50 protein-coding genes and 1 pseudogene (2 of these 51 only partly in view) are annotated in these 56,450 nt (G+C 68.3%); 29 read left to right on the top strand and 22 right to left on the bottom strand.

Translation table 11 applies throughout. The features are described from left to right. A protein-coding gene (locus tag PM1_RS27710) for an HD-GYP domain-containing protein (RefSeq protein WP_009615457.1) crosses the window boundary here: on the bottom strand, window positions 1-1,194 show its 5' portion. It extends 51 nt beyond the left edge of the window; the window shows 1,194 of its 1,245 coding nt (coding positions 1-1,194); it begins with the start codon at window positions 1,192-1,194; its stop codon lies off the left edge, out of view. Between the two features lie 130 nt (window positions 1,195-1,324). On the opposite strand from PM1_RS27710, the gene PM1_RS27715 reads away from it, so the two are divergent. Beyond that, window positions 1,325-2,212, top strand: coding sequence for an acyltransferase (locus PM1_RS27715; RefSeq protein WP_009615456.1), 888 nt, complete (start codon window positions 1,325-1,327; stop codon window positions 2,210-2,212). Between the two features lies 1 nt (window position 2,213). Here PM1_RS27715 and PM1_RS27720 read toward each other — a convergent pair whose 3' ends face one another. Both PM1_RS27720 and PM1_RS27725 read right to left on the bottom strand, forming a co-directional pair. Then, entirely contained in the window at window positions 2,214-2,756 is a 543-nt protein-coding gene (locus PM1_RS27720; protein WP_009615455.1) for a DUF2780 domain-containing protein, read from the bottom strand. Window positions 2,757-3,054: 298 nt separating this feature from the next. After that, the gene (locus tag PM1_RS27725; protein ID WP_009615454.1) at window positions 3,055-3,600 is read right to left on the bottom strand and encodes a DUF2780 domain-containing protein; all 546 of its coding nucleotides are present in this window, start codon (window positions 3,598-3,600) and stop codon (window positions 3,055-3,057) included. 263 nt (window positions 3,601-3,863) lie between these two features. On the opposite strand from PM1_RS27725, the gene mdtD reads away from it, so the two are divergent. Then, window positions 3,864-5,297, top strand: coding sequence for a multidrug transporter subunit MdtD (gene mdtD, locus PM1_RS27730; RefSeq protein WP_009615453.1), 1,434 nt, complete (start codon window positions 3,864-3,866; stop codon window positions 5,295-5,297). Window position 5,298: 1 nt separating this feature from the next. On the opposite strand, the gene rloA3 is transcribed toward mdtD, so the two are convergent. Both rloA3 and PM1_RS27740 read right to left on the bottom strand, forming a co-directional pair. Continuing rightward, on the bottom strand, window positions 5,299-5,793 hold the full coding sequence (rloA3, locus tag PM1_RS27735; RefSeq protein ID WP_009615452.1) for a retropepsin-like aspartic peptidase RloA3: 495 nt from the start codon (window positions 5,791-5,793) through the stop codon (window positions 5,299-5,301). A 110-nt stretch (window positions 5,794-5,903) separates the two neighbouring features. After that, complete coding sequence (locus PM1_RS27740; protein ID WP_009615451.1) at window positions 5,904-6,116, bottom strand: cold-shock protein; 213 nt, start codon at window positions 6,114-6,116, stop codon at window positions 5,904-5,906. Between the two features lie 335 nt (window positions 6,117-6,451). Here PM1_RS27740 and dbpA point away from each other — a divergent pair, with 335 nt between their 5' ends. Together dbpA and yccS are read left to right on the top strand one after the other, a co-directional pair. Continuing rightward, window positions 6,452-7,828, top strand: coding sequence for an ATP-dependent RNA helicase DbpA (dbpA, locus tag PM1_RS27745; RefSeq protein WP_009615450.1), 1,377 nt, complete (start codon window positions 6,452-6,454; stop codon window positions 7,826-7,828). A 381-nt stretch (window positions 7,829-8,209) separates the two neighbouring features. Then, window positions 8,210-10,405 (top strand): YccS family putative transporter, encoded by a 2,196-nt coding sequence (gene yccS, locus PM1_RS27750; protein ID WP_009615449.1) that lies wholly within the window; start codon window positions 8,210-8,212, stop codon window positions 10,403-10,405. A gap of 7 nt (window positions 10,406-10,412) precedes the next feature. Here the strand turns inward: yccS and PM1_RS27755 are convergent, their stop codons facing one another. The 8 genes from PM1_RS27755 to rpmE form a co-directional block, all read right to left on the bottom strand. Next, window positions 10,413-11,141 carry a substrate-binding periplasmic protein gene (locus PM1_RS27755; protein WP_009615448.1) on the bottom strand — a complete coding sequence of 243 codons (729 nt, stop codon included), beginning with the start codon at window positions 11,139-11,141 and terminating at the stop codon, window positions 10,413-10,415. Window positions 11,142-11,190: 49 nt separating this feature from the next. Continuing rightward, window positions 11,191-11,964, bottom strand: a complete 774-nt coding sequence (locus PM1_RS27760; RefSeq protein ID WP_009615447.1) for a phosphatase PAP2 family protein — start codon at window positions 11,962-11,964, stop codon at window positions 11,191-11,193. 93 nt (window positions 11,965-12,057) lie between these two features. Beyond that, the gene (locus PM1_RS27765; RefSeq protein WP_141766302.1) at window positions 12,058-12,825 is read right to left on the bottom strand and encodes a slipin family protein; all 768 of its coding nucleotides are present in this window, start codon (window positions 12,823-12,825) and stop codon (window positions 12,058-12,060) included. Next, the gene (locus PM1_RS27770; protein WP_009615445.1) at window positions 12,822-14,168 is read right to left on the bottom strand and encodes an NfeD family protein; all 1,347 of its coding nucleotides are present in this window, start codon (window positions 14,166-14,168) and stop codon (window positions 12,822-12,824) included. The genes PM1_RS27765 and PM1_RS27770 overlap by 4 nt, the downstream gene beginning before the upstream one ends. Window positions 14,169-14,709: 541 nt before the next feature. Further along, on the bottom strand, window positions 14,710-15,978 hold the full coding sequence (locus tag PM1_RS27775) for a malic enzyme-like NAD(P)-binding protein (RefSeq protein WP_009615444.1): 1,269 nt from the start codon (window positions 15,976-15,978) through the stop codon (window positions 14,710-14,712). A gap of 104 nt (window positions 15,979-16,082) precedes the next feature. Further along, entirely contained in the window at window positions 16,083-17,534 is a 1,452-nt protein-coding gene (locus tag PM1_RS27780; RefSeq protein WP_009615437.1) for a M48 family metalloprotease, read from the bottom strand. Further along, window positions 17,531-18,337 carry a thermonuclease family protein gene (locus tag PM1_RS27785; protein WP_009615435.1) on the bottom strand — a complete coding sequence of 269 codons (807 nt, stop codon included), beginning with the start codon at window positions 18,335-18,337 and terminating at the stop codon, window positions 17,531-17,533. The genes PM1_RS27780 and PM1_RS27785 overlap by 4 nt, the downstream gene beginning before the upstream one ends. A 23-nt stretch (window positions 18,338-18,360) precedes the next feature. Then, a complete protein-coding gene (gene rpmE / locus PM1_RS27790; protein WP_009615432.1) occupies window positions 18,361-18,576 on the bottom strand; it encodes a 50S ribosomal protein L31 in 216 nt (71 codons plus the stop codon). 220 nt (window positions 18,577-18,796) lie between these two features. Between rpmE and PM1_RS27795 the strand changes: the two genes are divergently transcribed. From PM1_RS27795 to PM1_RS27840, 10 genes are all read left to right on the top strand, one after another. Further along, window positions 18,797-21,016: a primosomal protein N' gene (locus PM1_RS27795; protein WP_009615431.1), complete on the top strand. Its 2,220-nt coding sequence runs from the start codon at window positions 18,797-18,799 to the stop codon at window positions 21,014-21,016. Between the two features lie 192 nt (window positions 21,017-21,208). Next, window positions 21,209-22,948: an arginine--tRNA ligase gene (gene argS / locus PM1_RS27800; protein ID WP_009615430.1), complete on the top strand. Its 1,740-nt coding sequence runs from the start codon at window positions 21,209-21,211 to the stop codon at window positions 22,946-22,948. 6 nt (window positions 22,949-22,954) lie between these two features. Then, window positions 22,955-23,746: an SPOR domain-containing protein gene (locus tag PM1_RS27805; RefSeq protein ID WP_009615429.1), complete on the top strand. Its 792-nt coding sequence runs from the start codon at window positions 22,955-22,957 to the stop codon at window positions 23,744-23,746. 155 nt (window positions 23,747-23,901) lie between these two features. Then, window positions 23,902-24,438, top strand: a complete 537-nt coding sequence (gene hslV, locus PM1_RS27810; protein WP_024128800.1) for an ATP-dependent protease subunit HslV — start codon at window positions 23,902-23,904, stop codon at window positions 24,436-24,438. 29 nt (window positions 24,439-24,467) lie between these two features. Then, window positions 24,468-25,808, top strand: a complete 1,341-nt coding sequence (gene hslU, locus PM1_RS27815; protein WP_009615425.1) for an ATP-dependent protease ATPase subunit HslU — start codon at window positions 24,468-24,470, stop codon at window positions 25,806-25,808. A 165-nt stretch (window positions 25,809-25,973) separates the two neighbouring features. Continuing rightward, the gene (locus tag PM1_RS27820) at window positions 25,974-26,345 is read left to right on the top strand and encodes a gamma-butyrobetaine hydroxylase-like domain-containing protein (protein ID WP_009615423.1); all 372 of its coding nucleotides are present in this window, start codon (window positions 25,974-25,976) and stop codon (window positions 26,343-26,345) included. Between the two features lie 396 nt (window positions 26,346-26,741). Further along, window positions 26,742-28,421: a class II poly(R)-hydroxyalkanoic acid synthase gene (gene phaC / locus PM1_RS27825; RefSeq protein ID WP_009615421.1), complete on the top strand. Its 1,680-nt coding sequence runs from the start codon at window positions 26,742-26,744 to the stop codon at window positions 28,419-28,421. Beyond that, the gene (phaZ, locus tag PM1_RS27830) at window positions 28,418-29,428 is read left to right on the top strand and encodes a poly(3-hydroxyalkanoate) depolymerase (protein ID WP_009615419.1); all 1,011 of its coding nucleotides are present in this window, start codon (window positions 28,418-28,420) and stop codon (window positions 29,426-29,428) included. Before phaC (PM1_RS27825) ends, phaZ begins: the two co-directional genes overlap by 4 nt. 178 nt (window positions 29,429-29,606) lie before the next feature. Then, on the top strand, window positions 29,607-31,289 hold the full coding sequence (phaC, locus tag PM1_RS27835; protein WP_009615417.1) for a class II poly(R)-hydroxyalkanoic acid synthase: 1,683 nt from the start codon (window positions 29,607-29,609) through the stop codon (window positions 31,287-31,289). 275 nt (window positions 31,290-31,564) lie between these two features. Next, window positions 31,565-32,179 (top strand): TetR/AcrR family transcriptional regulator, encoded by a 615-nt coding sequence (locus PM1_RS27840; protein WP_009615415.1) that lies wholly within the window; start codon window positions 31,565-31,567, stop codon window positions 32,177-32,179. 50 nt (window positions 32,180-32,229) lie between these two features. Here the strand turns inward: PM1_RS27840 and PM1_RS27845 are convergent, their stop codons facing one another. The 3 genes from PM1_RS27845 to PM1_RS27855 form a co-directional block, all read right to left on the bottom strand. After that, window positions 32,230-33,105, bottom strand: a complete 876-nt coding sequence (locus PM1_RS27845; protein WP_009615413.1) for a phasin family protein — start codon at window positions 33,103-33,105, stop codon at window positions 32,230-32,232. Between the two features lie 10 nt (window positions 33,106-33,115). Further along, window positions 33,116-33,538: a phasin family protein gene (locus PM1_RS27850; protein ID WP_009615411.1), complete on the bottom strand. Its 423-nt coding sequence runs from the start codon at window positions 33,536-33,538 to the stop codon at window positions 33,116-33,118. Window positions 33,539-33,667: 129 nt separating this feature from the next. After that, window positions 33,668-33,943, bottom strand: coding sequence for a polyhydroxyalkanoic acid system family protein (locus PM1_RS27855; protein WP_009615409.1), 276 nt, complete (start codon window positions 33,941-33,943; stop codon window positions 33,668-33,670). A 130-nt stretch (window positions 33,944-34,073) separates the two neighbouring features. Between PM1_RS27855 and ubiE the strand changes: the two genes are divergently transcribed. The 13 genes and pseudogenes from ubiE to PM1_RS27915 all read left to right on the top strand — a co-directional run bounded on the left by ubiE (window position 34,074) and on the right by PM1_RS27915 (window position 44,498). Further along, window positions 34,074-34,856 carry a bifunctional demethylmenaquinone methyltransferase/2-methoxy-6-polyprenyl-1,4-benzoquinol methylase UbiE gene (ubiE, locus tag PM1_RS27860; protein ID WP_009615408.1) on the top strand — a complete coding sequence of 261 codons (783 nt, stop codon included), beginning with the start codon at window positions 34,074-34,076 and terminating at the stop codon, window positions 34,854-34,856. Window position 34,857: 1 nt separating this feature from the next. Beyond that, window positions 34,858-35,481, top strand: coding sequence for a ubiquinone biosynthesis accessory factor UbiJ (locus PM1_RS27865; protein WP_009615407.1), 624 nt, complete (start codon window positions 34,858-34,860; stop codon window positions 35,479-35,481). Then, the gene (ubiB, locus tag PM1_RS27870; RefSeq protein WP_009615406.1) at window positions 35,478-37,076 is read left to right on the top strand and encodes a ubiquinone biosynthesis regulatory protein kinase UbiB; all 1,599 of its coding nucleotides are present in this window, start codon (window positions 35,478-35,480) and stop codon (window positions 37,074-37,076) included. The genes PM1_RS27865 and ubiB overlap by 4 nt, the downstream gene beginning before the upstream one ends. Window positions 37,077-37,158: 82 nt before the next feature. Next, window positions 37,159-37,563, top strand: coding sequence for a phosphoribosyl-AMP cyclohydrolase (gene hisI / locus PM1_RS27875; RefSeq protein WP_009615405.1), 405 nt, complete (start codon window positions 37,159-37,161; stop codon window positions 37,561-37,563). Then, the gene (locus PM1_RS27880; protein ID WP_009615404.1) at window positions 37,556-37,894 is read left to right on the top strand and encodes a phosphoribosyl-ATP diphosphatase; all 339 of its coding nucleotides are present in this window, start codon (window positions 37,556-37,558) and stop codon (window positions 37,892-37,894) included. The genes hisI and PM1_RS27880 overlap by 8 nt, the downstream gene beginning before the upstream one ends. Window positions 37,895-37,919: 25 nt before the next feature. Then, window positions 37,920-38,165, top strand: a complete 246-nt coding sequence (locus PM1_RS27885; RefSeq protein ID WP_009615402.1) for a twin-arginine translocase TatA/TatE family subunit — start codon at window positions 37,920-37,922, stop codon at window positions 38,163-38,165. Between the two features lie 13 nt (window positions 38,166-38,178). Then, on the top strand, window positions 38,179-38,634 hold the full coding sequence (gene tatB / locus PM1_RS27890; protein ID WP_009615400.1) for a Sec-independent protein translocase protein TatB: 456 nt from the start codon (window positions 38,179-38,181) through the stop codon (window positions 38,632-38,634). After that, window positions 38,631-39,431, top strand: coding sequence for a twin-arginine translocase subunit TatC (tatC, locus tag PM1_RS27895; RefSeq protein WP_009615398.1), 801 nt, complete (start codon window positions 38,631-38,633; stop codon window positions 39,429-39,431). The genes tatB and tatC overlap by 4 nt, the downstream gene beginning before the upstream one ends. Continuing rightward, window positions 39,428-40,135 (top strand): 16S rRNA (uracil(1498)-N(3))-methyltransferase, encoded by a 708-nt coding sequence (locus PM1_RS27900; protein WP_009615396.1) that lies wholly within the window; start codon window positions 39,428-39,430, stop codon window positions 40,133-40,135. The genes tatC and PM1_RS27900 overlap by 4 nt, the downstream gene beginning before the upstream one ends. Window positions 40,136-40,455: 320 nt before the next feature. Further along, a pseudogene (locus PM1_RS31445) lies at window positions 40,456-41,349 on the top strand (methyl-accepting chemotaxis protein); the annotation flags it as partial. Then, entirely contained in the window at window positions 41,344-42,207 is an 864-nt protein-coding gene (locus PM1_RS31450; RefSeq protein ID WP_371263863.1) for a methyl-accepting chemotaxis protein, read from the top strand. The pseudogene PM1_RS31445 and the gene PM1_RS31450, both read left to right, overlap by 6 nt. 219 nt (window positions 42,208-42,426) lie before the next feature. Then, window positions 42,427-44,001, top strand: coding sequence for a methyl-accepting chemotaxis protein (locus PM1_RS27910; protein ID WP_009615391.1), 1,575 nt, complete (start codon window positions 42,427-42,429; stop codon window positions 43,999-44,001). A gap of 68 nt (window positions 44,002-44,069) precedes the next feature. Next, window positions 44,070-44,498 (top strand): UPF0158 family protein, encoded by a 429-nt coding sequence (locus tag PM1_RS27915; protein WP_009615389.1) that lies wholly within the window; start codon window positions 44,070-44,072, stop codon window positions 44,496-44,498. 1,083 nt (window positions 44,499-45,581) lie between these two features. Here PM1_RS27915 and PM1_RS27920 read toward each other — a convergent pair. Genes PM1_RS27920 through mexA form a run of 3 tightly spaced genes read right to left on the bottom strand, consistent with a single transcriptional unit; the run spans window position 45,582 to window position 51,339 of the window. Next, the gene (locus tag PM1_RS27920; RefSeq protein WP_009615282.1) at window positions 45,582-47,030 is read right to left on the bottom strand and encodes an AdeC/AdeK/OprM family multidrug efflux complex outer membrane factor; all 1,449 of its coding nucleotides are present in this window, start codon (window positions 47,028-47,030) and stop codon (window positions 45,582-45,584) included. 1 nt (window position 47,031) lies between these two features. Beyond that, window positions 47,032-50,175, bottom strand: coding sequence for an efflux RND transporter permease subunit (locus tag PM1_RS27925; protein ID WP_009615281.1), 3,144 nt, complete (start codon window positions 50,173-50,175; stop codon window positions 47,032-47,034). A 15-nt stretch (window positions 50,176-50,190) separates the two neighbouring features. Further along, the gene (gene mexA / locus PM1_RS27930) at window positions 50,191-51,339 is read right to left on the bottom strand and encodes a multidrug efflux RND transporter periplasmic adaptor subunit MexA (protein WP_009615280.1); all 1,149 of its coding nucleotides are present in this window, start codon (window positions 51,337-51,339) and stop codon (window positions 50,191-50,193) included. 265 nt (window positions 51,340-51,604) lie between these two features. Between mexA and PM1_RS27935 the strand changes: the two genes are divergently transcribed. Then, window positions 51,605-52,051 carry a MarR family transcriptional regulator gene (locus tag PM1_RS27935; protein WP_009615279.1) on the top strand — a complete coding sequence of 149 codons (447 nt, stop codon included), beginning with the start codon at window positions 51,605-51,607 and terminating at the stop codon, window positions 52,049-52,051. 42 nt (window positions 52,052-52,093) lie between these two features. Here the strand turns inward: PM1_RS27935 and PM1_RS27940 are convergent, their stop codons facing one another. The 3 genes from PM1_RS27940 to PM1_RS27950 all read right to left on the bottom strand — a co-directional run bounded on the left by PM1_RS27940 (window position 52,094) and on the right by PM1_RS27950 (window position 54,973). Beyond that, window positions 52,094-52,669 carry a YceI family protein gene (locus PM1_RS27940; RefSeq protein ID WP_009615277.1) on the bottom strand — a complete coding sequence of 192 codons (576 nt, stop codon included), beginning with the start codon at window positions 52,667-52,669 and terminating at the stop codon, window positions 52,094-52,096. A gap of 28 nt (window positions 52,670-52,697) precedes the next feature. Then, the gene (locus tag PM1_RS27945) at window positions 52,698-53,252 is read right to left on the bottom strand and encodes a cytochrome b (protein ID WP_009615275.1); all 555 of its coding nucleotides are present in this window, start codon (window positions 53,250-53,252) and stop codon (window positions 52,698-52,700) included. A 236-nt stretch (window positions 53,253-53,488) separates the two neighbouring features. Further along, window positions 53,489-54,973 (bottom strand): flavin monoamine oxidase family protein, encoded by a 1,485-nt coding sequence (locus PM1_RS27950; protein ID WP_009615272.1) that lies wholly within the window; start codon window positions 54,971-54,973, stop codon window positions 53,489-53,491. 154 nt (window positions 54,974-55,127) lie between these two features. Between PM1_RS27950 and PM1_RS27955 the strand changes: the two genes are divergently transcribed. After that, on the top strand, window positions 55,128-56,450 hold the 5' portion of the coding sequence (locus PM1_RS27955; RefSeq protein WP_009615270.1) for an adenosylmethionine--8-amino-7-oxononanoate transaminase. Its footprint extends 81 nt past the window's final position; the window shows 1,323 of its 1,404 coding nt (coding positions 1-1,323); the start codon lies at window positions 55,128-55,130; its stop codon lies off the right edge, out of view.

Below are 56,450 nucleotides of genomic sequence, written 5' to 3' on the forward strand. Positions count from 1 at the left end.
CTCCAGGTTGCGGAAGCCCCACTGCGCCGGCGACTCGCGGCCGACGATGCGCTCGCGGCCCTTGAGCCTGGCCAGATCGAGCACCTGCTGGGGAATCGCCGCGCGCGTACGGATCGAATAGAACACCTTGAGCACCGGGGTGAGCAACGCCTCGGGATGCTGCTCCAGCACCACCGCCAGGCGCTCGCTCTCCAGGCGCACCAGCGAGCCCACCGGGTAGATGCCCAGGCATTTGACGAAGGCGCGGAACACCTGCTCGTCCAGGTGCGTGCCGCACCACTGGCCCATGCGCCGGATCGACTCGGCGGGGTCCCAGCCGGCCTTGTAGGGGCGGTCGGAGGTGATGGCGTCGTAGATGTCGCAGACCGCGCCCATGCGCGCGAACAGGCTGATCTGCTCGCCGGCCAGGCGGTGCGGGTAGCCGCTGCCGTCGAGCTTCTCGTGGTGGTGCAGGCACACGTCCAGCACCAGGGCGCCGACCTGGCGGCCCTGAATGAGGATGTCCAGGCCGCGCTGCGGGTGCTCGCGGACCCGGGCGAACTCCTGCTCGTCCAGGCGCCCCGGCTTGTTCAGCAGTTCCATGGGCACGTGCATCTTGCCGATGTCGTGCAGCAGCCCGGCCGCGCCCGCCTCGCGCACCAGCGCCTCGTCCAGGCCGAGCTGGCGCGCCAGGGCGATCATCAGCGCGCACACCGCCACCGAGTGCAGGTAGGTGTATTCGTCGGCGTTCTTCAGCCGCACCAGGCTGATCAGCGCATTGGGATGGCGCTGCACCGAGGCGGCGATTTCCTCCACCAGTTCCTGGGCGTGCTCGCCGTTCACCGCCTTGCCCATGCGCGCGTCCTGGAACATCGCCATGACCGCGCGCTTGGACTGCACGCACAGCCGGTGCGCCGCGCGCAGCTCGTCTTCCATGGCGCGCCAGGGCTTCTCCGGCGCCTCCTCGGGCGAGGCCGGCGGCGGTGCGGCGGGCTCGCCGGGGGCCAGCGCTGGGCGGGGCGCGAGGCCCTTGGCCGGGTCGATCAGCACTTCGTGCACGCCGCTCTCGCGCAGGCGCTTGAGGTCCTCGGGGTCTTCCAGCAAAAAGCGCCGGCGCCAGAACGGGTGCTCCATCCAGGAGCCGCACAGCTCGTGGACGTACATACCGAGGGTCACGTCCTTGACCGGCAGGCGCACATAGAAGGAGTCAGGCATGGCAGGCAATCATCGGGTCGGTTCTTCTGAGCATAGTGCGCCGGCGCACGTCGCGGGAGGGGGTGGCTTGGGCTGGCCGCGCCGCCTGCGTATCATGGCCGCGCCAACCGGAACAAGGAATCGCACCGCCATGTGGGCCACGCTGACCGGAATCCTCACCAGCCTCCTGTTGCTGCTCAACACCCTGATCCTGATCGGCCCGATGCTGCTGATCGCCCTGCTCAAGCTGGTGCTGCCGGGCAAGGCGCTGAAGGACGCCTGCTCCAACGGGGTGATGTGGATCGCCGAGACCTGGGCGGAGATCGACAAGGCCATCTTCGCCCTGATGACGCCCACCGTCTGGGACATCCGCGGCGGCGACCAGCTGCGCCGCGACACCTCCTACCTGGTGGTGAGCAACCACCAGTCCTGGGTCGACATCCCGGCCCTGGTCCAGGCCTTCAACCGCAAGACGCCCTACTTCAAGTTCTTCCTCAAGAAGGAGCTGATCTGGGTGCCCTTCCTCGGCCTGGCCTTCTGGGCCCTGGACTACCCCTTCATGAAGCGCTACTCCAAGGCCTTCCTGGAGAAGAACCCGCAGCTCAAGGGCAAGGACCTGGAGATCACCCGGGCCGCCTGCGAGAAGTTCAAGGGCATGCCGGTGACGGTGGTGAACTACCTGGAAGGCACCCGCTTCACCCCGGCCAAGCAGGCCCAGCAGCAGTCGCCCTACCAGAACCTGCTCAAGCCCAAGGCCGGCGGCGTGGCCTTCGTGCTGGCCGCCCTGGGCGAGCAGCTGGACGCCATGCTCGACGTCACCGTGGTCTACCCCAAGGGGCCCAAGCCGGGCTTCTGGGACCTGCTCAGCGGCAGGGTGCCGCGGGTGATCGTCGACATCCGCACCCACGGCATCGACCCCGCGCTGTGGCAGGGCGACTACGAGAACGACGCGGAATTCCGCCAGTACGTGCAGGCCTGGGTGTCGCGCCTGTGGGAAGAGAAGGACGCGCGCATCGACGCGCTGCGCGCCGAGTTCTGAGCTAGATCGCCTTGCCGGCCACCGTGGTGGCTGGCGTGGAAGGCAGCGGGGCGCTTTCCCAGAGCTTGCCTAGGGTGCCCAGCAATTGGCTGTTCAGGCCCTGCTTGACCAGGTAATCGAGCATCACGCTGGCGAACCGGTCGACCATGCCTTCGCTCATGCCCAGCACGTTGAACACCTGGTCGACGTCCTGCAGGTTCTGGATGCCGCCGAGCAACTGCCCGGCGCCGCCCAGCAGGGCGCCGATGCCGCCGCCGAGGTTGCCCGAGGACAGCTGGTCCAGCCCCGGCAGGCTCTTCTGCAACTGCGTGCCCTGGCTGTCGTCCAGGCGGTTCATGGCCAGGCCGATCAAGGCGCCGGCGCCACCGATGGCCTGCTCGTCGCTGATGTTCAGGCGCTGGCCGAGGGTCTCCACCAGGCCGTTGGCGGCCGTGGCTGCGGCACCGGACTCGGCGCTGGGGATTTCCTCGAAGGTCTCGGCGGCGGCCGGGAAGGCCACCAGCCAGGCGCAGGCGGCGAGGATGGGAAGGGCTCGGGCGATCATCGGAGGCTCCGCGGCAGGCAGGTCCCGCCTCGGCATGGGCGGTCAACGGATTCGACTGATGGCCATGCCCTTCGTTCCGAACGCTCCGTCAGGTTTAACCGTAGGATGGCGTTGAGCGAAGCGATACCCATCGCCCCAGCAGGCGCCGACCTCGCCGTCGGAATTGCGCCGGGACGTCCGGCTATCGCGGACAAGGTCCGCTCCTACAATGGAACGCCATGCCTCTCGGTGGACTGTAGGAGCGGGCCCTGCCCGCGATTCGCGCGCAGGGCGCGCTCCTACAGGGATATACCCAGCGTCAGCCGCCCACGCCCCACAGGCTACCCAGGCTGCCCAGCAGGTTGCTGCTCACGCCCTGCTTGCCGAAGTAGTCCAGCAGCACGCTGGCGAATTTGCCGGTCATGCCCTGGTCCATGCCCAGGGTGCTGAAGGCGCTGTTCACGTCGCCCATGCTGTCGACGTTGCCCAGCAGGCCCTTGGCGCCGGCGCCGCCGAGGTTGCCCAGGCTGCCGCCGAGGCCGCCCAGGGCGTTGGCGCCGCTGAGCTTGTCCAGGCCCGGCACGGCCTTCACCAACTGGGTGTAGTCGGTGCCGCTGAGTTTGTTCTTGGCCAGGCCGAGCAGCGCGCCGGTGCCGCCGATGGCTTGCTCGTCGCTGACGCCCAGCTGCCCGGTGAGGGCGCCGAGCAGGCCGCTGGTCTGCGGGGTGGAAGCCACCTGGGCCGGGTTGCCGCCCTCGGCCACGCCGGACACCGCCTTGGCGGCGTCCCCCAGGTTGAAGGCGAAGGCGGAACTGGCGGCGAGCAGCGCCGCGGCGGCGCAGGTGACACGGAATCTGACGGTCATCGACATCTCCTGATGCAGTGGCGTCCCGCGCCGAAGGTGTGCGGGACGCAGATTGGACTGGCGGCGGGTGCCATTGTTCCGCCACCTCGGCGCGAACTTGCGGCGCCTGCGCCCGGGTCGCGGCGAATGCCTGCCGATCCCCTCGAAAGCCCCTTCAGGTCCAGCACAGGCGCACCGCCGCGCCAGCGCAACGGCTCTGGCGCGCCCCTCGCGCAGCACCGCCCTCCCCGCCTATGCTTGCGGGAGCCGAACAAGGACCCATCATGAGCGAGCCCTTCATCCTCACCCCGCGCATCGCCCGCATCCTTCCCTGGCTGGTGGCCGTCGCCTTCTTCATGCAGGCGCTGGACGGCACCATCCTCAACACCGCGCTGCCGAGCATGGCCCGTTCGCTGAACGAGGACCCGCTGCGCATGCAGGCGGTGGTCATCTCGTACCTGCTCACAGTGGCGCTGCTGATCCCCGCCTCCGGCTGGATCGCCGACCGCTTCGGCACGCGCCGGGTGTTCATCTTCGCGATCTTCCTGTTCAGCCTCGGCTCGCTGTTCTGCGCGCTCTCGCCGAGCCTCGGGGTGCTGGTCGTCGCCCGCATGGTGCAGGGCCTGGGCGGCGCGCTGATGATGCCGGTGGGGCGCCTGGTGATCCTGCGCGTGTACCCGCGCAGCGACCTGGTGCGGGTGCTCAGCTTCGTCACCATCCCCGGCCTGCTCGGCCCGCTGACCGGCCCGACCCTCGGCGGCTGGCTGGTGGAATACGCCAGCTGGCACTGGATCTTCCTCATCAACATCCCGGTGGGCCTGCTCGGCATCGTCTTCGCCATCCGCCTCATGCCCGACCTGCGCGGCGCCACGCTCAGCCGCTTCGACGGCCCCGGCTTCCTGCTCTTCGGCGGCGCCATGGTGCTGATCACCATCGCCCTGGAAGGCCTGGGCGAGCTGCACATGCCCCACGTGCGGGTGGTGATGCTGCTGATCGGCGGCCTGGTGCTGCTGGCCGCCTACTGGCTGCGCGCCCTCAACGTCGAGGCGCCGCTGTTCCCGCCCAGCCTGTTCAAGACGCGCACCTTCGCCGTCGGCGTACTGGGCAACCTGTTCGCCCGCCTGGGCAGCGGCGCCCTGCCCTTCCTCACGCCGCTGCTGCTGCAGGTGGGCCTGGGCTTCGCGCCGGCCAAGGCGGGCATGACCATGATCCCGCTGGCGGCCATGGCCATGGTGGTCAAGCCGCTGGCCAAGGGCATCCTCGACCTGTTCGGCTACCGCCGCCTGCTGGTGGGCAACACTCTGCTGCTGGGCTCGCTGATCGCCGGCCTGGGCCTGATCGACCAGGACACGCCCTACCTCTGGCTGCTGATCCACCTGGGCCTGCTGGGCGGGGTCAACTCGCTGCAGTTCACGGCGATGAACACCCTGACGCTGATCGACCTGCGCGACGACAACGCCAGCGCCGGCAACAGCCTGCTGTCGGTGGTGATGCAGCTGTCCATCGGCCTCGGCGTGGCCTGCGCGGCGGCGCTGCTGGGCGGCTTCAAGAGCGACGTGGAGGTCAACGCCGGCGACGTGCTGGGCGCCTTCCACGCCACCTACCTGAGCGTCGGGCTGATGTCGATGGCGGCGGCGGCGATCTTCTTCCAGCTGGCCCGCGACGACGGCCGCTCGGCCCAGGCGCCGCGGCGCCTGGAGCCCGACGACGGGCACTGAATCAGGGCTTGCAGGTGGGCGGTGTGGTCAGCGTCTTCGACACGTCCACGGCGCCCAGGTGCTCCAGGCTGCGGCGGCCCAGCAGCACCGGGTAGTCGCTGCCCTCGCGGTCGGCCAGGGCGAACTGCTCGCGGTAGACCTTGTCGCCCAGGCACAGGTCCATGCTCACCACCGGACGATGCTCGATGCCGTTGGCGCCGCGAACCTTGAGGGTGCGCTCGACGGGCCGCTCGAAGGGCAGGCGCTGCACCTGGCCGGTCGCCGCGTCCTTGACCAGGATGTCGTACTGCACCCAGCGCTGCTCGTTCTTGCGGATCTTCACCAGGTTGCGCGCGTCCATCACCGAGGTCTGCAGGCCGGTGTCCAGGCGCACCTTGAGCAGGGCGTTCTCCGGCATCAGCCTGGCCTGCTCGACCCAACCCCAGGTGGCCGGCTGCGCGGCGAACAGCGTGGGGCAGATGAAGGCCAGCAACAGGCCGGCGAGGCGCGGTTTCATGGATCGGGCTCCGGAGTCGGGGGCAATGGCAGTACAGATGGCCTACGCCAATCAGGCAACAAAAAACCCCGGATGTTTCCATCCGGGGTTTTCGGCGACGCCAGGGAATCTTAGTTGATTACCTGAACGCGCTCGGCTTGCATGCCTTTCTGGCCTTGCACGACTTCGAAGCTGACCTTCTGGCCTTCGGCCAGGGTCTTGAAGCCGTGGCCTTCGATGGCGCGGAAGTGAACGAAGACGTCCGGGCCGCTCTCAGGGGTGATGAAGCCGTAGCCTTTGGTCTCGTTGAACCATTTGACGGTGCCGTTCTGACGATTCGACATGGTGTTCTCCTTGGAACGTAGATGTAGAAATAGCCACAAAAGAGTGGCAGGAACTGAGTTGCAAGGAGTTACAAGGAGTCGAGCAGGACGGGGTGGAATAACCGACCGCATCAGGTCACGATCGACGGCGACCCATGCAAACACAGTGGAGGCACTCTACGACAAAAACCTGCGGAAAGCGAATCTGTATAAACATACACTATACGACCGTCCGTCCGTTTCGGACGGGTGTTGACCAACACCAGTGGATTCGCGGGTTTTACCCGTTTCTCCAGGGCCCTGCGGCGCCCCTCCTGCTACACTGCGCGCCCACACGCCTGTCGGGTTTTTTCTTCGTGACCTCCACCGCCTTCTCCAGCCTGCCCCTCTCCGCCGACCTGCTCGCCAACCTCGAAGCCCTCGGTTACAAAGAGATGACGCCGATCCAGGCCGCCAGCCTGCCGGTCATCCTCAAGGGCCGCGACCTGATCGCCCAGGCCAAGACCGGCAGCGGCAAGACCGCGGCCTTCGGCATCGGCCTGCTCAGCCCGCTGAACCCGCGCTACTTCGGCTGCCAGGCGCTGGTGCTGTGCCCGACCCGCGAGCTGGCCGACCAGGTGGCTAAGGAGATCCGCCGCCTGGCCCGCACCGCCGACAACATCAAGGTGCTGACCCTCTGCGGCGGCGTGCCCTTCGGCCCGCAGATCGGCTCGCTGGAGCACGGCGCCCACGTGGTGGTCGGCACCCCGGGGCGGGTACAGGAACACCTGCGCCGCGGCTCCCTGGTGCTCGACGGGCTGAACACCCTGGTGCTGGACGAGGCCGACCGCATGCTCGACATGGGCTTCTACGACAGCATCGCCGACATCATCGGCCAGCTCCCGGCGCGCCGGCAGAGCCTGCTGTTCTCGGCCACCTACCCGGCCGGCATCGAGCAACTGGCGGCGAAGTTCCTGCGCCAGCCCGAGCGCGTGGAAGTGGAGGCGCTGCACGACGACAGCCAGATCGAACAGCACTTCTACGAAATCGAGCCGCGCCAGCGCATGGACGCCGTGGTGCGCCTGCTGCAGCACTTCCGCCCGCAGTCCGCCGTAGCCTTCTGCCACACCCGCCAGCAGTGCGTGGAACTGGCCCAGGCGCTGGACGCGCAGAAGATTTCCGCCCTGGCCCTGCACGGCGACCTGGAGCAGCGCGAGCGCGACCAGGTGCTGGCGATGTTCGCCAACCGCAGCTGCAGCGTGCTGGTGGCCACCGACGTGGCCGCCCGCGGCCTGGACATCGAGGGCCTGGAGGCGGTGATCAACGTCGAGCTGAGCCGCGACGCCCAGGTCCACGTGCACCGCATCGGCCGCAGCGGCCGCGCCGGCGAGAAGGGCCTGGCGCTGTCCCTGGTGGCCCCGGCCGAAGCCTCCCGCGCCCAGGCCATCGAGGACCTGCAGGGCAAGCCGCTGAACTGGGAGCGCATCGACTTCCTGCGCGCCAACCCGGCGCCGCTGCTGCCGCCGATGACCACCCTGAACATCGCCGGCGGGCGCAAGGACAAGCTGCGCCCCGGCGACATCCTCGGCGCCCTCACCGGCGACGCCGGCCTGCCCGGCAGCGCGGTGGGCAAGATCGCCATCTTCGACTTCCAGGCCTACGTGGCGGTGCAGCGCGACCAGGCCAACGCGGCGCTCAAGCGCCTGCAGGAAGGCAGGATCAAGGGGCGTTCGTTCAAGGTGCGCATCCTCTGACGCGCGGGGCTCTTCGTAGGAGCGAGCTTGCTCGCGAACGGAGTTTCCTGGTCATAACGGTGCATGAGGTCACCGCCGTCCCCTCTCCCCAGCCCTCTCCCTGAAGGGAGAGGGGGCTTGTCCGTGCCGAGAGGAGGAATGGTTTCAGCCGAAAACCGACGGAGCTGCCGGCTGACTGCGGGATACTCATCCACTCCGAACGGTCCCCTCTCCCTTCAGGGCGGGGCGCGCAGCCGAGGGTTAGGGAGAGGGCGCTCTTCAGGGCAAGCACCTTTCGCAAGCAAGCTCGCTCCCACGAAAAGCATCCCCCGCAACCAATAGCCGCGCGCCAGGCGATCCGCTAGTCTCAGCGCAGAGACACCTCGGAAGTCCCCGACGCGCATGCTTTCCTCCCCCTTGTTCGAGACCCTGCGGCGCCTGTGGGCGCTGGACAAGTTCGCCTACAGCCTGCGGGTGTTCATCGCCCTGGCCGGGGCCATGGCCGCCTGCCTGCTGCTGGGCCGCACCGAGCTGGTGATCCCGCTGTTCCTGGGCATCATCGCCAGCGCCCTGGCCGAGACCGACGACCACTGGCTGGGCCGCCTGAAGGCGTTGCTGGTGACCCTGGCGTGCTTCCTCATCGCCGCGCTGGCGGTGGAGCTGCTGTTCCCCTACCCCTGGCTGTTCGTCGCCGGCCTGGCCCTGTCGGCGTTCGGCATGACGCTGCTGGGCGCGCTGGGCGAGCGCTATGCGGCCATCGCCTCGGCCACGCTGATCCTGTCCATCTACACCATGATCGGCGTCGACCAGCGCGGCGGCGCCCCCGGCGACCTGTGGCAGGAGCCGCTGCTGCTGGTGGCCGGCGCGGCCTGGTACGGCGTGCTCTCGGTGCTGTGGAACGCGCTCTTCGCCAACCAGCCGGTGCAGCAGGTGCTGGCCCGCGCCTACTTCGAGCTGGGCGAGTACCTGAAGATCAAGTCGACGCTGTTCGAGCCGCTGCGCCAGCTCGACGTCGAGGACCGGCGCCTGGCCCTGGCGCGGCAGAACGGCAGGCTGGTGGTGACGCTCAACCAGGCCAAGGAAACCATCCTCAGCCGCCTCAGCCATGGCCGCCCGGGGCCCAAGCTGAGCCGCTACCTGAAGCTGTACTTCATCGCCCAGGACGTCCACGAGCGCGCCAGCTCCTCGCACTACCCCTACAACCGCCTGGCCGAGGCCTTCTTCCACAGCGACGTGCTGTTCCGCTGCCAGCGCCTGCTCAACCAGCAGGGCAAGGCCTGCCAGGCGCTGTCGCGGGCCATCCGCCTGCGCCAGCGCTTCGACTACAACGACAGCGAGCAGGCCCTGGCCGACCTGCAGGCCTCGCTGGAATACCTGCGCCAGCAGGGCAACCCGGCCTGGCGCGCGCTGCTGCGCTCCCTCGGCGCCCTGGCCGGCAACCTCGCCACCCTCGACCACAAGCTCAGCGGCGCGAGCAACCCCGACGCCCTCGCCGAGGAACAGGACAGCGCCCTGCTGGACCGCTCGCCGCGCTCGCTGCGCGATGCCTTCGAGCGCATCCGCCAGCAGCTCACGCCCACCTCGCTGCTGTTCCGCCATGCCCTGCGCCTGGGCCTGACGCTGACCGCCGGCTACGGCGTGCTGCACCTGATCCACCCGACCCAGGGCTACTGGATCCTGCTGACCACGGTGTTCGTCTGCCAGCCCAACTACGGCGCTACGCGCATCCGCCTGGTGCAGCGCATCCTCGGCACCCTGGTCGGCCTGGTGGCCGGCTGGGCGCTGATCGACCTGTTCCCCAACCCGCTGGTGCAATCGCTGCTGGCGGTGGTCGCCGGGGTGGCCTTCTTCGCCACCCGCAGCACCCGCTACACCCTGGCCACTGCCGCCATCACCCTGCTGGTGCTGCTGTGCTTCAACCAGGTGGGCAACGGCTACGGGCTGATCCTGCCGCGCCTGTTCGACACCCTGCTCGGTGCCTTCATCGCCGGCCTGGCGGTGTTCCTCATCCTCCCCGACTGGCAGGGCCGGCGCCTGCACAGCCTGGTCGGCGGCACCCTGGCCTGCAACGCCCGCTACCTGCGCGAGATCATGCAGCAGTACGCCAGCGGCAAGCGCGACGACCTCATCTACCGCACCGCCCGGCGCAACGCCCACAACGCCGACGCGACGCTCTCCACCACGCTGTCGAACATGCTTCTGGAGCCCGGCCACTTCCGCAAGGACGCCGAGCTGGGCTTCCGCTTCCTGGTGCTTTCGCACACCCTGCTCAGCTACCTCTCGGCCCTGGGCGCGCACCGCGACCGCCTGCCGGAGTCGCCGGCCAACGCGCTGATCGGCGAAGCCGCCGAGCAGCTCACCGCCAGCCTCGACGACATCGCCGCCAGCCTCGCCCAGCGCAAGCCGGTGGCCATCCACAGCGATACCGAGGAAGACCTGGCCAAGCGCCTGGAACAGGTGCCGGAGGAGCTGGAAGACCCGCAGCGCCTGGTGCAGACGCAGCTGGCGCTGATCTGCCGCGAGCTGGCGCCGCTGCGCAGCCTGGCTGCGCACCTGCTGAAGAAGGAGATCGGCGCCGAGCAGGAAGCCGCCGCCTGAGCCCGGCTCAGGGCCCGCGCAGGTCCATGAAGGCGTCGTAGCTGCCGTCCTCGCGCATCAGCCGCAGTTCGCGGTTGAAGTCTTCGATTATCTGCGCGTGGCGCGGGTTGGCGCGGCTGACCAGGATGTACAGCGGGTTCTCCGACAGCGGCTGGGGCAGGAACTCCAGCTTGTGGCGCTCGTCCTTCAGGTCGTGTTCGAGGATGTAGCGGGCGGTCCACTCGTCTTCCAATGTCAGCTCGACGCGGCCGGCGACCACCATCATCGCGGCGTTGGGGAAGGACAGCACCGGCACCTTGTGCAGCCGGCGGTCCTCGTTGAACTCGGGGGTGTAGCTGTAGCCGCGGACCACGGCGATGCGGAACGGGTAGAGGTCGGCCAGGCGCTCGAAGACGATGGGCGACCCCCTGCGCTTGAGGAAGCGCAGGCGGTTCACCAGGTAGGGCTCGGAATACTGCCCGAAGGTCTCGCGCTCGGCGCTGTACCAGGAATCCACCAGCACGTCGTACTCGCCGTTGCGTACCCCGTGCAGGGCCCGCGGCCAGGGCACCTCGGCGTAGTGGATGGCGTAGCCGGCGCGGGTCAGCGCGGTGCTGACGAAATGCACCGCCAGGCCGCGGCCGGGCATCTGCGCGTCGGCATAGGGCGGCCAGCGGTCGGCGACCAGGTTCAGCGGCTCCTCGGCCTGGGCGCAGAACGGCAGGGCCAGGGCGATCAGCAGGGCACGCAGCAGCATGGCTCTCCTTGCTCGAGGCCCGCGCCCCGCTACCGGCAAGCGGGCGGACTCAGAAAAGCATCGCCGCGCGCAGGCTCATTCCCCCACCGGCTTCGGGCAGAACACCGAAGGAATAGGCGCTGTCTGGCGATCCCTCAAGGAACAGATTGTAGGTGAAGTTGGCGGCGAGGTTGCCCACCGCCATGCCCACCAAAGTGTCGGTGGGGTAGTGCTTGGAGCCTTCCACCCGCGCCAGCGCGGTCAGCCCGTCCACCGTGTAGAGCCCGGCCTTGGCGGTGAAGCGCAGGGTCGGGTCCATGTCGATGTAGTCCAGGTTGCGCCGGGTGAAGCTGTTGTGCACGGCGGTCACGGCCGTGTGCTTGGAGGGGAAGGAGTCGTCGGGGATGCCGTCGGGGCGGTCGCGTCCGGACACCTCCTTCCACTCCTCCACCAGGCCGGTCACCGCGTAGCGGTCGGTGGCCAGCAGCGCCAGGTTGCGCCCGCGCCAGCTCCACTTCTCCTCGTCCTCGCTGCCCCTGGGCGCAGCCACCAGGCCGGTGACCACGCTCAGCGCGGTGCTGGCGTTGAGCATGTGGTCGGCGGCGGAGTTGGCGTCGCCGCCGAACAGCCATTCGTGGTTGGCCGCGGACTTCTGCCACTTGTGGTCCCAGTTGCCGGCGGCGATAACCGCGGCGCCGGCCACCGGCGCCCAGGTGCCGGGGTCGAGGACGGCGCGCTGGGCGGAGTCGCCGACGCGCGACCAGCTCATCTGCGGGGAGCCGGCGCAGCCGGCGAAAAGGGCGGATGACACTAGGGTCAGGGCCGCCAGGTTGCGGTAGCTCATGGTTTCCCCCGTAGTCCGTCCGCAAGGGGACGGTAAGGAATTTTCAGAAAACCTACAGGGTAGACGCCTCAGCCCCATCCAACCTGCCGTCAGTCACTTCTTAGTCTGTCCATTTGTTTCGAGCAGCCCCTTGAGCAGGTCGATGGGCATGGGGAAGACGATGGTGGAGTTCTTGTCGCCGGCGATGCTGCCCAGCGTCTGCATGTAGCGCAGCTGCATGGCGCCGGGCTCGCGGGAGAGCATCTGCGCGGCCTGCATCAGCTTCTCCGAGGCCTGTAGCTCGCCCTCGGCATGGATCACCTTGGCCCGCCGCTCGCGCTCGGCCTCGGCCTGGCGGGCGATGGCGCGGACCATGGACTCGTTGAGGTCGACGTGCTTGATCTCGACGTTGGCCACCTTGATGCCCCAGGCGTCGGTCTGCGCGTCCAGCACCTTCTGGATGTCCAGGTTCAGGCGCTCGCGCTCGGCCAGCATCTCGTCCAGCTCGTGCTTGCCGAGCACCGCGCGCAGCGTGGTCTGGGCCAGCTGGCTGGTGGCGGCGAGGAAGTTCTCCACCTGGATGATGGCCTTCTGCGGATCGAGCACGCGGAAGTACACCACCGCGTTGACCTTCACCGAGACATTGTCGCGGGAGATCACGTCCTGCGGCGGCACGTCGAGCACCACGGTGCGCAGGTCGACGCGGACCATCTGCTGCACCACCGGGATCACCAGCACCAACCCCGGGCCCTTGACCTTCCAGAAACGGCCGAGCTGGAACACCACCCCGCGTTCGTATTCGCGCAGGATGCGCAGGGCGCTGGCCACCAGCATCAGCAGCAGGACCAGCGCCACCAGCAGTCCGAAGGGAATACCCATCAGTCACCTCCCGATTCGTCGTCGGCCGCCACCTCCAGGCGCAGGCCGTCGCGCGCCAGCACCTTGACCCGCTGGCCGGCGCGCAGGGTCCGGGCGCAGCGGACCTGCCACTGTTCGCCCTGCAGTTGTACCCAGCCGGCGTGGGCATCCCCGTCGGCCACCGCGTCCACGGTCGCCAGGCTGCCCACCAGGCCGGCCGCGCCGCTGACCACCTGGCGCTGCCGGCTCTTCATGGCCACGCCCAGCACCCCGGCGATGAACAGCGCGCTGACCGTGGCCACGCCGACGATCAGCCCCAGGGGAATGCCGAAGCCCGGCGCGTCGGTGTCCAGCAGGATCAGCCCGCCGATCACGAAGGCGGCGATGCCGCCGATGCCCAGGCTGCCGTAGCTGGGCACGAAGGCCTCGGCGGCCATGAAGGCCAGGCCGAGGACGATCAGCGCCACCCCCGCGTAGTTCACCGGCAGCAGCTGCATGGCGTAGAGCCCGAGCAGCAGGCAGATGCCGCCGAGTACGCCGGGCAGCGCCAGGCCGGGGTTGGCGAATTCGAAGATCAGCCCGTACACGCCGATCATCAGCAACAGCAGCGCCACGCTGGGGTCGGTGATCACCGCCAGCAGGCGGGTGCGCCAGTCGGGCTGGTGCTCGACCCAGGCGAGACCGGCGCTGTGGATGCTCAGCGCCTGCCCCGCCACCTGCACCTTGCGCCCGTCGATGGCGCGCAGCAACTGGTCGAGGTCGCCGGCCTGCAGGTCGACGACCTTCTGCTTCACGGCTTCCTCGGCGGACAGGCTGACCGCTTCGCGCACCGCGCGCTCGGCCCATTCGGCATTGCGCCCGCGCAGCTGCGCCAGGCCACGGATGTAGGCCGCCGCGTCGTTGACCTGCTTGCGCTTGAGGGTGTCCTCCTCGCTGACGGCTGGCTTGCCGTCCTTGCCCTGGGGCTTTTCCGGGGCGCCGGGCGCGCCGATCTGCACCGGGGTGGCGGCGCCCAAGTTGGTGCCCGGGGCCATGGCGGCGAGGTGGCAAGCATAGAGGATATAGGTGCCGGCGCTGGCCGCCCGCGCTCCGCTGGGGGCGACGTAGCCGACCACGGGGATGGGGCTGGTGAGGATCGCCTTGACGATGTCGCGCATGGCGCTGTCCAGCCCGCCGGGGGTGTCCATGCGCAGCACCACCAGGGGCGCGCCCTCGTCCACGGCACGCTGCAGGCCGCGCACCACGTAGTCGGAAGTCGCCGGGCCGATGGCCCCGTCCACCGTCAGCACCACCGCCGGCGGGGCCGCCAGCGCCCCGGCCGCGAACAGCAGCAGGAGCAAAGCGCAGCGGCGAAACAGCGTGAGCATGGCACGCCTCCCCGGCCAGGACCGAAGCGGCGCCGCGGGCGAATGAAGGGGCGGCGCCTTTCTACAGCATAGTCCCCTGCCCCGGGATGCCTGTGGAGGGGTGTTGCAGGGTGTTTAGAGGCCGCGCCCAGCGTCCGGGTGGGCACGGCTTTTCGTAGGAGCGAGCTTGCTCGCGAATGGAGCTCCCGGTGACGGTGGTGTTTCGGGTTGGCTCCGCATCCCTCACCCCAGCCCTCTCCCAGAGGGAGAGGGGGCTAGTCCGTGCCGAGAGAAGGCTTGGTTTCAGCCGGTAGTCCCTGTGCTCGCCGGCCAACGCCGAAGCATCAGCGCACTCCGAACGGTCCCCTCTCCCTTCAGGGCGGGGCGCGCAGCCGAGGGTTAGGGAGAGGGAGCGGAGCCAAGCCAAGGCAGCGGAATCACCGGGGGCCCCCCTTCGCGAGCAAGCTCGCTCCTACAAAGCCCCAGAAACGAAAACGCCGTTCCCCCTCACGGAAGAAACGGCGCTTTCACCTTCGGCCTCAAGCCGAAGAGAGCGGCCCGGTCAGCCCTTGAACACGTCTTCCACCGACTGCAGCGGATAGTGCTTCGGATACGGCAGGGTAGCCACGCCGCTCTCGATGGCGGCCTTGGCCACGGCATCGGAGACCACGGTGATCAGGCGCTTGTCCATGGGTTTCGGAATGATGTACTCGCGGCCGAACTCCAGGGACGACACGCCGTAGGCCTCGCACACGTCCTTGGGCACCGGCTCCTTGGCCAGGTCGCGCAGGGCCAGGGCGGCGGCGATCTTCATCTCTTCGTTGATGCGGGTGGCGCGCACGTCCAGGGCACCGCGGAAGATGAAGGGGAAGCCCAGCACGTTGTTCACCTGGTTCGGGTAGTCCGAACGGCCGGTGGCCATGATCACGTCGTTGCGGGTGGCGTGGGCCAGTTCCGGCTTGATCTCCGGGTCCGGGTTGGAGCAGGCGAAGACGATCGGGTTCGGCGCCATGCGCTTGAGGCCTTCGGCGCTGAGCAGGTTGGCGCCGGACAGGCCGACGAACACGTCGGCGCCGTCGAGGGCATCGTCCAGGGTGCGCTTGTCGGTCTCGGTGGCGAACACCGCCTTGTACTGGTTCAGGTCGGTGCGGCCGGCGTGGATCACGCCCTGGCGGTCGATCATGTAGATGTTCTCGACCTTGGCGCCCATGCTCACCAGCAGCTTCATGCAGGAGATGGCGGCGGCGCCGGCGCCCAGGCAGACGATCTTCGCGCTTTCCAGGTTCTTGCCGGCGATTTCCAGGGCGTTGAGCATGCCGGCGGCGGTGACGATGGCGGTGCCGTGCTGGTCATCGTGGAACACCGGGATGTCGCACTGCTCGATCAGCGCGCGCTCGATCTCGAAGCACTCCGGCGCCTTGATGTCTTCCAGGTTGATGCCGCCGAAGGTGATGGAGATGCGCTTGACGGTGTCGATGAAGGCCTGCGGGCTCTCGGCGTCGACCTCGATGTCGAACACGTCGATGCCGGCGAAACGCTTGAACAGCACGCCCTTGCCTTCCATGACCGGCTTGGAGGCCAGCGGGCCGAGGTTGCCCAGGCCGAGGATGGCGGTGCCGTCGGAGATCACCGCGACCAGGTTGCCCTTGCCGGTGTACTTGTAGGCCAGTTCGGCGTCACGGGCGATCTCGCGGACCGGCTCGGCCACGCCCGGGCTGTAGGCCAGCGACAGGTCGCGGGCGGTGACGGTGGGCTTGGTCAGCTCGACGCTGAGTTTCCCGGGGCGGGGTTGCGCGTGATATTCGAGGGCAGCGGTCTTGAGATCAGACATTTTTGGCACTTCCGCTTTATTGCTTGTTGGACAGACGGGCGACCGAGCATACGCGGGAAGAAAGCGCCTGCCAAGATAGCTTCAGGGCTGCGGTGTCAATGCTGCTAACGCACGATTTTCAACCATTCCCCGGGTTTTGGCTGACCAGCTGGATACAAATCGTTTAGCAATCGTATACGAGAAATCGCGTCAGATTCCGGCTCGTTTCCGCCCTTTGCCAGCTGTTCCAGGCTTTGCCCGGCCTTCGCCTGGACCAGTTGCAGGCGCCGCGGCTCGGCCAGCTTCCGTTCGTCGGCGCGCAGCGGGCGGAAACTGCGGATCACCGAGAGGAACTCGGCGTCGCGGCTTTCCAGCGAGGCGCGGCCTTTGACCACACCCACGAACAGGTAGGCGCCCTGGTCCTTGTAGATCACCGCCACGCGTCGCGCGGGCGAACCGGGGATCACCGCGGCGGCGCCCTTCAGGCCGGCCTGGTTCAGTTCCTGCTCGTCGGCCAGGCGGCCGCCGGCGCCCTTGCGCAGGTATTCCAGCGGGCTCAGCTGGCCGTCGCGCGGCACCAGCTTCATGCCGATGTAGGCCTGCTGGTCCTCGGGGTAGCCGATCAGCGCGGTGGGCTGGTTGAGCATGCCCCAGCCGGCGGGGTAGGCGAGGGTGAAGCCCAACTCGCCGTGGTAGAAGCTTTGCCCGCGGCGGATGCCGGATTCGGCGGAATCACCGAAGGGCATGCCGTCGATGGCTTTCAGGTAGCGGTCGCGGCCGACCTCCTGCTGGCCGCCGGCCAGGGCCTGGGCCGGGCCCAGCACCTCCTGCAGGCGCCGGTCGTTGTCCGGGTGGGTGTCGAACAAGCCGTGATACCCCACCGGCTGCACCGCCTCGCCCTTGGCCTGGGCGACCTGGCGGGCGTAGTCCTCCTGGTTCTTCAGCACCCGCACCACCTGGATCATCGCCTTGGGGTCGTAACCGGCGCGGGCCAGGTACTTGGCGCCCAGTCCGTCGGCCTGCAGCTCCATGTCGCGGCCGTAGCCGCGCACCACGGCGGTGCCGAGGACGTTGGTGAGGTCTCCGGCGGCGCTGACCCCGGTGCCGATGGCCACGGCCGCGCCGAGCACGTTCCAGGCGCTGGCCTGGCTCTGCTGGCGCACGCTGTGGCGGGCGGTGACGTGGCCGATCTCGTGGCCCAGCACCGCGGCCAGCTCGGCTTCGGAATTGAGGTAGGCCATCAGCCCGCGGTGGATGTAGATGTAGCCGCCGGGCAGGGCGAAGGCGTTGATGTCGGGGCTGTCGACCACGGTGAAGCGGTACTGCAGGGTGGGCCGGTCGCCGACCCGGGCGACGCGCTCGCCCACCTGCTGCACGTAGGCCTGGAGCTTCTCGTCGGCGTAGCGCGGGTACTGCTTGGCCGCTTCCTGGCTGGCCTGGCGGCCGAGGGCCAGTTCGTCCCGCTCGCTCATGGTGACGAAGTCGGTCTCGCCGGTGGCGGGGTTGACCGCGCAGCCGCCCAGCACGCCGCCCAGCGTGAACAGGCAGGTGAGCAACAGCATCCTTGTCTTGGTCATGGCAGCAGCTCCAGCATGGCCGGGTCGGTGATGGGCAGCATCCAGCGTGCCTGCCCCGGTTTCACGGCGCCGCGCGCGGCGCGGTCGATCACCCAGCCGCGCGCTTCCAGGGTGCGCCCGGGCAGCGCCTCCAGCGTGCGCTTATCGAACGCTTTCAACAGCTTAGGCTCGATCCGCAGGACCAGCGAACCGTCCATCTCCAGCCACAGGCCACCTCGGTTGCGCTGCACCTGGGCGACGCGCCCGCGGACGATGACGAAGCCGCTCTGGTGCAGGGTTTGCGCGTCCTGCACCGGCGGGCGTTTCCACAGGCCACGGCCGGCCTTGCGCGCCTCGCGCTCGGCAGCCTGCTGGCAGGCGGTCAGCTCGGTGTTGGGCGCCACCGCCACCAGATAGCCCAGGCCCTCGGCCAGCAATTGCGCCTCGATGTTGCGCCCCTGGCGGTCGTACAGGTGGGCCAGGGTGCGGCCGTAATGGTCCTTGCCCTGGCGTCCGAGCTGCAACCCTAATTCGCCGTCGTTGGCCGCCACCAGCGCCTGCAGGCGTTGCCGCGCGGCCTCGGCGAAGGGCTCGGTGCTGCGCCCGCCGTGGGCCAGCTCCGGGGCGTTGACGCCGATCAGGCGCACGTTGCGGCCATCGGCCAGCTTCAGGGTGTCGCCATCCACCACCCGCGCCACGCGCACCGTGCCGGCGCCGCTGGGCGCCGGGCAGGACGCCGCCAGGGCCGGTGCGCCCAGGCAAATCGCGAGCACAAAAAAGGCGCCCCGCAGGGGCGCCTTTTTCAGCAGATCGGGAAAGGCCATCGGGGCTTTTCCGGAAATCGCTCTTACTTCTTGCCGCCGAACATGGCGAAACGCTGGTTGAAGCGATCGATACGGCCGCCGGTGTCCACGACTTTCTGCTTGCCGGTGTAGAACGGGTGGCATTCGGAGCAGACGTCCAGGTGGATGCCTTTGCACAGGGTCGAACGGGTCTTGATCACGTTGCCGCAGCTGCAGGTGGCTTCGATTTCTTCGTACGCGGGATGGATTTCCGGTTTCATGATGTCTTCCTCTGGTTGGTGTGCCGCCACCCAGTCTCTGGCAGAAGCCGAGCCACGGCCTTCGAGGACCGCGGGCGGGATCTTTTACCGGGCACCGCACGCAAATTAAGGGCGTGGATCATACCAGAGACTTTGTCCAGCGCAAGTCGGGGCGCCGACCGACCGTCGCCGCGCCCCGTGCTAAGATCGCCGCCTCACCACGCCCCGGAAAGCCCACAGCGTGCCCCGACCCAGCATCCTGCGCCTCGCCCTGCCCTCGCCGCTGCGCCGCCTGTTCGACTACCTGCCGCCGCGCGGGCTCGACCCCTGCCGCCTGCAGCCCGGCGTGCGCCTGCGCGTGCCCTTCGGCCGCCGCGAGATCGTCGGCGTGCTGGTGGAGCTGGCGGACAGCTCGCAAGTGCCCGAGGACAAGCTGCGCCCGGCGCTGGCCGTGCTCGACCGCGAGCCGCCGATGCCGGCGCACCTGCTGGAGCTGTGCCGCTGGACCGCGCAGTACTACCAGCACAGCCTCGGCGACACCCTGTCCTGGGCACTGCCCAACCTGCTGCGCCAGGGCGAGCCGGCCGAGGCGCGGGTGCAGCGCTTCTGGCTCGCCGTCCCCGGCGCGCGCCTGGACGATCCGCGCCTGGCCCGCGCGCCGCGCCAGCGCCAGGCCCTGCAGACGCTGCAGCAACACCCCCATGGCGTGCTCCATGAACTGCTCGGCCAGTTGGACATCAACAAGGACAGCCTCGACCTGCTGGTGGAAAAGGGCCTGGCCACGCTGGAGAGCCGCCGCCACGTGCCGGCGGAGCACCACGGCGGCTGGCTGGCCCAGGCCGAGCTGCCGCTCAACGCCGAGCAGCGCGCCGCCTGCGAAGCGGTGCGCGCCGGCTTCGGCGCGTTCCACAGCTACCTGCTGGCCGGCGTCACCGGCAGCGGCAAGACCGAGGTCTACCTGCAGCTGATCCACCAGGTGCTGGAGGCCGGCAAGCAGGCGCTGGTGCTGATCCCCGAGATCAACCTCGGCCCGCAGACGCTGAGCCGCTTCGAGCGCCGCTTCAACGCGCGCATCGCCCTGCTGCACTCGGCGCTGACCGACCGCGAGCGCCTGGACGCCTGGCTGGCGGCCCGCGACGGCGAGGCGGACATCGTCATCGGCACCCGCTCGGCGCTGTTCACCCCGCTGAAGAACCCCGGGCTGATCATCATCGACGAGGAGCACGACGCCTCCTATAAACAGCAGGAAGGCCTGCGCTACCACGCCCGCGACCTGGCCCTGGTGCGCGCGCGCCTGGAGAAGGTGCCGATTCTGCTCGGCTCGGCCACGCCCTCGCTGGAGAGCCTGCACAACGCCGCCAGCGGCCGCTACGGCCTGCTGCGCCTGACGCAGCGCGCCGGCGGCGCCCAGGCGCCGAAGTTCCAGCGCCTGGACGTGAAGAGCCTGCCGCTGGACGCCGGCCTGTCGATGCCGCTGCAACGCGCCATCGGCGAAACCCTCGGCGCCGGCCAGCAGGTGCTGGTGTACCTGAACCGCCGCGGCTTCGCCCCGACCCTGCTGTGCCACGACTGCGGCTGGATCAGCCAGTGCCCGCGCTGCGACGCGCGGATGACGCTGCACCAGGGCTCCGGCGAGCTGCGCTGCCACCACTGCGACCACCGCGAGCGCCCGCCGCGCCAGTGCCCCAAGTGCGGCCAACTGGACCTGCGCCCGGTCGGCGCCGGCACCGAGCGCGCCGAGGAGCGCCTGCGCATCCTCTTCCCCGACTACCCGGTGCTGCGCATCGACCGCGACAGCACCTCGCGCAAGCACGCCATGCGCGACCTGTTCGCCACCATCAACAAGGGCGAGCCGTGCATCCTGGTCGGCACCCAGATGCTCGCCAAGGGCCACCACTTCCCGCGCGTCACCCTGGTGGCCATCCTCGACGCCGACGGCGGGCTGTTCTCCGCCGACTTCCGCGCCAGCGAGCGCATGGCCCAGCAGATCGTCCAGGTCGCCGGCCGCGCCGGGCGCGCCGAAGAGCCCGGCCGGGTGCTGATCCAGACGCACCTGGCCGACCACCCGCTGCTGGTGCAACTCACCGAGCAGGGCTACTTCGCCTTCGCCGACCAGGCCCTGGCCGAGCGCCGCACCGCCGGCCTGCCGCCGTTCTGCCACCTGGCCCTGCTGCGCGCCGAGGCGCACAAGCCGGGCCAGGCCGAAGGCTTCCTCGAAGAAGCCTGCGCCGAAGCCGAGCGCCTGCAGGCGCAGCTGGGTAGCGACGTCGAGCTGCTCGGCCCGGTGCCGGCGCCCATGGAACGCCGCGCCGGCCGCTTCCGCGCCCAGCTGCTGCTGATGAGCAGCGCCCGCGTGCCGCTGCACCGCCTGCTGTCGTGCTGGCTGCCGATCCTCGAAAGCATGCCGGGCGGGCGCCAGGTGCGCTGGTCGCTGGACGTCGATCCGATCGATTTGTTCTAGGAAAGAGCAGCTGGAAGCTGGAAAAAGCAAAAGCAGCGATCTGACTGGGGCAAATCAAGGTCCAGATGGGCTTTTGCTTGTAGCTTTAAGCTTACGGCTTGCTGCTGCGCCCTTCAGGCACCGATAATGCGCGGTTCTGAGCCAGATATGCGGTCGAGCGCCCCGAGTCGCGCGCGAGCACGGAGAAACGCCATGAAAGACACCATCCGCCAGCTGATCCAGCACGCCCTCGCCAGCCTCGTCGAGGACGGTACCCTGCCGGCCGGGCTGAGCCCGGACATCCAGGTCGAGACCACCAAGGACCGCAGCCACGGCGACTACGCCAGCAACATCGCCATGATGCTGGCCAAGCCCGCCGGCCTGAAGCCGCGCGACCTGGCGACCCAACTGGTCGCCGCACTGCCGGCCAACCCGCAGGTGGCCAAGGTGGAGATCGCCGGCCCCGGCTTCCTCAACTTCTTCCAGGACCAGGCCTGGCTGGCCGCCAGCCTCGACGCCGCCCTGCACGACGACCGCCTGGGCGTGCGCAAGGCCGGCCCGGCGCAGCGCGTGGCGGTGGACCTGTCCTCGCCGAACCTGGCCAAGGAGATGCACGTCGGCCACCTGCGCTCGACCATCATCGGCGATGCCGTGGCCCGGGTGCTGGAGTTCCTCGGCGACACCGTGATCCGGCAGAACCACGTGGGCGACTGGGGCACCCAGTTCGGCATGCTGCTGGCCTACCTGGAAGAGCAGCCGGTGGACGCCCAGGCCGAGCTGCACGACCTGGAAGTCTTCTACCGCGCCGCCAAGAAGCGTTTCGACGAGTCCCCCGAGTTCGCCGACCGCGCCCGCGAACTGGTGGTCAAGCTGCAGGCCGGCGATGCCGAGTGCCTGCGCCTGTGGACGCGCTTCAACGAAATCTCCCTGTCGCACTGCCAGAAGGTCTACGACCAGTTGGGCGTGAAGCTGACCATGGCCGACGTCAAGGGCGAGAGCGCCTACAACGACGACCTCGCCAACGTGGTCGACGAACTCAAGGCCAAGGGCCTGCTGACCGAGGACGACGGCGCCCTGTGCGTGTTCCTCGACGAGTTCAAGAACGCCGAGGGCAACCCGCTGCCGGTGATCGTGCAGAAGGCCGGCGGCGGCTACCTGTACGCCACCACCGACCTGGCGGCGATGCGCTACCGCAACAAGGTGCTGCACTGCGACCGCGTGCTGTACTTCGTCGACCAGCGCCAGGCCCTGCACTTCCAGCAGGTGTTCGAGGTGGCGCGCCGCGCCGGCTTCGTCCCGGCCGGCATGGACCTGGAGCACATGGGCTTCGGCACCATGAACGGCGCCGACGGCAAGCCGTTCAAGACCCGCGACGGCGGCACCGTGAAGCTGATCGACCTGCTCGACGAAGCCGAGGAACGCGCCTACACCCTGGTGAAGGCCAAGAACCCCGAGCTGGGCGAGGACGAACTGCGCCACATCGCCCATGCCGTGGGCATCGGCGCGGTGAAGTACGCCGACCTGTCGAAGCACCGCACCAGCGACTACAGCTTCAACTTCGAGCAGATGCTCAGCTTCGAGGGCAACACCGCGCCCTACCTGCTCTATGCCTACACCCGCGTGGCCAGCATCTTCCGCAAGCTGGGCAAGGGCTATGACGAGGTCGGCGGCAAGATCGTCCTGGAAGCCCCGCAGGAGCAGGCCCTGGCCGCCCAGCTGGCGCAGTTCGGCGACCTGCTCAACAATGTCGCGCTCAAGGGCGTGCCGCACATCCTCTGCGCCTACCTGTACGAACTGGCCGGGCTGTTCTCCAGCTTCTACGAGCACTGCCCGATCCTCGCCGCGCAGACCCCGGAGCAGCAGGAAAGCCGCCTGAAACTGGCCGCACTGACGGGCCGCACCCTCAAGCAGGGCCTGGAACTGCTGGGCCTGGAAACCCTGGAACGCATGTAACCCTCCATGGCCAAGAAGAAACCCGCTCCCAAGCGCGGCGCCAGCCGCTACCAGGCCCCGGCCAAGAAGACCTCGGTCCCCGGCTGGGTGTGGCTGGTCGCAGGCCTTGCCATCGGCGGCTTCATCATGTTCCTGACGAAGCTGGAACCGGGCCGCAACGACGTGCGCCGGGAGAAGCCCGAGCAGCAGAAGCCGGGCATCGCCCAGGGCGCCAAGCCGGCCACGCCGGCGCAGCCGCCGGCGGCCATCGCGGTGAAGCCCAAGTACGACTTCTACACCCTGCTGCCGGGCTCGGAAGTGGTGGTGCCGCCGGAAGCCGTGCCGGAGAAGCCGCAGACGCCGACGGTGGTCAGCACCCCGGAGGAAGCGGCGAAGATCGATGCCGCCCGCGCCCAGGCCGCGCTCAACGGCCAGGTTCCGCCGCCGCCGGCGGTGGTCAAGCCGGCCACGCCGCCGCAGCAACCGGCGACGACGCAACAGCCGGCCGCCCAGGCCAAGGCCACGCCGCCGGCCACGGCCCCGGCGAGCAAGCCGATCGCCCCGCCAGCGGTGGCCGCCACCCAGTTCTTCCTGCAGGCCGGTTCGTTCCGCAAGCAGGCCGACGCCGACCGCGTGCGCGCCCAGGTGATCCTCCTCGGCCAGAGCGCGCGGGTGGAATCCGGCGCGGTGCGCGACGAGACCTGGTACCGGGTGATGGTCGGCCCGTTCAGCGACCGCTCGCAGGTTTCCGCGGCGCAGAAACAACTGTCGGCCAACGGCTTCAGCAACCTGCTGTTACAGCAGCGCCAGACCCGCTGAAGCCCCGCGCGGGCCCGCCTTGGCCGGGCTCGCGCGGCGCCCGCAGAACGCCGCCTTCAAGGCACGTCCGTCGCCCTGCCTTGAAGGCCGCGTCCTTCATCCCCATATGACTCCGCATTCGGGCACCAATGCCCCGCTGTGTGGAGAACTCCCCCTTGACCACTATCGTTTCTGTCCGCCGCAACGGCAAAGTCGTCATGGGCGGCGACGGCCAGGTTTCCCTTGGCAACACCGTCATGAAAGGCAACGCGAAGAAGGTCCGCCGCCTCTACCACGGCCAGGTGCTGGCCGGTTTCGCCGGCGCCACCGCCGACGCCTTCACCCTCTTCGAACGCTTCGAGCAGCAGCTTGAAAAGCACCAGGGGCACCTGGTCCGCGCCGCCGTCGAGCTGGCCAAGGACTGGCGCACCGACCGCTCCCTGAGCCGCCTGGAAGCCATGCTGGCGGTGGCCAACAAAGACGCCTCGCTGATCATCACCGGCAACGGCGACGTGGTCGAACCCGAGCACGGCCTGATCGCCATGGGCTCCGGCGGCGGCTTCGCCCAGGCCGCGGCCATGGCCCTGCTGCAGAAGGCCGATGACGCCATGTCCGCCCGCGAGATCGCCGAAACGGCGCTGAACATCGCCGGCTCCATCTGCGTGTTCACCAACCAGAACCTCACCATCGAGGAGCTCGACAGCGCCGTCTGAGGCCCTGTCGCTCCGGAGTAGCCGAACAAATGTCCATGACTCCCCGCGAGATCGTCCACGAACTCAACCGCCACATCATCGGCCAGGACGACGCCAAGCGCGCCGTGGCCATCGCCCTGCGCAACCGCTGGCGGCGCATGCAGCTGCCGGCCGAGCTGCGCGCCGAGGTGACGCCGAAGAACATCCTGATGATCGGCCCCACCGGCGTGGGCAAGACCGAGATCGCCCGGCGCCTGGCCAAGCTGGCCAACGCCCCGTTCATCAAGGTGGAAGCGACCAAGTTCACCGAGGTGGGCTACGTTGGCCGCGACGTCGAGTCGATCATCCGCGACCTGGCCGACGCCGCCATCAAGATGCTCCGCGAGCAGGAAGTGCAGAAGGTCAAGTACCGCGCCGAGGACGCCGCCGAGGAACGCATCCTCGACGCCCTGCTGCCGCCGGCGCGCACCGGCGGCTTCGGCGACGAGCCGGCGCGCGAGGACTCCAACACCCGCCAGCTGTTCCGCAAGCGCCTGCGCGAGGGCCAGCTGGACGACAAGGAGATCGACATCGAAGTGGCCGACGTCCCGGCCGGCGTGGAAATCATGGCACCGCCCGGCATGGAGGAGATGACCAACCAGTTGCAGAACCTGTTCTCCAACATGGGCAAGGGCAAGCGCAAGACGCGCAAGCTGAAGGTCGCCGAGGCCATGAAGCTGATCCGCGACGAGGAAGCCCAGCGCCTGGTCAACGAGGAAGACCTCAAGGCCCGCGCCCTGGAAGCCGTGGAGCAGAACGGCATCGTCTTCATCGACGAGATCGACAAGATCGCCAAGCGCGGCAACGTCGGCGGCGCCGACGTCTCCCGCGAGGGCGTGCAGCGCGACCTGCTGCCGCTGATCGAGGGCTGCACCGTCAACACCAAGCTGGGCATGGTCAAGACGGACCACATCCTGTTCATCGCCTCGGGCGCCTTCCACCTGTCCAAGCCCAGCGACCTGGTGCCGGAGCTACAGGGCCGCCTGCCGATCCGCGTCGAGCTCAAGGCCCTGACCCCGGACGACTTCAAGCGCATCCTGCGCGAGCCGCACGCCTCGCTCACCGAGCAGTACACCGCGCTGCTCAAGACCGAGGGCCTGGACATCGCCTTCGCCGACGACGGCATCCAGCGCCTGGCGGAGATCGCCTGGCAGGTCAACGAGAAGACCGAGAACATCGGCGCCCGCCGCCTGCACACGCTGCTGGAACGCCTGCTGGAGGAAGTCTCCTTCGACGCCGCGGACCTGGCCAGCGAGCACAGCGACAAGCCGATCGTGATCGACGCCGCCTACGTCAACGGCCACCTGGGCGAGCTGGCGCAGGACGAGGATCTGTCGCGGTATATTCTCTAACAGCCGCTGGAGGCTATAGGCTGGAGGCTATAGGCAAGAGCGAAAAGCCGATGCCCCTCACCGTCGTAGGATGGCGTTGAGCGCAGCGATACCCATCACCGCAACCGCATGGGTTTCGCAAGCTCAACCCATCCTACGAAGAGCAGCCTTTAGTCGGAGTTTCCCATGCACATCCCCACCGCCATCCAGCTGCACAAGGCCTCGCGCACCCTCACGCTGAAGTACGGCGAGCAGTCCTATGACCTCTCCGCCGAGTTCCTGCGCGTGCACTCGCCCTCGGCCGAGGTGCAGGGCCATGGCAACCCGGTGCTGCAGGTCGGCAAGCTGAACGTCGCCCTCATCGGCCTGGAGCCGGCCGGGCAGTACGCGCTCAAGCTGACCTTCGACGACGGCCACGACAGCGGCCTGTACAGCTGGGACTACCTCTACCAGCTGTGCACCCGCAAGGACCAGCTGTGGGCCGAATACCTCGCCGAGCTGGCCGCCGCCGGCAAGTCCCGCGACCCCGACGAGTCGGTGGTCCGGCTGATGCTCTGAACCCACCTTTGCGCCGGTTTACCCGGCGCCGGCGCCTCGCCATCCTCCTGCCCTCGATCAGGGCACGTCATTTGCAACATTCGCCCTGCACACTGGAAACCGCGTGTTCCCCGTGTTCGAGCCGCGGACGAGCGAGCGCTCTAGGGCGCGTTTTCTAATCTTTCGCGACATACTCGGGCGCAGGGAACCACGCTGCACCAGCTTGCGCGGCGGGGGAATCTCGGGTAACCAAGTCAGTGCAACGCCGTTGCAGACGCGGGCCCAGGACCCCAGCGATGCCGCCAAGTGTTGACCTGCGTGGAGCCTGCTCCACGTTCCGCTAACCCGAGCAGTACTTGGCCCGTCACCTAGGTGCAGCCCCGCCAGTATTCGTCTCAGGACAATGGAGCGTCGCCGATGACCGAAAAGAAGAACAACGATCTGCCCCAGCAAGCCGCGGAAAACACCCTGAACCTCAACCCGGTGATAGGCATTCGCGGCAAGGATTTGTTGTCCACTGCCCGCATGGTGCTGCTGCAGGCCCTGCGGCAGCCCTTCCACAGCGTCAAGCACGTCGGCCATTTCGGCCTGGAGCTGAAGAATGTCCTGCTCGGTACCTCGCAGCTGCGCCCGGCCGACGACGACCGCCGCTTCAACGACCCGGCCTGGAGCCAGAACCCGCTGTACCGCCGCTACCTGCAAACCTACCTGGCCTGGCGCAAGGAGCTGCAGCAGTGGATCGGCAACAGCGACCTGTCGCCCCAGGACATCAACCGCGGCCAGTTCGTCATCAACCTCATGACCGAAGCCATGGCGCCGACCAACACCCTGAGCAACCCGGCCGCGGTCAAGCGCTTCTTCGAGACCGGCGGCAAGAGCCTGCTCGACGGCCTCAGCCACCTGGCCAAGGACCTGGTGAACAACGGCGGCATGCCCAGCCAGGTCAACATGGACGCCTTCGAGGTGGGCAAGAACCTGGCCCTGACCGAGGGCGCGGTGGTATTCCGCAACGACGTGCTGGAACTGATCCAGTACCGCCCGATCACCGAGAGCGTGCACGAACGCCCGCTGCTGGTGGTGCCGCCGCAGATCAACAAGTTCTACGTCTTCGACCTGTCGCCGGAGAAGAGCCTGGCGCGCTTCTGCCTGCGCAACCAGGTGCAGACCTTCATCATCAGCTGGCGCAACCCGACCAAGGCCCAGCGCGAATGGGGCCTGACCACCTACATCGAGGCGCTCAAGGAAGCCATCGACGTGGTCCTGGCCATCACCGGCAGCAAGGACCTGAACATGCTCGGCGCCTGCTCCGGCGGCATCACCACCGTCACCCTGCTCGGCCACTACGCGGCCCTGGGCGAGGAGAAGGTGCACGCCTTCACCCAGATGGTCAGCGTGCTGGACTTCGAGCTGGACACCACCGTCGCCCTGTTCGCCGACGAGAAGACCCTGGAAGCCGCCAAGCGCCGTTCCTACCAGTCCGGCGTGCTGGAGGGCAAGGACATGGCCAAGGTGTTCGCCTGGATGCGCCCCAACGACCTGATCTGGAACTACTGGGTCAACAACTACCTGCTGGGCAACGAGCCGCCGGCCTTCGACATCCTGTTCTGGAACAACGACACCACGCGCCTGCCGGCCGCGCTGCACGGCGAGCTGGTGGAGATGTTCAAGAGCAACCCGCTGACCCGCCCCGGCGCCCTGGAAGTGGGCGGCACGCCCATCGACCTCAGGCAGGTCACCTGCGACTTCTACTGCGTGGCCGGCCTCAGCGACCACATCACCCCCTGGGAAGCCTGCTACCGCTCGGCGCGCCTGCTCGGCGGCAAGTGCGAGTTCATCCTTTCCAACAGCGGGCACATCCAGAGCATCCTCAACCCGCCGGGCAACCCCAAGGCCCGCTTCATGACCGGCCCGGACCTGACCGTCGATCCGAAGACCTGGCAGGAAAACTCGAGCAAGCACGCCGACTCCTGGTGGCTGCACTGGCAACAGTGGCTGGCCGAGCGCGCGGGCAAGCTGAAAAAGGCGCCGACCGCCCTGGGCAACAAGGCCCACCCGGCTGGCGAAGCATCCCCCGGCACCTACGTACACGAACGATGAAGACAGAAAACCTACCCGACGCCACCGCGCAGCAGGACGCGCCGGCCCAGCCCGAGCCGGCGCCGCAGGCCACGCGCCAGCGCAAGGCGCGCCCCGCCGCCAAGGCGGCCGAGCCGCAGCAGCCGGCCGAGACGCGGGCGCGCGTGCTCGCGCCGCAGCCCTTCGTGTTCCGCACCATCGACCTCGACGGGCAGACCATCCGCACCGCCGTGCGCCCGGGCAAGGGACACATGACGCCGCTGCTGATCTTCAACGGCATCGGCGCCAACCTGGAGCTGGTGTTCCCCTTCGTCGCCGCGCTGGACCCGGACCTGGAGGTGATCGCCTTCGACGTGCCCGGCGTCGGCGGCTCGTCCACGCCGAGCACGCCCTACCGCTTCCCCGGCCTGGCCAAGCTGGCCGCGCGCATGCTCGACTACCTGGACTACGGGCAGGTCACCGCCATCGGCGTGTCCTGGGGCGGGGCCCTGGCCCAGCAGTTCGCCCATGACTACCCCGAGCGCTGCAAGAAGCTGATCCTGGCGGCCACCGCCGCCGGGGCGGTGATGGTCCCGGGCAAGCCCAAGGTGCTCTGGCGCATGGCCAGCCCGCGGCGCTACATCCAGCCGTCCTATGGCGCGCACATCGCCCCGGACATCTACGGCGGGGCCTTCCGCCGCGATCCCCGGCTGGCCATGGCCTTCGCCGCCAAGGTGCGCTCCTCGGGCAAGCTGGGCTACTACTGGCAGCTGTTCGCCGGCCTGGGCTGGACCAGCATCCACTGGCTGCACCGCATCCAGCAGCCGACCCTGGTGCTGGCCGGCGACGACGACCCGATCATCCCGCTGGTGAACATGCGCCTGCTGGCCTGGCGCATCCCCAACGCGGAGCTGCACGTGATCGACGATGGCCACCTGTTCCTGGTGACCCGCGCCGAGACGGTGGCGCCGATCATCATGAAGTTCCTCGCCGAGGAACGGCAGCGCGCGGTCATGCACCCGCGCCCGTTCGCCCCCAAGGCCGGCTGACCCCCGGCCTCGATCATCGCCTCGTAACAGTGCACGTTCATCGTCGGTGACCGGCAGGCGCGCCGATTCGTGCCTATGCTTCAGCCCTTGCGTGCGTCAGGAACGCACCTGCGCCGATTCTGGTACGGGCCTTGCTGCGCCCGACTGACGACGGTTCTTTTCCCAGGGAGAGCTGCACATGCGAGAGAACTCCAGCACCGGCAGGCTGCCGGCCCCCGCCGACTTCATGAACGCCCAGAGCGCCATGGTCGGCCTGCGCGGCAAGGACATGCTGTCCACCCTGCGCCAGCTCGCCGTCCAGGGCGTGCGCCGGCCGCTGCACAGCGCCCGCCACCTGGCGGCCTTCGGCAAGCAGATGGGCCACGTGCTGCTGGGTGACTCGCCGTTGCAGCCCAACCCCCAGGACACCCGCTTCCAGGACCCGTCCTGGCGCCTCAACCCCTTCTACCGGCGCACCCTGCAGGCCTACCTGGCCTGGCAGCAGCAACTGCTGGCGTGGATCGACGAGAGCGACCTGGACGGCGACGACCGCGCCCGCGCGCGCTTCCTGCTGTCGCTGTTCGCCGACGCCATGGCGCCGACCAACAGCCTGATCAACCCGCTGGCGGTCAAGGAGCTGTTCAACACCGGCGGGCAGAGCCTGCTCAAGGGCGGCCGCCAGATGCTCGACGACCTGCTGCACAACGGCGGCATGCCCAGCCAGGTCAACAAGCACGCCTTCGAGGTCGGCCGCAACCTGGCCACCACCCCGGGCGCGGTGGTGTTCCGCAGCGAGATGCTCGAACTCATCCAGTACAAGCCCCTGGGCGAGCACCTGCACGCCAAGCCGCTGCTGATCGTCCCGCCGCAGATCAACAAGTACTACATCTTCGACCTGAGCCCGGAAAAGAGCTTCGTCCAGTACGCTCTGAAGAACAACCTGCAGCTGTTCATGGTCAGTTGGCGCAACCCCGATGCGCGCCACCGCGAGTGGGGCCTGTCGACCTACGTGAAGGCCCTGGACGAGGCCATCGAGGTGGTCCGCTCGATCAGCGGCAGCCGCAGCGTCAACCTGATGGGCGCCTGCTCCGGCGGCCTGACCATCGCCGCGCTGCAGGGCCACCTGCAGGCGCGCCGGCAACTGCGCAAGATCGCCAGCGCCACCTACCTGGTGAGCCTGCTGGACAGCCAGGTGGAAACCCCGGCGGCGCTGTTCGCCGACGAGCAGACGCTGGAAAGCACCAAGCGCCGCTCCTACCAGCACGGCGTGCTAGAGGGCAAGGACATGGCCAAGGTGTTCGCCTGGATGCGCCCCAACGACCTGGTGTGGAACTACTGGGTCAACAACTACCTGCTGGGCAAGCTGCCGCCGGCCTTCGACATCCTCTACTGGAACAACGACAACACCCGCCTGCCGGCGGCGCTGCACGGCGACTTCCTCGACTTCTTCAAGCACAACCCGCTGGCCCGGCCCGGCGCCATGGAAATCTGCGGCACGCCCATCGACCTGAAGAAGGTGGCGGTGGACAACTTCCACGTCGCCGGCATCACCGACCACATCACCCCCTGGGACGCGGTCTACCGCTCGGCCCTGCTGCTGGGCGGCGACAGCCGCTTCGTGCTGTCCAACAGCGGGCACATCCAGAGCATCCTCAACCCGCCGGGCAACCCCAAGGCCTGCTACTTCGAGAACGGCAAGCTCGCCTCCGACCCGCGCGCCTGGTACTACGACACCCAGCGCCAGGAAGGCAGCTGGTGGCCGGTGTGGCTGGCGTGGATCCAGGAGCGCTCGGGCGAACGCCGGCCGGTGAGCTTCGAACTGGGCAACGCCGAGCACCCGCCAATGGAAGCGGCGCCGGGGACTTACGTGCACGAGCGGTGAGTCTCGACGGAGCTGTACCGGACAGGTCTGACGTAGGGCGCATAACGCCTACGGCGTTATCCGCCGTTTGGCCTTGGTTTCCGGCGGCTCCGGGGTTGACCTGGGCGTTGGCTGTGGCCCCGGCGCATCGGCGGATAACCGCGAACGGTTATGCGCCCTACGACTTCAGGGCAGCACGGTCGCAGAAAACCCACCCCCTCACGCTTTCGAGGGACTGGCCGGCGCGCCCCGCCCCGGCTATCGTCGAGCCTCCCGAAGCCGGAACCAGCACACGGATGAAAACCCGCGACCGCATCCTCGAATGCGCCCTGCTGTTGTTCAACGAGCAGGGCGAACCCAACGTCTCCACCCTGGAGATCGCCACCGAGCTGGGTATCAGCCCCGGCAACCTGTACTACCACTTCCACGGCAAGGAGCCGCTGGTGCTGGGCCTGTTCGCCCGTTTCGAGGAGGAGTTGCAGCCGCTGCTCGACCCGCCCGCCGATGCGCGCCTGGGCGCCGAGGACTACTGGCTGTTCCTGCACCTGATCGTCGAGCGCCTGGCGCACTACCGCTTCCTCTTCCAGGACCTCTCCAACCTAGCCGGACGCCTGCCCAAGCTGGCCCGCGGCATGCGCAACTGGCTCAACGCGCTCAAGCGCACCCTGGCCGCCCTGCTCGCCCGGCTCAAGGCCGACGGCGAGCTGACCAGCGACACCGACGCCCTCGGCCAACTGGTGGAGCAGATCACCCTGACCCTGCTGTTCTCCCTGGACTACCAGCGCATCCTCGGCCGCGAAGGCGAGATACGCCTGGTGGTCTACCAGGTGATGATGCTGGTGGCGCCGCACCTGCGCGGCGACTCGCGGCTCGCCGCCGAGCGCTTGGCGCAGCGCTACCTGAACGCCTGAAATGAAGACGCCCGGCACGAGGCCGGGCGTCGGGTACCACGGGTAACGCGTCAGGCCTGGGTCGGCGGCGTGGCCGGAGCCGCTACCGGAGCGACCGGAGCTGCCGCAGCCGGCGCCGGGGTGGCCGCCGGAGCCGGAGCCGCGGCCGGCGTGGCCGCTGCAGCAGGCTTGGCCGCCTTGGGCGCCGCAGGCTTCTTCACCGCCGGCTTCTTCGCTGCGGCAGGCTTGGCAGCGGCAGGCTTGGCTGCCGGTTTCGCAGCAGCCGGTTTCGCCGCAGGCTTGGCGGCAGCCGGTTTGGCGGCCGGTTTCGCCGCGGCCTTCGCAGCAGCAGGCTTGGCGGCCGGCTTGGCTGCAGGCTTCGCCGCTGCCTTGGCCGCAGCCGGTTTCGCAGCAGCCTTGGCAGCGGGCTTGGCCGCCGCGGTCTTGGCGGCCGGCTTGGCTGCGGGCTTCGCTGCAGCCTTGGCCGCAGGTTTGGCAGCGGCCTTGGCGGCGGGCTTGGCCACCGACTTGACGCTGACGCCGGTGAGTTTCTCGATCTGCCTGGTCAGGGTCTCGACCTTCGCATGCAGGTCCTTCACCTCGTTGCGGCTCGGCACGCCCAGGCGCGAGATGGCGCTGTTCAGGCGCTTGTCGAACGCCTCTTCCAGCTCACCCCACTTGCCCAGGGCGCGGTCCTTCACTTCGTCGACCTTGGAACGCGCCGAACGGGCGGTGGACTTCACCGCGCCGACGGATTTATCGACTTCGGTCCGGGCCTGCTTCTCGGCCTTCTCGCCATCCTTGACCAGGGTCTCGAACAGCTTGCTGCCGTCCTTGCTGACCTTCGAGTAGGCCCCCAGACCAGCCAACCAGATTTGCCGCGAGTATTTCTCGATCTCGCCGACCCAACTGGACTCTTTTTTATCGGTAGTTTTCTTGCCAGCCATCCCGCTCTCCTCAATGAGTTTTCGCGACACGCTCGAGCACCGCGCTCAGCTCGTCAAGCTTAGCAGAGAGCGCCTCGACATCCTGCCGCGACGGAATGCCCATGCGGTTCAGCGCGGAGGCCACGCGGCTGTCGAAAGCCTTCTCGACCTTGTCCAGCTGCACCTCGAACTTGTCCTTCACCAGCCAGACGCTGCTCTTGACGCTGTCGTTGGCCGACTCGACCTGCTCGGTCACCAGCTGGCGGCCCTTGGTTTCCAGGCCTTCGCCTTCCTTCACCAGCGACTTGAAGTACTCGGTGCCCTCGGCGCCGACGCGCGCATAGGCGCCCAGGCCGGCCAGCCAGATCTGGCGGGCGTAGTGCTTGACGTCGGTGATCAGGGACGACTCGCTGACGGCTTTCTCGACTTTCTTCTTGCTGGCGACCTTGGCCATGGTGGTTTCCTCACACTGTTCTCGGGGGTCCGTAGAGGCCCGCAGCGTTGCGAGCTTGAGTGCAAGGTATCGGGGAAAATTAGAAAACACATACCAGCCGGTGCGGAGCGCCGGACAAGGTGCTCGGCCTCAGGCCAGCGCCTTGTCCAGCGCGCGCTCGATCTCGCCCTTGAGCATCCCGCCCATGGCCGACAGCAGCAGGCCCAGCTTGACCTCCACCGCCACGCGGTCCTCGCCCACCTCGATGCGCCCGTCCACGCCACTGCGCTTGAAGGTCAGCACGTCGCCCTGCCACTCGTAGCTCACGCCGTGCTCGCGGGCGAGCTTCTCGGCCAGCTTCTGGGCCTTCTCGCGGGCGGCTTCGCGGCCGAGGCAATGGGGACGTTCGACGTGGATGCGGGACATGGGCGACTCCGGAATGACAGACCGGTGGATGATACGCCGCACGACGTTTCGCCGCACCCCGCGCCACGGGGCGGCGTTTTTCCCACATCCTGTTAGAATGCCCGCCACTGACTTCCAGGGTAGAAACGCCATGAGCGAGCCGCGCAAACCCGCCGGGGACCAGGGCCCCGCCGACCCCACCACGCACTTCGGCTACAAGACCGTGCGCGAGAGCGAGAAGGCCGAGAAGGTCGCCGAGGTGTTCCACTCGGTCGCCGCCAAGTACGACCTGATGAACGACCTGATGTCCGGTGGCATCCACCGCCTGTGGAAGCGCTTCACCATCGAGCTGTCCGGCGTGCGCGCCGGCAACCGCGTACTCGACATCGCCGGAGGCACCGGCGACCTGACCCGCCAGTTCTCGCGCCTGGTCGGCCCCACCGGCGAGGTGGTGCTGGCGGACATCAACGCCTCCATGCTCAAGGTCGGCCGCGACAAGCTGCTGGACAGCGGCGTGGCCGGCAACGTCAAGTTCGTCCAGGCCGACGCCGAGAAGCTGCCCTTCCCGGACAACCACTTCGACTGCGTGAGCATCGCCTTCGGCCTGCGCAACGTCACCCACAAGGACGCCGCCATCCGCTCCATGCTGCGGGTGCTCAAGCCGGGCGGGCGCCTGCTGGTGCTGGAATTCTCCAAGCCCACCAGCAGCCTGCTGTCCAAGGCCTACGACGCCTATTCCTTCACCCTGCTGCCGCTGATGGGCAAGCTGGTCACCAACGACGCCGAGAGCTACCGCTACCTGGCCGAGTCGATCCGCATGCACCCGGACCAGGAAACCCTGAAGTCGATGATGGTCGAGGCCGGTTTCGACCGCGTCACCTACCACAACATGACCGGCGGCGTGGTCGCCCTGCACCGCGGCATCAAGCCCTGAGATGGCGCTCCTGACCCAGGCGCTGCTGGCCAGCGCCGAAGCCGGCGTGAACCGCGTGCTGCGCCTGGACGGCGTGGCCCTGCAGCGTCTCGCCCGGCTCGCCGGGCGGGTCCTGGAAGTGGATTGCCAGGCGCCGCTGCTGCGCCTGTTCATCCTCCCCGACGCCGACGGCCTGCACCTGGCCGCGCACCACGAGGCCGCGGTCGACTGCACCCTGCGCGCCCCGGCCGGGCGCCTGCTGCAGCTGGCCCTGGCGGCCGACAAGACCAGCGTGCTGCACAGCCCGGAAGTGGAGATGGGCGGCGATAGCGCCCTGCTCCTGGAGCTGGCCGACATCCTCCAGAGCCTGGAGCTGGACTGGGAATACGAAGTGCAGCGCTGGCTCGGCCCGCTGCCCGCGCACCTGCTCGGCAGCCGCCTGCGCGGCGGCGCGCGCTGGGCCGGCGACAGCCTGGAAAGCCTGCGCCTGAGCCTGGCCGACTACCTCGCCGAGGAAAGCCGCACCCTGGTCGGGCGCAACGAGGCCGAAGCGCGCTTCGCCGAACTCGACCAGTTGAAGATCGCCCTCGACCGCCTCGACGCGCGCCTGGCGCGCTTGTCCAAGAAGCTGAAACCCGACGCATGAAGCTGCTCGCCTTCCGCCGCCTGCTGCGCATCCAGAGCGTGGTGATCCGCTACCGCCTCGACGACCTCATCCTCGAACTGCCGATGCTGCCCTGGTACCTGCGCCTGCTCGGCGGCCTGCTGCCCTGGCGCTGGCTGCCGCGGCGCAAGCTGGAACTGAGCCGCGGCGAGCGCATCCGCCTGGCCCTGGAAGGCCTGGGGCCGATCTTCATCAAGTTCGGGCAGATCCTCTCCACCCGCCGCGACCTCTTGCCCGACGACATCGCCAATGAGCTGGCGCGCCTGCAGGACAAGGTCCCGCCGTTCCCGCCGGACGCCTCGGTGGCGCTGATCGAGGAGCAGTTGGGGGCGAAGGTCGAGCAGGTCTTTGCCCGCTTCGAGCGCGAGCCGCTGGCCTCGGCCTCGGTAGCTCAGGTCCACGCTGCGCAGCTGAAAAGCGGCGAGGAAGTGGTGGTCAAGGTGATCCGCCCGGGCCTCAAGCCGGTGATCCGCGCCGACATGTCCTGGCTGTTCATCCTCGCCCGCCTGGCCGAGCGCGTCTCCGCCGACGCCCGCCGCCTGCACCCGGTGGAGGTGGTCAGCGACTACGAGAAGACCATCTACGACGAACTCGACCTGCTGCGCGAGGCGGCCAACTCCAGCCAGCTGCGGCGCAACTTCGACGGCTCGCCGCTGCTCTACGTGCCCCAGGTGTACTGGGACTGGTGCCGGCCCAAGGTGCTGGTGATGGAGCGCATCTACGGCATCCCGGTCACCGACCTGGACACCCTGCGCGACCAGCGCACCGACTTCAAGGCCCTGGCCGAGCGCGGCGTGGAAATCTTCTTCACCCAAGTGTTCCGCGACAGCTTCTTCCACGCCGACATGCACCCGGGCAACATCTTCGTCAGCACCCGCACGCCCTGGAGCCCGCAGTACATCGCGGTGGACTGCGGCATCGTCGGCAGCCTCACCGACGAGGACCAGGACTACCTGGCGCGCAACCTGATCGCCTTCTTCAAGCGCGACTACCGCAAGGTCGCCCAGTTGCACATCGACTCCGGCTGGGTGCCGGCGGAAACCCGCGTCAACGACTTCGAGGCGGCGATCCGCACGGTGTGCGAGCCGATCTTCGAGAAGCCGCTCAAGGACATCTCCTTCGGCCAGGTGCTGCTGCGCCTGTTCCAGACCGCGCGGCGCTTCAACATGGAAGTGCAGCCGCAACTGGTGCTGCTGCAGAAGACCCTGCTGAACATCGAGGGCCTGGGCCGCCAGCTCTACCCCGAGCTGGACCTGTGGAGCACCGCCCAGCCCTACCTGGAACGCTGGATGCGCGAGCGCATGAGCCCCGCCCAGCTGCTGCGCAACGCCCAGCAGCACGTCGAGCAACTGCCGCACCTGGCGCAGATGACCCGCGACACCCTGGAGCGCCTGGCACAGCCCCGGGAGCCGCAAGCGACCGGCGCCCAGCCCCTGGCCGGCGCCTGGGTGCCGCGACTGATCGGCGCAGTGCTGGTGGCCGGCGCCACCCAGATCGGCCTGGCCACCCACAGTATCGAGGCCTGGCCGGCGTGGGCCATGCTGGCCGGTGGTCTGTATCTGATTCTGCGCCGATAGCCAGTCGTCGCCACTGCTGGCACACTTGGGAATCACCGAAACTGCCGCGGGGCGTGAGAACGCCCGCTGTACGGAAGCGAAGATGAAAGACTGGCTGGACGAAATTCACTGGAACGCCGACGGCCTGGTGCCGGCGATCGCCCAGGACCACAAGACGGGCCGCGTGCTGATGATGGCCTGGATGAACCGCGAGTCCCTGGCCCTGACCGCCGCCGAGGGCCGCGCCATCTACTGGTCGCGCTCGCGCGGCAAGCTCTGGCGCAAGGGCGAGGAGTCCGGCCACGTACAGAAGCTGCACGAACTGCGCCTGGACTGCGACGCCGACGTCGTCATCCTGATGGTCGAGCAGGTCGGCGGCATCGCCTGCCACACCGGCCGCGAAAGCTGCTTCTACCGGGTCTACCAGGACGGCGGCTGGAAGGTCGTCGACGCGGTGCTCAAGGACCCGCACGCCATCTACGACAAGCCGGGGCACAGCCATGAGTGACAACACCCTCGCGCGCCTGGCCGAGGTGCTGGAGGGGCGCAAGAACGCCGCCCCCGAAAGCTCCTACGTGGCCAGCCTGTACCACAAGGGACTGAACAAGATCCTGGAAAAGGTCGGAGAGGAATCGGTGGAAACCATCCTCGCCGCCAAGGACGCCGCGCAGAGCGGCGACTGCACGGACCTGATCTACGAAACCGCCGACCTCTGGTTCCATTCCCTGGTCATGCTCGCCGCCCTCGGCCAGCATCCCCAGGCGGTGCTGGACGAGCTGGAGCGCCGTTTCGGCCTCTCCGGCCACGACGAGAAAGCTGCGCGCCAGCCGTCGGCCTGAACCCGATTACTTCGAGGAGAACAAGATGGGCATCTTTGACTGGAAACACTGGGTCGTCATCCTGATCGTGGTGGTGCTGGTATTCGGCACCAAGCGCCTGAAGACCCTGGGCTCGGACGTCGGCGAGGCGGTCAAGGGCTTCCGCAAGGCGATGAACACCGAAGAGGACGAGAAGCCCCAGCAGCAGCCGCCGGCCAACCCGCCGCTGAACCAGCCGCACACCATCGACGCCCAGGCGCAGAAGGTCGAAGAGCCGCAGCGCAAGGACTGATGGGAAGAACGCCATGTTCGGAATCAGCTTCAGCGAACTGCTGCTGGTGGGCCTGGTCGCCCTGCTGGTGCTCGGCCCCGAGCGCCTGCCCGGCGCCGCGCGCACCGCGGGCCTGTGGATCGGCCGGCTGAAACGCAGCTTCAACGCCATCAAGCAGGAAGTGGAGCGCGAGCTGGGCGCCGACGAAATCCGCCGGCAACTGCACAACGAGCACATCCTGCAGATGGAGCGTGAAGCGCAGAAGCTGATGGCGCCGCTCACCGGCCAGCAGCAGCCGGCCGAAACCGCCGCGCAGGCCGAGCCCACGGCACCGTCTGCGCCGCCGACCATCGCCCCGAACAGCCGCCTGGCCAACATGCCCGGCGTCGGTATCCCGGCCGCACCCGAGGCACCCGCCGCGCCAGCAGCGCCCGAGGCCCCGGCCGCGCCGGCCGCCGCCCCTCCGTCCGAGACGCCGCGTACCCCATGAGCGACGAAAAACCCGAACAGCCCGAAAACGACCAGGAAATGCCCCTGGTCTCGCACCTGACCGAGCTGCGCACACGCCTGCTGCGCTGCGTGGTGGCGATCTTCGTGATCTTCATCGGCCTGCTGTACTTCTCGCAGAAGATCTACGCCCTGGCCTCCGCGCCGCTGCGCCGCTTCCTCCCGGAAGGCGCGACCATGATCGCCATCGACCCGGCCTCGGCCTTCCTCGCGCCGCTGAAGCTGACCATGATCGTCGCCGTGCTGCTGGCCATGCCGGTGATCCTGGCGCAGATCTGGGGCTTCATCGCCCCCGGCCTGTACAAGCACGAGAAGCGCGTGGCCCTGCCGCTGCTGGCCTCCAGCGTGGTGCTGTTCTACACCGGCATGGCCTTCGCCTACTTCCTGGTGTTCCCGTTGATGTTCCACTTCTTCCTCGGCCAGGCCCCGGAAGGGGTGACGCCGATGACCGACATCAACAGCTACCTGGACTTCCTCACCCTGCTGTTCGCCTTCGGCGTGGCCTTCGAAATCCCCGTGGCCACGGTGCTGCTGGTGTGGATCGGGGTGGTCGACGTGGCCTACCTGAAGAAAATCCGCCCCTACGTCATCATCGGCTGCTTCGTGGTTGGCATGGTCCTCACCCCGCCGGACCCGATGTCGCAGACGCTGCTGGCCGTGCCCATGTGGATGCTGTTCGAGGCCGGCGTGCTGTTCAGCCGGCTGATCCGCAAGCGCAACCGCGACGAGGACGAGCAGCCCGAAGAGAAAGGCGACCAGCCGCCAGCGACGCGCCCGTGAACCTGCTGCTGCTGGACGACGCCGACTTCGTCGCGGCGGACCGCGTATTGCTGCGCGACCGCCGCCTCACCCACCTGCACGAAGTGCACCGCGCCGAAAGCGGCGACAGCCTGCGCGTCGGCCGCCTGGGCGGGCTGATGGGCGAAGGCCGCCTGCTGAGCCTTTCCCGCGACGAGGCGCAGCTGCAGGTGAGCTTCACCCAGGCGCCGCCGGCCAAGCTGCCGCTGACCCTGCTGCTGGCCCTGCCGCGGCCGAAGATGCTCCGCCGCGTGCTGCAGATCGTGGCCGCCATGGGCGTGCCGCGCCTGGTGCTGCTGAACAGCTACCGGGTGGAGAAGAGCTTCTGGCAGACGCCCTTCCTGGAACCCGCGGCCATCCGCGAACAGCTGGTCCTGGGCCTGGAGCAGGCCCGCGACACCGTGCTACCGGAAGTGACCATCGAAAAGCGCTTCAAGCCCTTCGTCGAGGACCGCCTGCCGGCCCTGGCCGCCGGCAGCCTGGGGCTGATCGGCCATCCCGGGCCCTGGCCGGACTGCCCGCGCGCGGTCGAGCAGGCCGTGACCCTGGCCATTGGCCCCGAGGGCGGCTGGATTCCCTACGAAGTCGAGAAGCTGCGCGAGGCCGGGCTGGCCCCGGTGCAACTGGGCGAGCGCATCCTGCGCGTGGAAACCGCGGTCACCGCCCTGCTGGCCCGGCTGTTCTGACCCGAACCCTCTCGGCAGCCCCCACCGGGAATCGTCGGTCAGAAATTTACTAAAGAAATTTCAGATTCGTGTCGCCTCGCCGATATGACAGGCATTGGTCAATCGGCGGCCGCCCCCGCGGCAGCCGCAGCCCCATCGTCCCCTGGAGCGCCGCGTTCATGTCCCGCTGGTTCAGCAATCTCACGGTCAACTGGAAACTCGCCATCGGCTTCGGCCTGGTGCTGCTGCTCACCCTGCTCATCGCGCTGACCGGCGCGCTCAACCTGAACAGCCTGATATCCCGGGGCGACAAGATCGGCGAAATCTCCAAGCTGCTCGCCATGACCAAGGACCTGCGCACCACCCGCCTGAAATACCAGTCCAGCCGCACCGCGGAAGACGCCAAGCTGGTGGAACAGAGCATCAACGAGCTGGACCGGCAGCAACAGCGCGTCGGCCAGTTGCTCGTCGTGCCCTCGGACCTGGAGAAGGTCGAGCAGCAACGCCAGCTCACCAGCCAGTACCGCACCCTGTTCAAGGGCCTGCGGAAGTCCTTCGACAGCCGCGACAGCGCGCGCAAGACGCTGATCCGCAAGGCCTCGGTGGTCACCCAGGGGCTGGAGCTGGTGGAGCAGCACCTGGTGGAGAGCGGCAGCGTCGACTCCCTCAAGGCCATCGCCGACGTCTCCGAGCTGGGCCGCCAGCTGATGGACGCCCGCTTCCAGGTGCTCAGCTACACCGCCAACGAAGACCCCAGCCTCGAACAGGGCGCGATCAGCGCCCTGGAGCAGGTCACCGCCACCGTGGAACAACGCGCCCAGGCCGCCGTGCCGGAGCAGCAGGCCAACTACCAGGCCGTGGTGAACGCCCTGCGCGACTACCGCAAGGCGCTGGACCGCTACCGCAACGAAGTCAACAACAGCCAGCAGGCGCGCGACCAGATGCGCGACAGCGGCCTGCTGATCGAGAAACTCAGCGTTGAACTGAGCGACGGCCAGACCGCCAAGCGCAATGAAGACGCCAGCCACGCCAAGCAGTTGCTGGCCCTGGCCTCGCTGCTGGTCCTGGTGCTGGGCGTGCTGGCGGCCTGGCTGATCACCCGGCAGATCGTCCTGCCGCTGCGCCAGTCGCTGGCCGCCGCCGCGCGCATCGCCGACGGCGACCTCAGCCAGGAACTGCGCGTCGAGCGCCGCGACGAGCTGGGCCAGCTGCAGGCCAGCATGCAGCGCATGAACCAGTCGCTGCGCGAGCTGATCGGCCGCATCCACGACGGCGTCACCCAGATCGCCAGCGCCGCCGAGGAACTCTCGGCGGTCACCGAGCAGACCAGCGCCGGGGTGAACAACCAGAAGAGCGAGACCGACCAGGTGGCCACGGCCATGACCGAGATGGCCACTACCGTGCTGGAAGTGGCGCGCAACGCCGAGGAAGCCTCGGAAGCCGCCAGCGCCGCGGACCGCGAGGCCGGCGCCGGCGCCCAGGCGGTCAGTGAGGCGGTCGGGCAGATGGACCGCCTGGCCGGCGAGGTGGGCCGCTCCAACGAAGCGGTGCAGCAGCTCAAGCGCGAGAGCGAGAAGATCGGCAGCGTGCTCGACGTGATCAAAGCGGTGGCCGAGCAGACCAACCTGCTGGCCCTCAATGCCGCCATCGAGGCGGCCCGCGCCGGCGACGCCGGGCGCGGCTTCGCCGTGGTCGCCGACGAAGTGCGCGCCCTGGCCCGGCGCACCCAGCAGTCCACCGAGGAGATCGAGGAACTGATCGCCGGCCTGCACAGCGGCACCCAGCAGGCCGTGCAGCGCATGGAGAGCAGCCGCGCGCTCACCGACAACACCCTGGAACTGGCGCGCCGCGCCGGCGAGCGGCTGGAGGCCATCACCCGCACCGTCTCCGGCATCCAGTCGATGAACCAGCAGATCGCCGCCGCCGCCGAACAGCAGAGCGCGGTGGCCGAGGAGATCAACCGCAGCGTGCTCAGCGTGCGCGACATCTCCGAGCAGACCGCCGCCGCCAGCGAGGAGACCGCCGCCTCCAGCGTCGAGCTGGCGCGCCTGGGCACCGAGCTGCAAGGCCTGGTCGGCCGTTTCCGCCTCTGAGCCCTCCCCCTCCGGCCCGCCGTCCTGGCGGGCCTTTGCCGACGTACGAAAAATTACGAATTTGGCACTGAAGTTTCAGACAAAATCGCCGATAAGCTGTGACGCACACAGATGCGTCCCGAAAAAGTCCCTCGCCTGCACGACAAGAAGAACGACAAAACAGCCTGCATTTCCGGCTTCGGGCCCGTCCCGCGGCCTCGTCTGCCTGGAGTATTCGACATGTACGATTGGCTGGTCCTTCAGCTCGGCCGCATGAACGTCAGCCTCAAGCTCACCGTGGGCTTCGGCATCTGCCTGCTGCTGACCCTGCTGGTGCTGCTCGGCGGCATCCAGGGCCTGAACGAACAGGGCGCCCACAGCGAACGCCTGACGCACATCGGCCAGCTCGACGGCGGCGCCCGCCAGGCGGAACTGGCGCGCCTGCGCTACCAGCTCGAAGGCAGCGCGGAACAGGCCCAGCGCCTGCGTTCGGTACTGGGCGAGCTGCAGGCCGGCAGCGAACGCCTGGCCCGCGACGGCTTCGCCGGGCCCCGTCTCGACGCCTTGCGCCAGGCCCTTGCCGACTACGCCCAGGCCGCCGACGACCTGCTGCGCGCCGACGCACAACAGCGCAGCCAGGCCAACCCCGGCCTCGACAGCCGTGCCGAAGCCCTGTTCCGCGCCAGCGGCGCCCTGTTCGAAGAAGGGCTGCAGCAGCGCGACGCGGCGGCCAGCCAGGCGCAATGGCACCAGGCGCTGACCACCCTGTTCGCGCTGTTCTTCGGCGCCCTCTCGGTGTGGGCGATCAACCGCCAGATCGTCCGCCCGCTGCACGAATCCCTCGAACTGGCCGAGCACATCGCCCAGGGCGACCTGTCCCGCGACCTGGGCGGCGACCTGCACCTGCAGCGCCGCGACGAGTTGGGCCAGTTGCAGCGCACCATGCTGCGCATGCGCGACAGCCTGGGCGAGCTGATCGGCCACATCGGCGGCAGCGTCGGCCAGTTGGCCACCGCCGCCGACGAGCTGTCGGCGGTCACCGAGCAGACCCGCGCCGGCGTCGACAGCCAGCGCCTGGAAACCGAGCAGGTGGCCAGCGCCATCGAGGAAATGGCCGCCACCGTGCAGGAAGTGGCGCGCAACGCCGAGCAAGCTTCCGGCGCCGCCCGCCAGGCCGACGCCCAGGCCCGCGACGGCGAGCAGGTGGTCGGCCAGGCCATCGCCCGCATCGACCAGTTGGCCGCCGAGGTGGAACGCTCCACCCAGGCCATGGCGCGCCTGCGCGGCGACAGCGGGAAGATCGGCAGCGTGCTCGACGTGATCAAGTCGGTGGCCGAGCAGACCAACCTGCTGGCCCTCAACGCCGCCATCGAAGCCGCCCGCGCCGGCGAGGCCGGGCGCGGCTTCGCAGTGGTCGCCGACGAGGTGCGCGCCCTGGCCCAGCGCACCCAGCAGTCCACCGCCGAGATCGAGGCGCTGATCGCCGCCCTGCAGCGCGGCGCCGAGGATGCCGCGCAGTGCATGGACGACAGCCGCGAGCTGACCGGCGACTCGGTCGAGCTGACGCGCCGCGCCGGCGACGCGCTGGCCGCCATCGCCCGCAGCGTGGCACAGATCCAGGACATGAACCTGCAGATCGCCTCCGCCGCCGAACAGCAGAGCAGCGTCGCCGCCGAGATCAGCCGCAGCGTCGGCCAGGTCCGCGACATCGCCGAGCAATCGGCCGCCGCCAGCCAGCAGACCGCCGCCTCGAGCAACGAACTGGCGCGCCTGGGCAGCGACCTGCAGGGCCAGGTCGGGCGCTTCCGCCTGTAACAGGATTGCAGCGGACAGGAAGGCCGCGCATGGGATAGGCTGGGCTCTCGCCCAACCGGAGAGTGACCATGCGCCCGCTGACCATCGACCTCGACGAACTCGCCGTCGCCCTCGACACCAGCGACATAGAGCACTACCTGGACCTGGGCAGCGGCCAGGTGGTGCCGCTGCTGAGCGACTCCCCCGACCCGGACCTGCTGCTCCTGCTGGAGCAGGACCCGGAGCGCCTACTGCCGATCGAGCCGCTGAGCAGCCGCGAATCCCTGGAACTGATGCGCGACTTCCTCCGCGAGGTCGGCGAACCCCACGCCTACGCCGCCATGGCCTCGGCCCTGGAAGGCCGCAAGCCGTTCAAGGCCTTCCGCCACGTGCTCATGGGCTACCCCGACCTGCTCCAGGCCTGGTACGACTACCAGGCCGAACGCCTGCGCGAATGCGCCCTGGACTGGCTGGCCGACCACGACATCCGCCCGGCCGGGCAAGGCGCCGCGTTGTAGGGCGTACAACCGTTCGCGGTTGTACGCCAACCGTGCAGGGACGCTCTTCGCAGGATGGATTGAGCTTGCGATCCCCATCGGACCATGGCGATGGGGATCGCTCCGCTCAACCCATCCTACGATGTCGACGCAACCCCACCCACGCCATTCCCCTGTAGGAGCGCGCCCTGCGCGCGAATCGCGGGCAGGGCCCGCCTACAATTCCCGGGAGGCACGATCGTAGGAGCGGACCTTGTCCGCGATAGCCGGATGTCCCGGCGCGATTCGCGGATGAGATCCGCTTCTACGCAACCCCACCCGCGCCATTCCCCTGTAGGAGCGCGCCTTGCGCGCGAATCGCGGGCAGGGCCCGCTCCTACAATTCCAGGGAGGCACGGTCGTAGGAGCGGACCTTGTCCGCGATAGCCGGACGTCCCGGCGCGATTCGCGGATGAGATCCGCTCCTACGCAACCCCACCCGCGCCATTCCCCTGTAGGAGCGCGCCCTGCGCGCGAATCGTGGGCAGGGCCCGCTACAATTCCAGGGAGGCACGGTCGTAGGAGCGGACCTTGTCCGCGATAGCCGGACGTCCCGGTGCGATTCGCGGATGAGATCTCCTACGCAACCCCACCCACGCCATTCCCCTGTAGGAGCGCGCCCTGCGCGTGAATCGCGGGTAGGGCCAGCTCCTACAATTCCAGGGAAGCGCGGTCGTAGGAGCGGAATTTGTCCGCGATAGCCGAACGTCCCGGCGCGATTCGCGGATGAGATCCGCCTACGCCACCCCACCCACGCCATTCCCCTGTAGGAGCGCGCCCTGCGCGCGAATCGCGGGCAGGGCCCGCTCCTACAATTCCAGGGAGGCACGATCGTAGCGGACCTTGTCCGCGATAGCCGGACGTCCCAGCGCGATTCGCGGATGAGATCCGCTCCTACGCAACCCCACCCGCGCCATTCCCCTGTAGGAGCGCGCCCTGCGCGCGATTCGCGGGCAGGGCCCGCTCCTACGAAGAGCACCCCGGCATGGCCTGCAGGACAAAAATCGTCGGGCCCCACAAACGAAAACGCCGCCCCGAGGGGCGGCGTTTTCGTGGGCCTGGGCCTCAGCCCTTGGACTGTGGCTGCGACTGCTTCTGCGCGGTGCTTTCCTGCCAGCCGCCGCCGAGCGCCTTGTACAGGTTCACCTCGCTGGTGAGCTGGTTCAGGCGGTCGGTGATCAACTGCTGCTGGGCGCTGAACAGCGAACGCTGGGCGTCGAGCAGGGTCAGGTAGTTGTCCACGCCGGTGCGGTAGCGCTTCTCGGCCAGGCGGTAGTAGTCCTCGCTGGCCTTGACCAGGGCGCGCTGGGCGGTCAGCTGCTCGCCGTAGGTGCCCCGTGCGGCCAGGCCGTCGGCGACTTCCGAGAAGGCGGTCTGGATGGCCTTCTCGTACTGCGCGACGTAGATGTTCTTCTGCACCTTGGCCAGGTCCAGGCTGGCCTTCAGGCTGCCGGCATTGAAGATCGGCAGGCTGATGGACGGCTTGAACAGCCAGGTGCCGGAACCCGCGTCGAACAGGCCGGACAGGTCCGGGCTCAGGCTGCCGGCGTTGGCGGTCAGGCTGATGCTCGGGAAGAAGGCCGCCCGCGCCGCGCCTATGTTGGCGTTGGCCGCCTTGAGCTGGTGCTCGGCTTCCAGCACGTCCGGGCGCCGCTGCAGCAGGTCCGAGGGCAGGCCCGCCGGCACCTGGGCCAGCACCTGCTGCTCCAGGTCCATGCCTTGCGGCAGGTCGGCCGGCACGCCGGAGCCCAGCAGCAGGGTCAGGGCGTTCTGGTCCTGGGCCACCAGGCGGGTGTACTGCGCCAGGGTCGCCCGCGCGCTTTCCACCGAGGTCTGCGCCTGGCGCAGGTCCAGGGCCGAGGCGACGCCGACCTCGTTGCTGCGCTTGGTCAGGTCGTAGGTCTTCTGGTAGGTGGCCAGGGTGTCGCGGGTCAGCTGCAGCTGGGCCTGGTCGGCGCGCAGCGTCAGGTAGGCGTTGGCGACGTTGGCCACCAGCGCGGTCTGGGTGCTGCGGCGCGCCTCTTCGGTCGCCAGGTACTGCTCGAGGGCCTCATCGCGCAGGCTGCGCAGGCGGCCGAACAGGTCCACTTCCCAGGCGGTGACGCCCAGGGTGGCGCCGTACTGGCTGCTGATCATGTCGTTGCCGGTGGTCGACACCCGCTCCGGCAGGCGCTGGCGCGAGCCGCTAACGTCGGCGCTTACCGCCGGGAACAGCTCGGCGCGCTGGATGCGGTACTGCGCCTGGTAGGCCTCGACGTTCAGCGCGGCGACGCGCAGGTCGCGGTTGTTGTCCAGGGCCACTTCGACCAGGCGGCGCAGTTGCGGGTCGCTGAAGAAGCTCTGCCAGTCGAGGTCGGCGGCGGCGGTCGCGCCGCCGCCCTGGGCGCCGGCATAGGCCGGGCCCTGGGGGTAGGCCTGGGCTACCGGCGCCTCGGGGCGCTGGTAGTCCGGGATCAGCGAACAGCCGGACAGCGCGGCGGTCGCCAGGGCCAGGCTGAGTAAGGACTTTCTCATATCAATGCCCCTTCTCGGTGGCCGCCTGTTCCTTGGACGCCTTGTCCTTGAACAGGGTGCTGACCACCACGTAGAACAACGGCACCCAGAAGATCGCCAGCACGGTCGCGGTGACCATGCCGCCGATCACGCCGGTACCGATGGCATGCTGGCTGCCGGAGCCGGCGCCGCTGGAAATCGCCAGCGGCACCACGCCGAGGATGAACGCCAGCGAGGTCATGACGATCGGGCGCAGACGCATGCGGCAGGCCTCGATGGCCGCGTCGACGATGTGCTTGCCCTCGCGCTCGTGCAGTTCCTTGGCGAACTCCACGATGAGGATGGCGTTCTTCGCCGACAGGCCGATGGTGGTGAGCAGGCCGACCTTGAAGAACACGTCGTTGGACAGCCCGCGCATCGAGGTGGCCAGCAGCGCACCGATGATCCCCAGGGGCACCACCAGCATCACCGAGAACGGGATCGACCAGCTCTCGTACAGCGCCGCCAGGCAGAGGAACACCACGATGGCCGAGAGCACGAACAGCGAGGTGGTCTGCGAGCCGGCCAGGCGTTCCTCATAGGACAGGCCGGTCCAGGAGTAGCCGATGCCCTTGGGCAGTTGCTGGACGATCTCTTCCACCGCCGCCATGGCCTCGCCGGTACTGCGGCCCGGGGCCGGCTCACCGAGGATTTCCATGGCCGGCACGCCGTTGTAGCGCGCCAGCTTCGGCGAGCCGTAGGCCCACTTGCCGGTGGCGAAGGCGGTGAAGGGCACCATCTCGCCGCTGCTGTTGCGCACGTACCACTTGGCCAGGTCTTCCGGGCTCATGCGCGCACCGGGTTCGCCCTGGGCGTACACCTTCTTCACCCGGCCGCGGTCGATGAAGTCGTTGATGTACTTCGAACCCCAGGCGATGGAGATGGTGCTGTTGATGTCCGCCAGCGAAATGCCCAGCGCACTGGCCTTCTCGTCGTCGATCAGCAGCTGGTACTGCGGCTCGTCGTTCAGGCCGTTGGGGCGCACGCGCTGCAGCACGGGGTTCTGCGCGGCGAGCTGGAGGAACTGGTTGCGCGCCTGCATCAGCGCGTCGTGGCCGACGCCCGCCTGGTCCTGCAGGTAGATGTCGAAACCGGTGGCGTTGCCCAGCTCCAGCACCGCCGGCGGGGCGAAGGCGAAGACCATCGCGTCCTTGATGCTGAAGAAGTACTGCTGGGCGCGCTGGGCCACGGCGAACACGCTGTTCTCCGAGCCGGGGCGCTCTTCCCAGGGTTTCATCATGATGAAGGCCATGCCCGAGCTCTGGCCGCGGCCGGCGAAGTTGAAGCCGGTCACGGTGAACACCGAGCTGACCGCCTGGCCTTCCTTGTCCAGCAGGTACTCGCGCATGTGGTCGACCACCTTCTGCGTGCGCTCGGCGGTGGAGCCCGGCGGCGTCTGCACCTGGGCGAAGAGCACGCCCTGGTCCTCGTCGGGGAGGAAGGAGGTGGGGATGCGGGTGAACAGCCAGGCCATGCCGATGACGATGACCACGTACAGCAGCAGGTACGGCGAGCGGTGCTTGAGGATCGAGGTCACGCCACGCTCGTAGCCGTGGGTGGTGTCGATGAACTTGCGGTTGAACCAGCCGAAGAAGCCGCGCTTGTGCTCGCCGTGGTCGCCCTTCTCGATGGGCTTGAGCATGGTGGCGCACAGCGCCGGGGTGAGGATCAGCGCCACCAGCACCGACAGGGCCATGGCCGAGACGATGGTGATGGAGAACTGCCGGTAGATCACCCCGGTGGAGCCGCCGAAGAAGGCCATCGGCAGGAACACCGCCGAGAGCACCATGGCGATGCCCACCAGCGCGCCCTGGATCTGGCCCATGGACTTGCGCGCCGCTTCCTTGGGCGGCAGGCCTTCCTCGGCCATCACCCGCTCGACGTTCTCCACCACCACGATGGCGTCGTCCACCAACAGGCCGATGGCCAGCACCATGCCGAACATGGTCAGGGTGTTGATCGAGAAGCCGAACGCCGCCAGCACGCCGAAGGTGCCCAGCAGCACCACTGGCACGGCGATGGTCGGGATCAGGGTGGCGCGGAAGTTCTGCAGGAACAGGTACATCACCAGGAACACGAGGAGGATCGCCTCGCCGAGGGTCTTGACCACTTCATGGATGGAAGCGGAGACCACCGGGGTGGTGTCGTACGGGTAGACCACCTTCATGCCCTCGGGCATGAACTCCTGCAGGCGGCCGATGGTGGCGCGGATCGCCTTGGCGGTGTCCAGCGCGTTGGCGCCGGTGGCCAGCTTGATGGCGATACCCGAGGCCGGCTTGCCGTTGAACTGCGCGTTGATGCTGTAGTCCTGGCCGCCGAGGCCCACCTGGGCGACGTCCTTCAGGCGCACCTGGGAGCCGTCGGTGTTGACCTTGAGCAGGATGTCGCCGAACTGCTCGGCGGTCTGCAGGCGGGTCTTGCCGATGATGGTCGCGTTGAGCTGCTGCCCCGGCAAGGCGGGCAGGCCGCCCAGCTGGCCGGAGGAGATCTGCACGTTCTGCGCCTGCACCGCGGTGACGATGTCGCTGGGCGTCAGCTGGTAGCTGTTGAGCTTGGCCGGGTCCAGCCAGATGCGCATGGCGTACTGCGAACCGAACACCTGGAAGTCGCCCACGCCAGCGGTACGCGACAGCGGGTCCTGGATGTTGGAGACGATGTAGTTCGACAGGTCTTCCTTGGTCAGGCTGCCGTCTTCGGAGACGATGCCGACGACCATCAGGAAGTTCTTCACCGCCTTGGTCACGCGGATGCCCTGCTGCTGCACTTCCTGCGGCAGCAGCGGCGTGGCCAGCTGCAGCTTGTTCTGCACCTGGACCTGGGCGATGTCCGGGCTGGTGCCCTGGTCGAAGGTCACGGTGATGGTCATGCTGCCGTCGGCGTTGCTCTCCGAGGAGATGTAGCGCAGATGGTCGAGACCGTTCATCTGCTGCTCGATCACCTGGACCACCGTGTCCTGCACGGTTTCCGCGGAGGCGCCCGGGTAGCTGACCTGGATGGCGATCGCCGGCGGGGCGATGGCCGGGTACTGGTTCACCGGCAGCGAGAGGATCGACAACCCGCCCGCCAGCATGATCACCAGGGCTATAACCCAGGCGAAGATAGGCCGGTCAATGAAAAACTTCGACATTGCGAAACCCCTTGGTTAACCCTGGCTGTCCGAGGCGGCGGGCTTGCCGGCCTCAGGCGCGGGGGCGACGTTCTTCGCCGGCACGGCCTTGGCCTTGGCGCCGGGCTGGACGTACTGCAGGCCTTCGGTGATCAGGCGGTCGCCGGGCTTCAGGCCCTCGGTGACCAGCCAGTAGGCGCCGACGGTGCGGTCGGTCTTGATGTTGCGCAGCTCGACCTTGTCGTCGGCGCCCAGCACCAGGGCGGTGGGCTGGCCGCGCAGGTCGCGGGTGACGCCCTGCTGGGGCGCGAGGATGGCCTTGTCCTTCACCCCTTCCTGCAGCACGGCATGCACGAACATGCCCGGCAGCAGCTCATGCCTGGGGTTGGGGAACACCGCGCGGATGGTCACCGAGCCGGTGCCCTGGTCCACCGAGACCTCGGAGAACTCCAGCCTGCCTTCCAGCGGGTAGGCCGAACCGTCCTCGAGGAACAGCTTGACCTTGGCCGCGTTGTCGCCGGCCTTCTGCAGGTTGCCGGCGGCCAGCTCGCGGCGCATGCGCAGCAGCGAAGTGGAGGGCTGGGTGACGTCGACGTAGATGGGGTCGAGCTGCTGCACCGTGGCCATGGCGGTGGCCTGGCCGTTGGTCACCAGCGCGCCCTCGGTCACCGCCGAGCGGCCGATGCGCCCGGAGATGGGCGACAGCACCTTGGTGTAGCGCAGGTTGATCTGCGCCTGGTCGACGGCGGCCTTGGCCTGCAGCGCGGCGGCCTGGGCATCGGCGTACTGCTGCTTGCTCACCGCCTCGTCGGCCACCAGCAGCTTGTAGCGCTCGGCCTGCTGCTGGGTGGACATCAGGTTGGCCTTGGCGCTCTGGTAGGTGGCTTCGTAGGTGGCCGGGTCGATCTGGTACAGCTGCTGGCCTTCCTTGACGTCGCTGCCTTCCTTGAACAGGCGCTTGAGAATGATGCCGTTGACCTGCGGCCGGACTTCGGCCACCCGGAACGCCGTGGTGCGGCCGGGCAGCTCGGTGCTCAGCGGCACCGTCTGGGCCTGCAGGGTCACCACGCCGACCTCGGGGGTCTGCGCCTGCTGCGGGGCCTCGTTCTTGCCGCAACCGGCAAGGGTAGCCATGGCGACGAGCAGGGCCGGAACCAGGGCGCGCTTGGCTGGCGTTCGTTGCATATCGTTGTCCTCGTAAGCGAAAGCATCCGGCACCACGGCGGCAGCCGGGCCGGAAAGGCTGGCAAAATACTTACATTCAGGTTTGTTTGTAAACGACCGAAAGCCTTGTCGGTAACCACCTGAAACGTTTTAGCCCATGGCGGGCGCTTCAGACGATTCCCATTCGGCGTGAGCGGCTTGTCATAAAGTTGATAGCGTCAACTAAAATAAGGAAAATGAATCGGCCGATCAATCGGCTTTACATTCCGTTTACCCCGTCCAGGCCATGACCCGTCCCGTGAATCCCGACCTGCCAGAGAACCTGATGGCGCTCTTCGAGCATCTGCGCAACCAGCTGCAGATGGGCCTGCTCGCCCAGGGCATCGATCTGGCGCCGCCGGACATCCGTCTGCTGGAGCTGATCGCCGAGGCCGAGGGCCTCATCAACCTGCAGGACGTCGGCCGGCAGATGTGCCGCGACAAGGCGCTGATCACCCGCAAGGTCCGCGAGATGGAGAGCCGCGGCCTGGTCCGCCGCGAGCGCAACCCGGGGGACCAGCGCAGCTTCCAGCTGTTCCTCACCGAGGCCGGCAAGGTCGTCCATGCCCAGGCCCAGGCGATTCTCGCATGCACCCATGACAGGCTCTTTGCACCGCTGGATGCCGAGGAGCAGCGCTGCATGGCGCACCTGCTGCAACGCTGCCTGGACGCCCAGGAAGAGCTGCCGCAGTAACGAAAACGCCGGCTTGCGCCGGCGTTTCGCTGCAACCGCGTCTTATTGACGCACACCCTCTACCGACAGCGTCAGCTCGACTTCCTGGGAAGCCGGGCCGAGGTCGCGCTGGATGTTGAAGTCCTTCAGCTTCAGGGTGGTGGTGCCGAGGAAGCCGGCGCGGTAGCCGCCCCACGGATCGTCGCCCTGGCCGACCAGCTCGGCCTTGATGGTGACCGGCTTGGTCACGCCGTTGAGGGTCAGGTTGCCGGTGATCTCGGCGTTCTTGCCGTCGGCCTTGACGCCGGTGGACTCGAAGGTCGCGGTGGGGTTCTTCGATACGTTGAGGAAGTCGCCGCTACGCAGGTGCTTGTCACGTTCGGCGTGGTTGGTGTTCACGCTGTTGGTGTTGATGGTCACCTTGACCTTGTCGGCGGCCGGGTTCTTCTCGTCGAAGGTGAAGGCGCCGTCGAAGTCGTCGAAGCGGCCGTACAGCCAGCTGTAGCCCAGGTGCTTGATGCGGAACTCGATGAAGGCGTGCTGGCCTTCCTTGTCGATCTTGTAGTCGGCGGCCATGGCCTGGCCGGCGCTGAACAGGGCGGTACCCAGGGCCAGGGCGGCGAAGGTCTTCTTCAGCATGGTGATCTCCATATGGTGCTAGGTGGGGTCAATCCGTGGAACGGCCGAGCATGCGCGTGAGGGTCGCATCGCGGTCGAGGAAATGGTGTTTGAGCGCCGCCAGGGCGTGCAGTACGGCGAAGACCACCAGGGCCCAGGCCAGGTACAGGTGGATGGCGCCGGCGGTGTCGGCCTGCTCGGGCAGCCCGCTCAGGGTCGCCGGCACGTCGAACCAGCCGAACACGCTGATGGGTTTGCCCTCGGCGGTGGAAATCAGGTAACCGGCGACGATCACCGCGATCAGCAGCCCGTACAGCGCCAGGTGGCCGAGCTTGCTGGCCTTGCGCGTCAGCGCGCCATGGTTGGCCGGGGCCGGCGGCGGCGGGCTGAGGAAGCGCCAGGCGATGCGCACGATCAGGGCGATGGCCAGCAGGATGCCGATGCTCTTGTGGATTTCCGGGGCGCGGTGATACCAGGTGTCGTAGTAGTCCAGCTCGCGCATCCACAGGCCCAGGCCGAACAGGCCGAAGACCACCAGGGCGCTGCCCCAGTGCAGGAAGAGACTGACCAGACCGTAACGGGAGGGCGAATTACGCCATTGCATCGAAAGGTTTCCTGATAAAGCCGGAGCATCAAGACTAGCGGCAAAACGATCGGATAAAAGTGGAAATTACTGCTTTGAAACATCGATTCACAAGATAGCTTCGCTGGCTAACGAGCATTCCAGAGCCTTCTGTGCCTCGTTCGAGATAACACCCCGGGCGCGGGAATTATTCGCCGCCAAAGAAAAAGGGCGCTGGAAGGCGCCCCTTTTTCACAGGCAGTGGCGGGAGCCGCGGCTCAGAACATGTCGGTGAACCAGGAGAACGCGCCCTTCTTCTTGCCCTCGCCCGCGGCCGGCGCCGCCGGCGCTTCGCTGGCCTTGGCCGGCGCGGGGATGCTGACGTTCTTGCCGTCGGCCAGGTCGCGCAGTTGCGCGGCGGCGCGCTTGCCGCTGCGCAGGGCGCCCTCGATGGTGCCCGGGTAGAGCGCGTCGGTGTGCTCGCCGGCGAAGGCGACGCGCGGCAGCGGCTGTTCCCAGGCGCGCCAGAAGCGGCTGATCTGCCCCGGGCCGTAGGCCAGGTAGGAGCCGCCGGTGCTGACGTCGGTGCTGTAGCGGCGCATTTCGTAGCCGGAATAGGCGCCGCGCATCTTCGGGTAGTACTTGTTCATGCGGATCAGCACCTGGTCGACCATCTGCCGGTCGCCGAAGGCCTGCAGCACGCGGGCGTTGTCGCCGGAGAGGTTGATCAGCACGTTGGCGCCGCCCTTGAGCGCGGGCTCGACCCAGATCATACCCAGGCCCTGGTCGCTGTAGATCTCGCCGGACAGGCGCGACTTGTCGTCCCACACCGGGCGCTTGAACTTCAGCAGGATCTGGTCGCGCCAGCCGTAGTTGGTGTTCTTCAGCGCTTCCTGCTGCCTGGCGTTGAGCCCCGGGGTCAGCTGGATCTGGGCCAGGGCGCGCAGAGGCACGGCGAGCACCACGTAGTCGGCGCTGTAGCCGGTGCTGCCGGCCTTGACGGTGACGCCGTCCTTGTCCTGCACGATGGCGCTGACGCGGGCGTTGGTCTTGATGGTCTTCAACTGCTTGACGAAGGCCTGGGCCAGTACCTGGCTGCCGCCCGGCAGGCGCGCGGCGCGCAGGTCGCGGTCGTCGACGTTGCGGTACACCCGGCCCTGCTGGGCGAGGTACAGCAGCGACAGGCGCGAGGGCTCGTCATAGTGCGAGCGGATGCGCTGGTTGACCAGCAGGCGCGCGGTCGGCGACAGGTTCAGCTTGTCCAGCCAGCGGGCGACGTTGAGCTGGTCGAGGGCGAACAGGGTCTTGTTGGCCAGCGGGTCGAGCGGGTCGTCGATGGACGCCGAGAGATCGTTCAGCGACTTCTCGAAGCGCTCCAGGTCGGCGGCCACGGCGGGCATCTTCTGCTTCAGGTCGGCGGAGCTGTAGTAGACGCCGTCGATCAGGTAGCTGGGGGTACGCACGAATTCCGGCGCCGGCACCGCTTTCAGCTTGAGGGTGTCCAGGTAGCCGTTGAGGGTCGGCTGGGCCTTGGCGTTGCCCAGCCATTCGCTGGTGGCCAGGCCCGAGCGCCCGCCGATCTGCGGCTTGGCCTCCAGCAGGGTGACCTGCCAGCCCGACTGCTGCAGTTCATAGGCGGCGCTGAGGCCGGCCAGCCCGCCGCCGACCACGATCGCGGTCGGCTGTTTGTCCTTGCCCAGCGCGAACGCGCTGAACGCCGCCAGCGCCAGCAGCGAGGCCGCGCGCAGCCATCGAATCTTCATCGTGCATCCCCCAACATGGTGCGAAGGCGCGCAGCATACGCCAGCGCCCAGTGGCCGGCCAGATGCCACCCTCTGCCGTGTGTCGCGGCGCGCGCCTTGTCCGTCCATGTCCCATTGCATAGGCTTGCCCGACGACTTCAAGAGGAGACCTTCCATGGACCTGAACGCCGAGTGGATGCAGCGCGACCTGGAGGTGCTCTGGCACCCCTGCACCCAGATGAAAGACCACGAGCGCCTGCCGGTCATCCCCATCCGCCGCGGCAAGGGCGTGTGGCTGGAGGACTTCGAGGGCAAGCGCTACCTGGACGCGGTCAGCTCCTGGTGGGTGAACGTCTTCGGCCACGCCAACCCGCGCATCAACCAGCGCATCAAGGACCAGGTCGACCAGCTGGAGCACGTGATCCTCGCCGGCTTCACCCATGCGCCTGTGGTCGAGCTGTCCGAGCGCCTGGTGCGCCTCACGCCCGAGGGCCTGTCGCGGGTGTTCTACGCCGACAACGGCTCCTCCGGCATCGAGGTGGCGCTGAAGATGAGCTACCACTACTGGCAGAACTGCGGCCAGCCGGCGAAGAAGCGCTTCGTCACCCTGACCAACAGCTACCACGGCGAAACCGTGGCGGCGATGTCGGTGGGCGACGTGGCACTGTTCACCGAGACCTACAAGTCGCTGCTGCTCGACACCCTCAAGGTGCCCAGCCCGGACTGCTACCTGCGCGCCGAGGGCGAGAGCTGGGAAGCCCATTCGCGGGCCATGTTCGAGCACATGGAGCGCACCCTGGAACAGCATCACCGGGAAGTCGCCGCTGTCATCGTCGAGCCGCTGATCCAGGGGGCCGGCGGCATGCGCATGTACCACCCGGTGTACCTCAAGCTGCTGCGCGAAGCCTGCGACCGCTACGGCGTGCACCTGATCCACGACGAGATCGCCGTCGGCTTCGGCCGCACCGGCAGCATGTTCGCCTGCGAGCAGGCCGGCATCACCCCGGACTTCCTGGTGCTGTCCAAGGCGTTGACCGGCGGCTATCTGCCGATGGCTGCGGTGCTCACCACCGACAAGGTCTACCAGGCCTTCTACGACGACTACGCCACCCTGCGCGCCTTCCTGCATTCGCACACCTACACCGGCAACCCGCTGGCCTGCACCGCGGCCCTGGCGACCCTCGACATCTTCGAGCAGGACAACGTGATCGAGGCCAACAAGGCCCTGGCCGCGCGCATGGCCTCGGCCACCGCGCACCTGGCCGACCATCCCCACGTGGCCGAGGTCCGTCAGACCGGCATGGCCCTGGCCATCGAGATGGTCCAGGACAGGACCAGCCGCGCAGCCTACCCCTGGCAGGAGCGCCGCGGCCTGAAGGTCTACCAGCACGCCCTGGAGCGCGGCGCCATGCTGCGCCCGCTGGGCAACGTGGTGTACTTCCTGCCGCCCTACGTGATCACCCCGGAGGAAATCGACTTCCTCGCCGAAGTGGCCAGC

Origin of the sequence: Pseudomonas sp. M1 (assembly GCF_022760135.1) — a bacterium.
GTDB classification, from domain to species: domain Bacteria; phylum Pseudomonadota; class Gammaproteobacteria; order Pseudomonadales; family Pseudomonadaceae; genus Pseudomonas; species Pseudomonas citronellolis.

Coding starts and splice junctions, on each gene's coding strand:
- PM1_RS27715 (WP_009615456.1), top strand. CDS start 1,325: ATGTGGGCCACGCTGACCGGAATCCTCACCAGCCTCCTGTTGCTGCTC.
- PM1_RS27720 (WP_009615455.1), bottom strand. CDS start 2,756: ATGATCGCCCGAGCCCTTCCCATCCTCGCCGCCTGCGCCTGGCTGGTG.
- PM1_RS27725 (WP_009615454.1), bottom strand. CDS start 3,600: ATGACCGTCAGATTCCGTGTCACCTGCGCCGCCGCGGCGCTGCTCGCC.
- mdtD (WP_009615453.1), top strand. CDS start 3,864: ATGAGCGAGCCCTTCATCCTCACCCCGCGCATCGCCCGCATCCTTCCC.
- rloA3 (WP_009615452.1), bottom strand. CDS start 5,793: ATGAAACCGCGCCTCGCCGGCCTGTTGCTGGCCTTCATCTGCCCCACG.
- PM1_RS27740 (WP_009615451.1), bottom strand. CDS start 6,116: ATGTCGAATCGTCAGAACGGCACCGTCAAATGGTTCAACGAGACCAAA.
- yccS (WP_009615449.1), top strand. CDS start 8,210: ATGCTTTCCTCCCCCTTGTTCGAGACCCTGCGGCGCCTGTGGGCGCTG.
- PM1_RS27755 (WP_009615448.1), bottom strand. CDS start 11,141: ATGCTGCTGCGTGCCCTGCTGATCGCCCTGGCCCTGCCGTTCTGCGCC.
- PM1_RS27760 (WP_009615447.1), bottom strand. CDS start 11,964: ATGAGCTACCGCAACCTGGCGGCCCTGACCCTAGTGTCATCCGCCCTT.
- PM1_RS27770 (WP_009615445.1), bottom strand. CDS start 14,168: ATGCTCACGCTGTTTCGCCGCTGCGCTTTGCTCCTGCTGCTGTTCGCG.
- PM1_RS27775 (WP_009615444.1), bottom strand. CDS start 15,978: ATGTCTGATCTCAAGACCGCTGCCCTCGAATATCACGCGCAACCCCGC.
- PM1_RS27780 (WP_009615437.1), bottom strand. CDS start 17,534: ATGACCAAGACAAGGATGCTGTTGCTCACCTGCCTGTTCACGCTGGGC.
- PM1_RS27785 (WP_009615435.1), bottom strand. CDS start 18,337: ATGGCCTTTCCCGATCTGCTGAAAAAGGCGCCCCTGCGGGGCGCCTTT.
- rpmE (WP_009615432.1), bottom strand. CDS start 18,576: ATGAAACCGGAAATCCATCCCGCGTACGAAGAAATCGAAGCCACCTGC.
- argS (WP_009615430.1), top strand. CDS start 21,209: ATGAAAGACACCATCCGCCAGCTGATCCAGCACGCCCTCGCCAGCCTC.
- PM1_RS27805 (WP_009615429.1), top strand. CDS start 22,955: ATGGCCAAGAAGAAACCCGCTCCCAAGCGCGGCGCCAGCCGCTACCAG.
- hslU (WP_009615425.1), top strand. CDS start 24,468: ATGTCCATGACTCCCCGCGAGATCGTCCACGAACTCAACCGCCACATC.
- PM1_RS27820 (WP_009615423.1), top strand. CDS start 25,974: ATGCACATCCCCACCGCCATCCAGCTGCACAAGGCCTCGCGCACCCTC.
- phaC (WP_009615421.1), top strand. CDS start 26,742: ATGACCGAAAAGAAGAACAACGATCTGCCCCAGCAAGCCGCGGAAAAC.
- phaZ (WP_009615419.1), top strand. CDS start 28,418: ATGAAGACAGAAAACCTACCCGACGCCACCGCGCAGCAGGACGCGCCG.
- phaC (WP_009615417.1), top strand. CDS start 29,607: ATGCGAGAGAACTCCAGCACCGGCAGGCTGCCGGCCCCCGCCGACTTC.
- PM1_RS27840 (WP_009615415.1), top strand. CDS start 31,565: ATGAAAACCCGCGACCGCATCCTCGAATGCGCCCTGCTGTTGTTCAAC.
- PM1_RS27845 (WP_009615413.1), bottom strand. CDS start 33,105: ATGGCTGGCAAGAAAACTACCGATAAAAAAGAGTCCAGTTGGGTCGGC.
- PM1_RS27850 (WP_009615411.1), bottom strand. CDS start 33,538: ATGGCCAAGGTCGCCAGCAAGAAGAAAGTCGAGAAAGCCGTCAGCGAG.
- PM1_RS27855 (WP_009615409.1), bottom strand. CDS start 33,943: ATGTCCCGCATCCACGTCGAACGTCCCCATTGCCTCGGCCGCGAAGCC.
- ubiE (WP_009615408.1), top strand. CDS start 34,074: ATGAGCGAGCCGCGCAAACCCGCCGGGGACCAGGGCCCCGCCGACCCC.
- PM1_RS27865 (WP_009615407.1), top strand. CDS start 34,858: ATGGCGCTCCTGACCCAGGCGCTGCTGGCCAGCGCCGAAGCCGGCGTG.
- ubiB (WP_009615406.1), top strand. CDS start 35,478: ATGAAGCTGCTCGCCTTCCGCCGCCTGCTGCGCATCCAGAGCGTGGTG.
- hisI (WP_009615405.1), top strand. CDS start 37,159: ATGAAAGACTGGCTGGACGAAATTCACTGGAACGCCGACGGCCTGGTG.
- PM1_RS27880 (WP_009615404.1), top strand. CDS start 37,556: ATGAGTGACAACACCCTCGCGCGCCTGGCCGAGGTGCTGGAGGGGCGC.
- PM1_RS27885 (WP_009615402.1), top strand. CDS start 37,920: ATGGGCATCTTTGACTGGAAACACTGGGTCGTCATCCTGATCGTGGTG.
- tatB (WP_009615400.1), top strand. CDS start 38,179: ATGTTCGGAATCAGCTTCAGCGAACTGCTGCTGGTGGGCCTGGTCGCC.
- tatC (WP_009615398.1), top strand. CDS start 38,631: ATGAGCGACGAAAAACCCGAACAGCCCGAAAACGACCAGGAAATGCCC.
- PM1_RS31450 (WP_371263863.1), top strand. CDS start 41,344: ATGAACCAGTCGCTGCGCGAGCTGATCGGCCGCATCCACGACGGCGTC.
- PM1_RS27910 (WP_009615391.1), top strand. CDS start 42,427: ATGTACGATTGGCTGGTCCTTCAGCTCGGCCGCATGAACGTCAGCCTC.
- PM1_RS27915 (WP_009615389.1), top strand. CDS start 44,070: ATGCGCCCGCTGACCATCGACCTCGACGAACTCGCCGTCGCCCTCGAC.
- PM1_RS27920 (WP_009615282.1), bottom strand. CDS start 47,030: ATGAGAAAGTCCTTACTCAGCCTGGCCCTGGCGACCGCCGCGCTGTCC.
- PM1_RS27925 (WP_009615281.1), bottom strand. CDS start 50,175: ATGTCGAAGTTTTTCATTGACCGGCCTATCTTCGCCTGGGTTATAGCC.
- mexA (WP_009615280.1), bottom strand. CDS start 51,339: ATGCAACGAACGCCAGCCAAGCGCGCCCTGGTTCCGGCCCTGCTCGTC.
- PM1_RS27935 (WP_009615279.1), top strand. CDS start 51,605: ATGACCCGTCCCGTGAATCCCGACCTGCCAGAGAACCTGATGGCGCTC.
- PM1_RS27940 (WP_009615277.1), bottom strand. CDS start 52,669: ATGCTGAAGAAGACCTTCGCCGCCCTGGCCCTGGGTACCGCCCTGTTC.
- PM1_RS27945 (WP_009615275.1), bottom strand. CDS start 53,252: ATGCAATGGCGTAATTCGCCCTCCCGTTACGGTCTGGTCAGTCTCTTC.
- PM1_RS27950 (WP_009615272.1), bottom strand. CDS start 54,973: ATGAAGATTCGATGGCTGCGCGCGGCCTCGCTGCTGGCGCTGGCGGCG.